Source organism: Lewinella sp. IMCC34183 (assembly GCF_003390915.1).
GTDB lineage: Bacteria > Bacteroidota > Bacteroidia > Chitinophagales > Saprospiraceae > Neolewinella.
On the sequence record NZ_QMEM01000006.1, the window covers coordinates 115,159 to 171,624 of the forward strand.

50 protein-coding genes and 1 tRNA gene (2 of these 51 cut by a window edge) are annotated in these 56,466 nt (G+C 63.0%); 17 read left to right on the forward strand and 34 right to left on the reverse strand.

What is annotated here, in order from left to right; genetic code table 11:
- The 5 genes from DQG19_RS14165 to DQG19_RS14185 all read right to left on the reverse strand — a co-directional run.
- Nucleotides 1-1,446, reverse strand: the 5' portion of a protein-coding gene (locus DQG19_RS14165) for a SusD/RagB family nutrient-binding outer membrane lipoprotein (protein ID WP_116126934.1). 273 nt of this gene lie to the left of the window's left edge; the window shows 1,446 of its 1,719 coding nt (coding positions 1-1,446); it begins with the start codon at nucleotides 1,444-1,446; its stop codon lies beyond the left edge, outside the window.
- Nucleotides 1,447-1,483: 37 nt separating this feature from the next.
- Nucleotides 1,484-4,648, reverse strand: coding sequence for a SusC/RagA family TonB-linked outer membrane protein (locus DQG19_RS14170; protein ID WP_116126935.1), 3,165 nt, complete (start codon nucleotides 4,646-4,648; stop codon nucleotides 1,484-1,486).
- 322 nt (nucleotides 4,649-4,970) lie between these two features.
- A complete protein-coding gene (locus DQG19_RS14175; protein ID WP_116126936.1) occupies nucleotides 4,971-5,696 on the reverse strand; it encodes a pyridoxine 5'-phosphate synthase in 726 nt (241 codons plus the stop codon).
- An 80-nt stretch (nucleotides 5,697-5,776) separates the two neighbouring features.
- Entirely contained in the window at nucleotides 5,777-7,039 is a 1,263-nt protein-coding gene (locus tag DQG19_RS14180) for an NYN domain-containing protein (RefSeq protein WP_116126937.1), read from the reverse strand.
- A 300-nt stretch (nucleotides 7,040-7,339) separates the two neighbouring features.
- Nucleotides 7,340-7,879 (reverse strand): RNA polymerase sigma factor, encoded by a 540-nt coding sequence (locus tag DQG19_RS14185; RefSeq protein WP_116127107.1) that lies wholly within the window; start codon nucleotides 7,877-7,879, stop codon nucleotides 7,340-7,342.
- Nucleotides 7,880-8,086: 207 nt separating this feature from the next.
- On the opposite strand from DQG19_RS14185, the gene DQG19_RS14190 reads away from it, so the two are divergent.
- Both DQG19_RS14190 and DQG19_RS14195 read left to right on the forward strand, forming a co-directional pair.
- The gene (locus DQG19_RS14190) at nucleotides 8,087-8,608 is read left to right on the forward strand and encodes a helix-turn-helix domain-containing protein (RefSeq protein ID WP_116126938.1); all 522 of its coding nucleotides are present in this window, start codon (nucleotides 8,087-8,089) and stop codon (nucleotides 8,606-8,608) included.
- Between the two features lie 24 nt (nucleotides 8,609-8,632).
- A complete protein-coding gene (locus tag DQG19_RS14195) occupies nucleotides 8,633-9,523 on the forward strand; it encodes a DMT family transporter (protein WP_116126939.1) in 891 nt (296 codons plus the stop codon).
- Here DQG19_RS14195 and DQG19_RS14200 read toward each other — a convergent pair.
- On the reverse strand, nucleotides 9,512-11,344 hold the full coding sequence (locus DQG19_RS14200) for a tetratricopeptide repeat protein (RefSeq protein WP_116126940.1): 1,833 nt from the start codon (nucleotides 11,342-11,344) through the stop codon (nucleotides 9,512-9,514). The genes DQG19_RS14195 and DQG19_RS14200 overlap by 12 nt on opposite strands.
- Before the next feature lie 75 nt (nucleotides 11,345-11,419).
- On the opposite strand from DQG19_RS14200, the gene surE reads away from it, so the two are divergent.
- Nucleotides 11,420-12,268, forward strand: coding sequence for a 5'/3'-nucleotidase SurE (gene surE / locus DQG19_RS14205; RefSeq protein ID WP_116126941.1), 849 nt, complete (start codon nucleotides 11,420-11,422; stop codon nucleotides 12,266-12,268).
- Here the strand turns inward: surE and DQG19_RS14210 are convergent.
- Complete coding sequence (locus tag DQG19_RS14210; protein ID WP_116126942.1) at nucleotides 12,265-12,558, reverse strand: hypothetical protein; 294 nt, start codon at nucleotides 12,556-12,558, stop codon at nucleotides 12,265-12,267. The genes surE and DQG19_RS14210 overlap by 4 nt on opposite strands.
- Before the next feature lie 132 nt (nucleotides 12,559-12,690).
- Here DQG19_RS14210 and DQG19_RS14215 point away from each other — a divergent pair, with 132 nt between their 5' ends.
- Nucleotides 12,691-13,455, forward strand: a complete 765-nt coding sequence (locus tag DQG19_RS14215) for a DUF697 domain-containing protein (RefSeq protein ID WP_116126943.1) — start codon at nucleotides 12,691-12,693, stop codon at nucleotides 13,453-13,455.
- 27 nt (nucleotides 13,456-13,482) lie between these two features.
- Here the strand turns inward: DQG19_RS14215 and DQG19_RS14220 are convergent, their stop codons facing one another.
- The 11 genes from DQG19_RS14220 to DQG19_RS14270 form a co-directional block, all read right to left on the reverse strand.
- Entirely contained in the window at nucleotides 13,483-14,379 is an 897-nt protein-coding gene (locus DQG19_RS14220) for a DUF4097 family beta strand repeat-containing protein (RefSeq protein ID WP_157974515.1), read from the reverse strand.
- A 5-nt stretch (nucleotides 14,380-14,384) separates the two neighbouring features.
- Nucleotides 14,385-14,972, reverse strand: coding sequence for a hypothetical protein (locus DQG19_RS14225; protein WP_116126945.1), 588 nt, complete (start codon nucleotides 14,970-14,972; stop codon nucleotides 14,385-14,387).
- The gene (locus DQG19_RS14230; RefSeq protein ID WP_116126946.1) at nucleotides 14,969-15,538 is read right to left on the reverse strand and encodes an RNA polymerase sigma factor; all 570 of its coding nucleotides are present in this window, start codon (nucleotides 15,536-15,538) and stop codon (nucleotides 14,969-14,971) included. The genes DQG19_RS14225 and DQG19_RS14230 overlap by 4 nt, the downstream gene beginning before the upstream one ends.
- 67 nt (nucleotides 15,539-15,605) lie before the next feature.
- Nucleotides 15,606-16,238 (reverse strand): outer membrane beta-barrel protein, encoded by a 633-nt coding sequence (locus DQG19_RS14235; RefSeq protein ID WP_116126947.1) that lies wholly within the window; start codon nucleotides 16,236-16,238, stop codon nucleotides 15,606-15,608.
- Nucleotides 16,239-16,439: 201 nt separating this feature from the next.
- Nucleotides 16,440-18,728: a malto-oligosyltrehalose synthase gene (treY, locus tag DQG19_RS14240; RefSeq protein WP_116126948.1), complete on the reverse strand. Its 2,289-nt coding sequence runs from the start codon at nucleotides 18,726-18,728 to the stop codon at nucleotides 16,440-16,442.
- Nucleotides 18,729-18,737: 9 nt separating this feature from the next.
- Nucleotides 18,738-20,507, reverse strand: coding sequence for a malto-oligosyltrehalose trehalohydrolase (gene treZ, locus DQG19_RS14245; protein ID WP_157974516.1), 1,770 nt, complete (start codon nucleotides 20,505-20,507; stop codon nucleotides 18,738-18,740).
- 1 nt (nucleotide 20,508) lies between these two features.
- Nucleotides 20,509-21,954 (reverse strand): dihydrolipoyl dehydrogenase family protein, encoded by a 1,446-nt coding sequence (locus tag DQG19_RS14250; protein WP_116126950.1) that lies wholly within the window; start codon nucleotides 21,952-21,954, stop codon nucleotides 20,509-20,511.
- A gap of 95 nt (nucleotides 21,955-22,049) precedes the next feature.
- Entirely contained in the window at nucleotides 22,050-24,680 is a 2,631-nt protein-coding gene (mutS, locus tag DQG19_RS14255) for a DNA mismatch repair protein MutS (protein WP_116127108.1), read from the reverse strand.
- Nucleotides 24,681-24,773: 93 nt separating this feature from the next.
- Entirely contained in the window at nucleotides 24,774-26,117 is a 1,344-nt protein-coding gene (locus DQG19_RS14260; protein WP_116126951.1) for a DUF2851 family protein, read from the reverse strand.
- A gap of 77 nt (nucleotides 26,118-26,194) precedes the next feature.
- Nucleotides 26,195-26,689 (reverse strand): dihydrofolate reductase, encoded by a 495-nt coding sequence (locus tag DQG19_RS14265; RefSeq protein ID WP_116126952.1) that lies wholly within the window; start codon nucleotides 26,687-26,689, stop codon nucleotides 26,195-26,197.
- A 21-nt stretch (nucleotides 26,690-26,710) separates the two neighbouring features.
- Nucleotides 26,711-27,817: a DUF4407 domain-containing protein gene (locus DQG19_RS14270; protein WP_116126953.1), complete on the reverse strand. Its 1,107-nt coding sequence runs from the start codon at nucleotides 27,815-27,817 to the stop codon at nucleotides 26,711-26,713.
- Nucleotides 27,818-27,991: 174 nt separating this feature from the next.
- Between DQG19_RS14270 and priA the strand changes: the two genes are divergently transcribed.
- Nucleotides 27,992-30,466 (forward strand): primosomal protein N', encoded by a 2,475-nt coding sequence (gene priA, locus DQG19_RS14275; protein WP_116126954.1) that lies wholly within the window; start codon nucleotides 27,992-27,994, stop codon nucleotides 30,464-30,466.
- Here the strand turns inward: priA and DQG19_RS14280 are convergent.
- Nucleotides 30,463-31,209 carry a head GIN domain-containing protein gene (locus tag DQG19_RS14280; protein ID WP_116126955.1) on the reverse strand — a complete coding sequence of 249 codons (747 nt, stop codon included), beginning with the start codon at nucleotides 31,207-31,209 and terminating at the stop codon, nucleotides 30,463-30,465. The genes priA and DQG19_RS14280 overlap by 4 nt on opposite strands.
- Before the next feature lie 97 nt (nucleotides 31,210-31,306).
- Between DQG19_RS14280 and DQG19_RS14285 the strand changes: the two genes are divergently transcribed.
- Entirely contained in the window at nucleotides 31,307-32,536 is a 1,230-nt protein-coding gene (locus DQG19_RS14285) for a metallophosphoesterase (protein WP_116127109.1), read from the forward strand.
- 30 nt (nucleotides 32,537-32,566) lie between these two features.
- Here the strand turns inward: DQG19_RS14285 and DQG19_RS14290 are convergent, their stop codons facing one another.
- The gene (locus DQG19_RS14290) at nucleotides 32,567-33,478 is read right to left on the reverse strand and encodes an aldo/keto reductase family oxidoreductase (RefSeq protein ID WP_116126956.1); all 912 of its coding nucleotides are present in this window, start codon (nucleotides 33,476-33,478) and stop codon (nucleotides 32,567-32,569) included.
- Between the two features lie 27 nt (nucleotides 33,479-33,505).
- On the opposite strand from DQG19_RS14290, the gene DQG19_RS14295 reads away from it, so the two are divergent.
- Nucleotides 33,506-33,883 (forward strand): transmembrane 220 family protein, encoded by a 378-nt coding sequence (locus DQG19_RS14295; RefSeq protein ID WP_116126957.1) that lies wholly within the window; start codon nucleotides 33,506-33,508, stop codon nucleotides 33,881-33,883.
- On the opposite strand, the gene DQG19_RS14300 is transcribed toward DQG19_RS14295, so the two are convergent.
- From DQG19_RS14300 to DQG19_RS14305, 3 genes are all read right to left on the reverse strand, one after another.
- Complete coding sequence (locus DQG19_RS14300) at nucleotides 33,865-34,611, reverse strand: LytTR family transcriptional regulator DNA-binding domain-containing protein (protein ID WP_157974517.1); 747 nt, start codon at nucleotides 34,609-34,611, stop codon at nucleotides 33,865-33,867. The genes DQG19_RS14295 and DQG19_RS14300 overlap by 19 nt on opposite strands.
- Nucleotides 34,605-35,195: a hypothetical protein gene (locus tag DQG19_RS20930; RefSeq protein WP_157974518.1), complete on the reverse strand. Its 591-nt coding sequence runs from the start codon at nucleotides 35,193-35,195 to the stop codon at nucleotides 34,605-34,607. Before DQG19_RS20930 ends, DQG19_RS14300 begins: the two co-directional genes overlap by 7 nt.
- A 99-nt stretch (nucleotides 35,196-35,294) precedes the next feature.
- Nucleotides 35,295-35,762, reverse strand: coding sequence for a DUF1573 domain-containing protein (locus tag DQG19_RS14305; protein ID WP_116126959.1), 468 nt, complete (start codon nucleotides 35,760-35,762; stop codon nucleotides 35,295-35,297).
- Between the two features lie 200 nt (nucleotides 35,763-35,962).
- Here DQG19_RS14305 and DQG19_RS14310 point away from each other — a divergent pair.
- A tRNA-Ala gene (locus tag DQG19_RS14310) sits at nucleotides 35,963-36,036 on the forward strand.
- A gap of 109 nt (nucleotides 36,037-36,145) precedes the next feature.
- Here DQG19_RS14310 and DQG19_RS14315 read toward each other — a convergent pair.
- Nucleotides 36,146-36,949: a class I SAM-dependent methyltransferase gene (locus DQG19_RS14315; protein ID WP_116126960.1), complete on the reverse strand. Its 804-nt coding sequence runs from the start codon at nucleotides 36,947-36,949 to the stop codon at nucleotides 36,146-36,148.
- A gap of 57 nt (nucleotides 36,950-37,006) precedes the next feature.
- Entirely contained in the window at nucleotides 37,007-37,801 is a 795-nt protein-coding gene (locus DQG19_RS14320; protein WP_116126961.1) for a phosphatase PAP2 family protein, read from the reverse strand.
- Between the two features lie 169 nt (nucleotides 37,802-37,970).
- Here DQG19_RS14320 and DQG19_RS14325 point away from each other — a divergent pair, with 169 nt between their 5' ends.
- The 4 genes from DQG19_RS14325 to DQG19_RS14340 all read left to right on the forward strand — a co-directional run bounded on the left by DQG19_RS14325 (nucleotide 37,971) and on the right by DQG19_RS14340 (nucleotide 42,896).
- Entirely contained in the window at nucleotides 37,971-38,606 is a 636-nt protein-coding gene (locus DQG19_RS14325) for a peroxiredoxin (protein WP_116126962.1), read from the forward strand.
- Between the two features lie 106 nt (nucleotides 38,607-38,712).
- Nucleotides 38,713-41,109, forward strand: coding sequence for a zinc-dependent metalloprotease (locus DQG19_RS14330; protein WP_116126963.1), 2,397 nt, complete (start codon nucleotides 38,713-38,715; stop codon nucleotides 41,107-41,109).
- 145 nt (nucleotides 41,110-41,254) lie between these two features.
- Complete coding sequence (locus DQG19_RS14335) at nucleotides 41,255-42,271, forward strand: class I fructose-bisphosphate aldolase (RefSeq protein ID WP_116126964.1); 1,017 nt, start codon at nucleotides 41,255-41,257, stop codon at nucleotides 42,269-42,271.
- Between the two features lie 10 nt (nucleotides 42,272-42,281).
- Nucleotides 42,282-42,896 (forward strand): HAD family hydrolase, encoded by a 615-nt coding sequence (locus DQG19_RS14340; RefSeq protein ID WP_116126965.1) that lies wholly within the window; start codon nucleotides 42,282-42,284, stop codon nucleotides 42,894-42,896.
- Between the two features lie 158 nt (nucleotides 42,897-43,054).
- Here DQG19_RS14340 and DQG19_RS14345 read toward each other — a convergent pair whose 3' ends face one another.
- Nucleotides 43,055-43,834 (reverse strand): LytR/AlgR family response regulator transcription factor, encoded by a 780-nt coding sequence (locus DQG19_RS14345; RefSeq protein ID WP_116126966.1) that lies wholly within the window; start codon nucleotides 43,832-43,834, stop codon nucleotides 43,055-43,057.
- 361 nt (nucleotides 43,835-44,195) lie between these two features.
- On the opposite strand from DQG19_RS14345, the gene ribA reads away from it, so the two are divergent.
- Together ribA and DQG19_RS14355 are read left to right on the forward strand one after the other, a co-directional pair.
- Nucleotides 44,196-44,828: a GTP cyclohydrolase II gene (gene ribA / locus DQG19_RS14350; RefSeq protein WP_116126967.1), complete on the forward strand. Its 633-nt coding sequence runs from the start codon at nucleotides 44,196-44,198 to the stop codon at nucleotides 44,826-44,828.
- 129 nt (nucleotides 44,829-44,957) lie between these two features.
- Nucleotides 44,958-46,019: an App1 family protein gene (locus tag DQG19_RS14355; protein ID WP_157974519.1), complete on the forward strand. Its 1,062-nt coding sequence runs from the start codon at nucleotides 44,958-44,960 to the stop codon at nucleotides 46,017-46,019.
- Nucleotides 46,020-46,222: 203 nt separating this feature from the next.
- Here DQG19_RS14355 and DQG19_RS14360 read toward each other — a convergent pair whose 3' ends face one another.
- The 5 genes from DQG19_RS14360 to DQG19_RS14380 all read right to left on the reverse strand — a co-directional run bounded on the left by DQG19_RS14360 (nucleotide 46,223) and on the right by DQG19_RS14380 (nucleotide 52,028).
- A complete protein-coding gene (locus DQG19_RS14360; protein WP_116126969.1) occupies nucleotides 46,223-48,592 on the reverse strand; it encodes a thiamine pyrophosphate-dependent enzyme in 2,370 nt (789 codons plus the stop codon).
- 107 nt (nucleotides 48,593-48,699) lie between these two features.
- Nucleotides 48,700-49,506 (reverse strand): UDP-2,3-diacylglucosamine diphosphatase, encoded by an 807-nt coding sequence (locus tag DQG19_RS14365; protein ID WP_116126970.1) that lies wholly within the window; start codon nucleotides 49,504-49,506, stop codon nucleotides 48,700-48,702.
- A gap of 19 nt (nucleotides 49,507-49,525) precedes the next feature.
- Entirely contained in the window at nucleotides 49,526-50,572 is a 1,047-nt protein-coding gene (locus DQG19_RS14370; RefSeq protein ID WP_116126971.1) for an NAD-dependent epimerase/dehydratase family protein, read from the reverse strand.
- Entirely contained in the window at nucleotides 50,562-51,671 is a 1,110-nt protein-coding gene (locus tag DQG19_RS14375) for an anhydro-N-acetylmuramic acid kinase (RefSeq protein ID WP_116126972.1), read from the reverse strand. The genes DQG19_RS14370 and DQG19_RS14375 overlap by 11 nt, the downstream gene beginning before the upstream one ends.
- Before the next feature lie 3 nt (nucleotides 51,672-51,674).
- Nucleotides 51,675-52,028, reverse strand: coding sequence for a c-type cytochrome (locus DQG19_RS14380; protein WP_157974520.1), 354 nt, complete (start codon nucleotides 52,026-52,028; stop codon nucleotides 51,675-51,677).
- Between the two features lie 186 nt (nucleotides 52,029-52,214).
- On the opposite strand from DQG19_RS14380, the gene DQG19_RS14385 reads away from it, so the two are divergent.
- From DQG19_RS14385 to DQG19_RS14395, 3 genes are all read left to right on the forward strand, one after another.
- Complete coding sequence (locus DQG19_RS14385; protein ID WP_116126974.1) at nucleotides 52,215-52,844, forward strand: 50S ribosomal protein L25; 630 nt, start codon at nucleotides 52,215-52,217, stop codon at nucleotides 52,842-52,844.
- A 149-nt stretch (nucleotides 52,845-52,993) separates the two neighbouring features.
- A complete protein-coding gene (locus DQG19_RS14390; protein ID WP_198661753.1) occupies nucleotides 52,994-53,683 on the forward strand; it encodes a hypothetical protein in 690 nt (229 codons plus the stop codon).
- Between the two features lie 111 nt (nucleotides 53,684-53,794).
- Entirely contained in the window at nucleotides 53,795-54,544 is a 750-nt protein-coding gene (locus tag DQG19_RS14395; protein WP_116126975.1) for a DUF92 domain-containing protein, read from the forward strand.
- Here the strand turns inward: DQG19_RS14395 and DQG19_RS14400 are convergent.
- The 3 genes in view from DQG19_RS14400 to DQG19_RS14410 are tightly spaced (at most 11 nt apart) and all read right to left on the reverse strand, a layout consistent with a single transcriptional unit that may run on beyond the window.
- Nucleotides 54,521-54,718 carry a hypothetical protein gene (locus tag DQG19_RS14400; RefSeq protein ID WP_116126976.1) on the reverse strand — a complete coding sequence of 66 codons (198 nt, stop codon included), beginning with the start codon at nucleotides 54,716-54,718 and terminating at the stop codon, nucleotides 54,521-54,523. The two genes, DQG19_RS14395 and DQG19_RS14400, sit on opposite strands and share 24 nt — an antisense overlap.
- Nucleotides 54,715-55,989 (reverse strand): S8 family serine peptidase, encoded by a 1,275-nt coding sequence (locus DQG19_RS14405; RefSeq protein ID WP_116126977.1) that lies wholly within the window; start codon nucleotides 55,987-55,989, stop codon nucleotides 54,715-54,717. Before DQG19_RS14405 ends, DQG19_RS14400 begins: the two co-directional genes overlap by 4 nt.
- Nucleotides 55,990-56,000: 11 nt before the next feature.
- Nucleotides 56,001-56,466, reverse strand: partial view of a hypothetical protein gene (locus tag DQG19_RS14410; protein WP_116126978.1) — the 3' portion only. Its footprint extends 113 nt past the window's final position; only the last 466 of its 579 coding nucleotides appear in the window; its start codon lies off the right edge, out of view — the gene reads right to left on this strand; its stop codon occupies nucleotides 56,001-56,003.

Here is a 56,466-nt window from a genome sequence, read left to right on the forward strand (position 1 = left end):
CTCCTCAAGCACGTACTCTAGGTACTCTTCGTTGAGGCTGTCAGCCACGTAGGTATCCTCCACGGTAACGGTGACGGGCGTGGTAGCGATAATCTCACCACCGTCGACCTTGCTTTCGAACGACTGAGCCCGGGCGATCGAGAGTTCGATACCCTGCTGCAAGAGTTCGCGGGCGTCGGCGTCGAGGCCACCGGTGAGGGCGGCTTCGGCCAGGATAAAGTGGGTAAAGGAAGCCTGCCAGATGGGCCAGATTCCCTCCCCGAGAGCTCCCTCGACGCCACCATCTTCGGGAACGGAATTAGAGATACCGTCGTCGAACCGGCCGCCGGCGGGGTACAGTCCTACCAGGGTACGGTACTCGCCGTCGGGCGGAATACCGGAACCGTTGAGGTGGTCGCGACCGTAGTAGCCCATGTCGTAGCTACCGAGGCAGTACGGCATATCGGGGCTGATGGCTTCGTAGTGCGGGGGAATCACGTCGGGGTCGGGCAGCCCCGAACCATAGATGCAGTCGAAGGCGTTGGGGTCATCCCTTACGGCGTCGGGGTAGACGTCGCGGGTTTGGCGGTAGAAGTAGTAGCGCGTACGGGGATCGACGAAGCCCTTCGACTCGGCGAGGAGCCACATATACCAGGTAGACTGGTATTGACCGTCGGTGTTCTCGTACCCATCGTTGTACCACGGGTGGCGGTTGTTCGGGTTGGTCCGGTTGTTACCGTAGTGCCACTCGAAGTTCTCGTTGTTGGCGGCGATGAAGTCACCTTCGTCGAAAATCTCCTGAATACCGGCACCCCCACCCACGAGGCGGGTGTTGACGGCAGCGCGCAGCTTGAGCGTTTTGGCCAGGGTCATCCAGCGGGCAGCACTACCTCCGTAGAAGTTATCGTAGGCAATACTAAAGTCATCCGCACCGTCGAGCTGCATGATAGCCGTATCCAGCAGGTTCAGGGCTTCCTGGTAGACCATCGCTCCGTCGTCCGCCTTCGGATTGGTGATCGGCGTATCGGCGCCGCCCATTCCGGCTTCGCCAAAGGGAACGTCGCCGAAAAGGTCGACCAATTCCATATAGCCGTAGGCCTTCATGATTTTCACCGAGGCGGCGGCGGCGTCCTGTCCGAGGGGCTCAGCGAGGGCGATGAAGGCATCGGCATCGGGGAGCAGGCCGGCATAGAAGCTACTCCATAGGCCATCGAAATCCGTCGGAGAGTGGGTAGCGTTGTAGGTAAATCCGCCGGTGTAGGCGTCCATACGGGCCAGGCCCGCGGTGAAGTAGTAGGGGCTGGACTGGACACCCTGGAAGCCCAACTGAATGTTGTTGTACAACGATTCGGCATCGGCCTGGTCCGGAGCTACTCCGTTGGGGTTGACCAGCAGCTCGTCCAGGTCCGCGCAGGCGGCCGCTGAGACGACGATCGCCGCCAGTGCAAGTTTTTTAAACAAGTTCATATGTAGGTTGCTTGTTTGCGTTTTGGTTTGGGGTGGATTAGAAAGTGAGCGTCAGGTTCGCACCGAACTTGCGCGCGGTGGGGCCGGTCAGGTAATCGAATCCACGGCCGTTACCAACACCCAGGGAGAGGACTTCGGGGTCGAAGTTCACGCCTTCGGGGAAGTTGGGGGCGTTATAAAACAGGTTCTCACCCGAGATGCGCAGGCTGATCGAACCGAAGGGGGTCCGCTCCAGCAGGCTGGCGGGCAGGGCGTAGCTGAGCGCTATTTCACGCAAACGAATAACGGTACCGTCAAAAATCAGGCCTTCTTCGGCGAAGAAGTAAGCGTCGAAGAAGTAGTCTCCGGCGTAGCCCTGAATCGTGTTGGGGGAGCCGTCGCTGTCCTCACCCGGCAGGATGAGGGGGAGGAAACGGTCAAATTCGGTATCGGTGGTAAGGCCGCGCGCCAGCATGGTACCGGTGGTGTAGGAGAGGATGTCTCCGCCGTCGGTGTAGCTCCACTGCCAGAACAGGCTCAGGCCCTTGTAGCTGATGGTGTTCAGCCAGTTCATGGTGTAGTTCGGGTTGGGGTCGCCGATGATGTCGATTCCGGTGCCGGGTTCGTAGGAACCGGCGGCGTTCACCAACAGGCCGCCGTTGGGGCCACGCTGGTACGGAGTACCCTGAATGACGCCGAAGGGCTGTCCGGCGATCGCGAAGTTGCCCAGGTCGCTGTAGCCCGCGAAGGCAATCTCGTCGACGCCGTCTACGAGGCTCTCTACGATATTGCGGTTCCGCGTAAAGTTGAAGGTGGCGTCCCAGGTAAAGTCACCCTTGAAGGGGACCAGGTTCAGCTGGGCCTCAATACCCTTATTTGATACTTCGGCGGCGTTGATCTGGGTGGTGGTGTAACCGCTGGCGGGGTCGAGGGGCAGGTCGACGAGCAGGTCGCTCGACTGCTTGTCGTACAGGCTGACGTCGATACCGACACGGTTGTTGAAGAAGCGGCCTTCGACACCGAATTCAAGCTCGCCCACGAGCTCGGGCTCGAGGAGGCGGTTACCGAGGCGGTCGCTGACGAAGTTGGTGTTCAGGGGCTGACCACCGGGGGTCTGGGACGCGCGGGTGGAAGACCCGAGGATGGCGCGGGTCGTATAGGGATCGGGGAAGCGGGCCGAGCTACCGTAGCCGGCGCGGAACTTCAGGTAATTCAGCACCCGACTGCCCTGGAGGCTCTGGAAGGCATCGGTGGGTACGAAGCTCACGCTTACCGAGGGGTACAGGATGGAGCGCTGGTCGGACTCGAGCGTGGAGCTCCAATCGTTCCGGGCCTGGGCGGTCAGGTAGAGGTAGCGGTTGTAGCCGGCGGTAAGGCTGGCGTACGCGCCGCGGTAAGCCTCATCCTCCCGGTACTGCTGACCGTTGTGGTCGATGAAGTTCCCCTGGTTGAAGAGGTTGAAGATGAACTGGTTGGTAGAGTTGACACGTATGAACTGGTACTTATCGCTCCGCTCGTTGTAGCCTACCACACCGCTCAGGTTGAAAGCGTCGCTGAGGTCGGTATCGAAACTCACGTTAAATACGTGGTCGACGATGGTATTGCTGTAGTTGGTGGTAAGCATCTGTCCGTCGGGTACCTGCGTACCACCGCGGTTGATCCTACGCATCGACTCCTGGGTGTAGTTGTCGATGCCGATACGGTACTGCGCGGTAAGCCAGTCGGTGAGATCGTACTGGACGGCTACGTTACCGAAGTAACGCTGAATGTCCTCCGTATCGAACATGTTATTCAGGCCCCACCGCGGATTTTGGATACTGCCGTCGGTACGGTAGTACACGTTACTGCCGTCGATGGGGTTCTGGTAGGGAAGTCCCATCAAGTCGATGGAGCGCGGAGTGTAGAGCACGTTGGCGAAAACCGAGGCACCGGAGGGGTTAGAGCCAAAACCTACGGAGGCGGGGGGCGCCTGCCGCGAGCTGCTGACGATGTTCAGCGAGGTGGAGATACGCAGGCCGTTGTCCAGGTCTACCTTACCGCCGACGCCGGCGTTGTGCTTGGTGTAGGTATTGCTGGGTACAAAACCGGTATCGTCCAGGTAGGAGTAGTTGGCGTTGAAGCTCACGCCGTTGCCAAAGTTGCGGTCTACGCTGACGCTGGTATTGGCTACGGTTCCGGCCTGGAAGAACTCGGTGATGTTGTCGTAGGGCTTGTAATCGTAACGCGCACCTTCGAACTCGGGGAAGGCTTCGTTGTAGCGGGATTGGTCGATCGGGTGCCGGACCTGTCCGTTGGCGTCGATGCCGTTCTGTCCGCGGATGTCGAAGGCAGGGCCCCAGTTGGAGAAGAACCAGCCGAAGTTGCCGGAGTAGCCATTACCGTAAGTATCTTGGTAATCCGGAAGGTTGGCCACCTCCGTGCGGGCAATCCCCTGGGTGACGCTTACCTCGAAGCCTTTATTGGCCTCGGCGCCGCCCTGGCCGTTCTTGGTGGTCACCAGGATTACGCCGTTGGCGCCCTGCTCCCCGTAGAGTACGGTAGCGGAAAGGCCCTTCAATACGTTGATCTCGGCGATGTTGTTGGGATCGAGGTCCAGGAAGCGACTGGAAGCCGTGGCACCGCCCGTTCCAAATCCGTTGCCGTTGGTGTTGGTGCCGGAGTTGAAGGGTACGCCGTCCACGACGAACAGCGGCTGGTTCGTACCGTTGATCGAGCTGTAACCGCGAATGATGATGTTGGTACCCGAACCGGCGATACCGGAAGTCTGGGTGATGTCGACGCCTGCCGCTTTGCCGCGGAGGATACGTCCCACGTCCGATTCGACGCGGTTTTCCACCTGGCCGGAACCGATGGTGGCGACGGAGTAGCCGAGGGCCTTCTTCTCCTTACGGATACCGAGGGCGGTGACGACGACTTCGTTGAGCTGGCTGGCCGACTCGCTGAGGACGATATTAACCTCGCTGGCTACGTCGTTTACCGGGTACTCCAGCGTCTGGAAACCGGTGTAGCTGACGACCAGGAATTCGGCCGGCGTGGGGACCTCGAGGGAGAAATTCCCGTCGATGTCGGTCACGGTACCGGAAGTGGTACCCTTGACCAAAATTGAAGCGCCGATCAGCGGCTCGCCGGACGCATCCTTGACGGTACCGCTGATCGCCCGTTGCGCCATGGCTATGCCAAATGCGAAACAGACGAACGCAATCACTAGTGAAAGTCTTTTCATGCTAGTTGAAGTTTAGTTGATTACTTAGTCTCAATGGTTACAAAATATGGTTAGCGACATACGGGGCAGGCACCCGCTGTTTGACGTAAGGGAGTTAGGATATTGCTGGATGGTGTGGAGCAGCGGAGGCGGTGAGGTATTATACTAGGAGTAAAGTGTACACGTTGACTATAAGCTTCCTCGCTGCGGGGACTTTCGTCCTACAAGATGAACGCAAAGTTAAAAAATTCCGCTGCTTACACAAAAGGAAAATTTATTCATTGCGCCTAAATCGTTGAACCTCCCGATAATTTGGTCGATTTTTTCGGGCGGCCCGCCGAAATTAGTTGCCGGCGTCGGCCAGGCGATGCAGGTACTGTTGTATGGTATTAGACAGACCGTAGTACAGAGCGTCGGTCACGAGGGCGTGCCCGATACTCACCTCCTGAAGCCCAGGCACTTGTGCAGCGAAGTAGGTCAGATTGTCCAGGTTGAGGTCGTGGCCCGCATTGAGGCCCAGCCCGAGGGTGGCCGCGGTACGCGCGGCGCGGGCAAAGGGGGCGACGGCCGCCGCCCGGTCGCGGGAAAATTCGTGTGCGTAGGGGCCGGTATAAAATTCTACCCGGTCGGTCCCGATCGCGACCGCACCCTCTAGAATATTGTCCTCCGGGTCCACGAAAAGCGAACTGCGGATGCCTGCCGCCTGTAGGCGGCCGATGATATCGCGGAGTTCGTCGGCGCGGCCCACCGTATCCCAGCCGTGGTCGCTGGTCAACTGTCCGGGTGCATCCGGCACCAGCGTCACCTGATCCGGGCGGGCGGCGAGTACCACTTGCATAAATTCTTCCGATGGGTACCCCTCGATGTTGAGTTCGGTGGTAACCACCTCCTTCAGGGCCGCCACGTCGTCGTAGCGGGCGTGCCGCTGGTCCGGCCGCGGGTGGATCGTGATCCCCTGGGCACCGAAGCGTTCGCAGTCCTGCGCCACCCGGATCAGGTCCGGGTAGTTGCTGCCGCGGCTGTTGCGGATGAGGGCGACCTTGTTGAGGTTGACGGAGAGACGTACCATATTGGAAAGTGTGGGAGGTAAGCGAGGTTGGGTTTGCCCGCCAAAGGTACGTTCACCGCACCTGCGGCCCCGCCCCTGCCCTACTCTTCCTCCTGGTCCAGTGCGGAAAGCCGGTCGGCCTGGTCGGTGCTGCCGGTCAGCGCCAGGGACAGCGCCGCGAAGTCGAGGGGCTCGTCGAGGTTATTACCGATGCGCGCGAGCATGAGGTCGAAGTAGCGGTCTTCGATGTCCGCCAGCTCCCGTATGTCGTCGTGGAAGCCGATGGTGTCATCCACCGAAGGACGGAACAGGAAGCACTTGAAAAGCACCTGCCGTACCTTTTTCACTTCGGTCATCGACAGCGTGGGGAAGTCTTCCCGGAGGAGACGGAGGCATTCCTGGTCGATCTCGGAGAAGGAATGGAAGGTGATATCGTCGGCCAGGAAGCTGGCGTATACGTCGATGCCCTCCCACATGATTACGGGGTCGGGCATGCGTATCCCCTGCTGGCCGGCCACGCGCAAGTAGTAGGCCGCCACCTGCTCCGTATCGGAAACGCGGTTGGCGCCGGCGACCGCCTCGTCTGGGCCGTCGATTAATCGGTACTCGGGCTCCTGTTCTCCCTCCCGGTGACGTCGCTCGAGGAGGTCGGACTGGTCGCGCAGGAAGTGGCTGAAGGCTTCGTAACCAATCAGGCCCTCGTCGAAGTCGGGTTCCTGCCGGATGATGGCGGGCTTGATGCGGACCTGCTGGATCCAGTCGGTACCGTAGTAGTGCGACAGCTGGCTCATGGCGGCCGTAAGGAGGGACCGGGCGCGTTCGTTGTCGAGGGCACCGCTGTCGAGGGGGCCGGCGTAGAGCTTGCGGCACCCCAGCCGGTGGTAGAACTTGAAGTCGTCGCAGCTTTCGATCCAGAAGGAATCGGTCACCGATTCCACGCCGACGCCGACGAGTCGGGCACCGCGGGCGTTGACCACCTGCCGCAGTTGCCGGTATTCGCTGCCGCCACCCATAATGATGACCACGTTGGCGTGGTCGGGCGTCTGCAGGTACGTAATGACGTCGGCGGTGAGCTGCCGGCTGATGGAGACGTTGCCCAGCTTGTTCGGAAACTGCTGGATCAGCTCGATCGGTGCCTCGCCGAGGGCATCCGCGTAGCTACTGAAGGGGCGCCAGTCGGCATAGGCCCGATTAAGTACGACCCGCCCGGCCCCGTCGGCGTAGCCCAGGAGGCAGTCCACATCGATCACTTCCGGTTGCGGCAGGTTGGGCGCGACGCGGTAGGGAACACCGTTGTTGGCTGCGGTGAGCAGAGACTCGTGCAACTGGGTAAAGTCCCAGAAAATAGCAAGGCTGTCGGGCATGAACAGAAATGTGTTGGACCCTCTCCCAGTAACGTTTACTCGCTTGGCCTCTCAACGAAATGAAAGATTGGGGGTACCTACGTACACGGAGGCTGGGGTTAGGCCCGCAGTAGATCCCTAATCACCTAGCCGGTCCGAGGCATCAAGCCCGAAGCCGCCTGGCAACATCCGAAAGCAAAAGTTACTGAATCTTAGTCGTTCTTAGTGTATAAAGTAAAACAGGTGCGGATTACAACTAGAAGAATTGCAACCCGCACGACGTAGCAAAAGTAAGACAAAACCACGAAACGGCAAGAATTATCAGGCGACGCTGCTGCGTTCGCGCATGACCTCCTCGTACATCTTTTGCAACTTCTTACGGGCGAAGAAGATGCGCGATTTGATGGTGCCGAGGGGGCTGCCGAGTTGTTCGGCGATCTCGTCGTATTTGTAGCCTTGGTAGGCCATCAGGAACGGCACGCGGAAGTCGTCGGGCAGACGGTCCACCAGCTCCTGTAGTTCGTTGAAGGTCACCTCGCTTTCCCCGTCGTTCAGCACGGTCTTGTTGCCGCTATTGATGTAGTAGTTATTGGGGGTCTGGTCGATGATCAGATTGCGGCGCACCTTCTTGCGGTAGTTGTTGATGAAGATGTTGCGCATAATGGTGACGGCCCAGGCCTTGAAGTTAGTACCGGGGTTATACTTCTCCGCGTTGGTCATAATACGCAGCGCGGTGTCCTGGTAAAGGTCTTCCGCATCGTTCATATTGCCGGTCAGTTTAAGACTGAAGGCGCGCAGGCTATTGGTAATCGTGGAGAGTAGGTCTTGTATATCTTTCTGTTGTTGCTTGGTCGCGGTCATCTTTTTCATTGTTGTGCCTGTCAAATAATTTTACAAAATTAGCCTCTTCGGCCAGCATTTGCAAATATTATCGGGCGGTTATCTATCTATAGAGTGCAAAAGCCGTACCAAAGGATGGTTAAAACGGCCGAAAGAGTAAAAAAATTTGACACAAATCAACCATGATCGTCACCGAAGTGTAAACTAGGCACACTTACAACGGAACGCATGAAAAACAAGGACTCAGTTCTCTCCTCCCCCACCGAGGACGCCCAGCTGCCGAATTTCATCGCTTCCAACCTGCGCCTGCTCCGCAAGCGGGCCGGTTGGTCCCAGTCCGAGCTGGCGGCCCGTGTCGGTCTCAACCGCGGCAATATTGCCAGCTACGAATGCGGCTCGGCCGAGCCCAGCATCTGCAAGTTGCTGCGCTTCAGCAATGTCTTCGACATATCTACGCGAGACTTCACCCGCCTGGATCTCAGCGACCCCGCCGAGCTCGCCCTGGCCCGCAGCGCCCGGCTTTCGGAGGAAGCCGAACGCCTCAACGCCTACCGCGAGCGGCAGGCCGAGCTCAGCCACCTTATCGATTCTTCCCACGACCTGTTCCAGTACAAGCGCGATACCCTCGACAAGCCCTGCAAGGAGGCCGAGCTCTTCGCGGGCCACTACCTGCAGCTCCTCGAACTCAGCCGGCAGCTGATGAAGGAGCACGAAACGCTTCTCGAGGAACTCGGCTGTCAGTGCAAGTAGACACCCTGGCAGTATCCTGACATTATGGCCTACACCGAAGAGCGAGCCTACCTGGAGCTCCACCTCGCCGTATTTCTCTGGGGCTTCACGGCCATTCTCGGCGACCTGATCCAGCTTTCTGCCCTCACGCTGGTTTGGTGGCGGGTGCTGCTCACTTCCCTCAGCCTGATCTTCTTCGTCCGGCTGCGTAGCGCGGTCCGCGAGATAGGTCTACGGCGGTTTCTATTGCTCGCCGGTATCGGCGTCATCGTAGCCCTGCACTGGGTGACCTTCTACGGAGCGATCAAACTGGCCAACGCCAGTATCGCCCTGATCTGCATGGCAACCACCTCCCTGTTCTCCAGCGTATTCGAGCCGTGGATCGTCGGCCGCCCCTTCCGGTGGTATGAGTTGTTGCTCGGTATCTTCATTTTGCCCGGCATCTGGCTGGTGGTCGACGGCGTGGAGAGCGGCATGAACGTCGGCATTGTGGTGGGACTGACCTCCGCCGCTCTCGTCTCGATCTTCACCTCCCTGAACAAGAAATACATCGGCAGCAGCAATCCGCAACGGATCACCTTCATCGAACTGGGTGCCGCCACCCTCTTTCTTGCCCCCTTCCTGCCCCTGTTCGGTGGCGAACGGTTCTGGCCGGCACCACTCGACTGGTTCTACCTGGTGGTGCTTTCGCTGCTCTGCACTACCCTCACCTTCTTCCTCTCGCTGCGGTCGCTCAGCAAGTTGTCGGCTTTCGCCTCCAACCTCACGGTCAACCTCGAACCGGTGTACGGCATCTTTCTGGCCTATTTCCTCCTCGACGACGCCCAGGAGCTCGGCCCCAACTTTTACTGGGGCGCGTTGCTGATCATCCTGGCGGTCTTCGGCTACACGGCCATCGCCCGGCAGCTGCGGCGGCGGCGGCAACTAGTTTCCTGAGTCCGTGGCCCGGAGCTGTTGGCGGGCAATCTCCAGGTTACGCTGGGCACCTTCGTTATCGGGTTGCAGCGCCAGGGCGCGCGCGAAGTAGTCCGCCGCCTCTTTAGTCCGCCCGCTCATGCCGTACGCCAGCCCGAGCAACCGGAGGGTTTCGTAATTCGCGCCGTCAAGCTGCTCGGCCTGCCGCAGGTAAGCCAGGGCGGCGGTCAGGTCCTGCCGCTCTTCCCCCGCCGCCCGGCCCGCCCGCTGGAGGGCAACCACTAAATTTTGATCGACGGCGCCCCGCGCGACCCCGTATTCCGCGGCCCGGTGGTAATCGGCGATCGCCGCGTCGTAGTCGCCCGCCAGGAAGTTCGCATTGCCGCGCAGCAGGTGAGCATTCCCGTAACGCGGATGGATAGCCAGCGCCGTGTCCAGATCGGTGCGCGCCTGACGAAGCAGGTCCGGGCGGGCGGCACGTGCTTCTTCCGCCAGAGCCTGGTAGCGGTCGAGACGGGCGCCGGCCGCGGCGTTGCGCAGTTTGGCGCTGCGGGGTTGCCGCGTCACATCCGTAGTGAAAAGGGTGTAGTTATCCTGCCACACGGGGTTGCGCGCCACGGTCAGCACCGAACCGATAACGACCAGAACGGCGACGATCACCGCACCCGCGCGCCGGCGCCGCCCCAGCCCGGCCGCGACCGCCAGGCAGAAGCCCAGGGAGGGCATGAACAGAAAGCGTTCGCTCATCAGGGTACCCACCGGAAATACCAGGTTGCTGACGATGGACAGGGTGATCAGATAGATGAGTAGGCCGGCCGCTACGAAGCGATGGCGCGCCCGCAGGTGCCCTGCCCCCCAGAACAGGAGCGCTGCGTGCAGGAAAATACTGATCAGCGCCCCCGGTGACGTCCAGTTTCGCAGTTCGATCGCGGCCGGGTAGTAATCGTGGACCAGGCCAACCGGGAAGAAGAGCAGGCGCAGGTACACCAGCCCCGTGTAGGCGACCGTCGGCAGACGCTCCCAGGCGTTGAGGGCGACCGTGCGCCCCCCCACTTCGCGGAGGAAGGGGTTATTCATGAGTTCGAGGCCCGGCTCCCCCACCCCGCCGATAATGGCGTAGCGCAGCAGCAAAAAGGCGCCGGCACCGACGCCGGCCGGAATGAGGTAGCGGTACCCCCGTCGCCCGGTGACAAAAAGCAGCAGGGGCAGCACGGCCACGAAGGTGATAGCATTCTCCTTGGCGAGGCAGCCCAAGAACAGCAGCAGCCCCGCCCCCGTGGCGTGTCCCCACCCCCCGGCACCGCGGGCGGCGCGGAGAACGAGCCAGGCCGCGGCGGCGGCCCCGAGCAGGGCGAGGATCTCGTCGCGCCCCTTGATGTTGGCCACGGCTTCGGTGTGGATGGGGTGGACAGCGAACAGGGCCGCCGCGCCGAGGGGGACCCACCAGGGCAGGTCAGCCTCCCGGGTCAGCTCAGCGACCAGGCCGAAGACCACGACGACCAAGCCGGCGTACCAGAGGACATTTAGCAAATGCAGGGGGAAGGGCGAGCCGCCGGCACCGTACTCCAGGGAGAAAAGCGCCGGGGTCAACGGACGGTAGCGGCCGCCGGCCACCAGGGCGTCGCGCTGCTGCTCGCCGAAGAAGCCGTAGAAGGTATCGTGGGTGAAGAGGTCTCCCCAACCGGCCACGCCCCGCTGTACGACGCTGTTGTCGGTGATCACGATGGCATCGTCGAGGACGAAGCCGTGGCCCAGCGTATTCAGGTAGAGTACGCAGGCCAGCCCCGCCAGGGCGGCGGCCTGCAGTCCGAAACGACGGTACGGGGGCAGATCGGTAGGCATGGAGCGAAGATAGCCGCTCCCGCGGGCAACCCTGCCGACCGCACGGCGTTCCGTAAACCCAAACCCTCCCCGCCTATGTCCCGCCCCCTGATCCTGGTAACCAACGACGACGGTATCACCGCCGGCGGTATCGCGGCGCTCGTAGACGTTGCCAAGGAATTCGGTGACGTACTGGTGGTGGCCCCCGACAGCCCCCAGTCCGCTCAGGGCCACGCCATCACGATCAGTGTCCCGGTCTTCGTACGCGAAAGCGACGCCCTGGGCGACGACATCGAAGCCTACGAATGCAGCGGCACGCCGGTCGACTGCGTCAAACTCGCCAAGAGCGTACTGCTGAAGGGCCGCACGCCCGATCTCTGCCTCTCGGGCATCAACCACGGCAGCAACGCCGCCATCAATATCCTGTACAGCGGTACGCTTTCCGCGGCCATGGAGGCCAGCCTGGAGGGTATTCCCAGCATCGGCTTCAGTTTTCTTAACTACCAGGCTGACGCCGACTTTACGCCCTGCCTCCCGTACGTCCGCCACCTGGTGGAATTCGTTCTGAAGAACGGCATGGCCGAGGGCAGCCTTTTCAACGTCAACATTCCTGACCTGCCGGCCGACGAGATCCGGGGTCTGAAGGTCTGCCGCCAGGCCGAGGCCCGCTGGGTGGAAGAATATAGCCGCGCCGAAGACCCGCGCGGGCGCCCTTACTACTGGCTGACCGGGCGCTTCGTCAACGAAGACGAGCGTACGGATACCGATGCCTACGCCCTGGAGCACGGCTACGTTTCCTTGGTGCCCAGCCTCCACGACCTGACCAACCACCGCGCCCTGGCCAGCCTGCAACCCCGGGAAGACGACCTGCAACCCGCCGGCCTGTCGTCCGAAGCGGCCGACGACCGCCGCCCCGACCGCGAGCAGCGGCTGGAGCAATTCTAGCCGTTGAGCAGTTCGCGGCCGTAGTAAAAGAACCACGCCCCCGCCAGTAGCATCACCCCGATTACCAGTCCCTTGAGGCTGCGCGTTCGGTAGGTGCGCCGGAAGACGTTCATCGGCAGGACATTGATACAGATGGCTACGAGCGCCAGCGTACGCGGCCGGAAGGATATTTCGCGGCCGGCACTGGCCGTGAACCACGTGCCCAGTTGCAGGAACAGGAAGTAGGCGACTACGGAAACGAAGATGGAGACGGCCAGTCCGATCCAGAGGTGATCGTTGCGGGGAATCATACGGATAAGGTTTGTACGCTAACGACCCGCCGGGCGCGTGCGTTCATCGCTACGCGCCCGCCATCCGTCGAAGCCGGTCTCCCATACTCCCCACCGGCCGTAACTTAGGCATTCATCACGCGTTTACCCACTATGCGCAAGAAGCTAACCGACTACGCCAAGAAGAGCCTTAAAGACTCCATCATGAATCCCGATCCCAACAGCGACAAAGACGCCCACGCCGGTACCATTATCCGCAACCACGTGGTCTGGAGTATGGGAGCCAGCTACGTGATCCCCCTGCCCGTCGCCGACGTTTTCGCCGTGTCGGCCATTCAGGTCGATATGATCCGGCAGCTCAGCCGGGTCTACGGTATCGACTTCGCCGAAACCCAAGGCAAGGCCCTCGTCACCTCCCTCACCACCAGCGCGATGACGAAGGCCGGCGCCCGCAGCCTGATCAAGCTCATCCCCGGTATCGGCACGGTCGTCGGTGGCGTCACCACGGCCGTGCTCAATGGTGCGAGCACCTACGCTACGGGTGAGGTATTCAAAAAGCACTTCGGCACGGGGGGTACTTTCCTCGACTTCGACGTCGACCGGCTGAGGAAGCTGTACAACGAAAAATTCGAGAAGGGAAAGGATGTCGCCCGTCAGTGGAAGCAGGAACAGGCCGAGGACATCGTGCCGCCGCCGCCCGCCCCGCCGACCGCCGCGACTAAACGCCCGGAACCCGGTGTCGGTGCTCCGGCGGCCACCGTGGTACCCCCTACTCCGCCCACGCCCCCTGCCCCGCCGAAACCCGAGGTCGCCGAGGATAACATTCGCAAGATCCGCGAGCTGGCCGAAATGAAGGCCCAGAACATCATCACCGAAGCTGAATTTCAGGCGATGAAGAAGCGGATCATCGGGGAATAGTAAACCTCAAATCTTACATTTATAAGGTTAGCGCTGCCTCCCCAGGGTCAGGTTGCCGAAGGTGACGCTGGCCGTAATGGTGCCGCTGCGCTCACTGTTGGGACCGATCTGGATGCGCCGCCATTCGTTCGTCCGGTCCAGCTCGATAAGCTGCCGGTTATCGGGTACGCGCAGCTCGCCGTTGTTACTGGATAATTCGTAGGCCAGGCCCTCCCCGCCCACCGGCTCGTAGATCGTGACGTTGCTCTTGTCAGCGTTCACGCGCAGGTCGCGCATGTTGAGGTTGGGACTCAGCTTCAGATCGCCGTACTGGGCGTTGATGGTGAAGGTGCCGCCGACGTCCAGCAGATCGATGTCGCTCCGGCGGGCGTTGATCACCACGTTGCCGTCGATCTTCTCTCCGACAATGTCCCCGAAGCGGGTACGGATATCGAGCAGGCCCTGCACGTTGTCGATGTTGATGGCGGAGAACTCGCCGTTGATGCGCAGCCGGTTACGCAGGTTGCTGATGGTCGCGCCGCCGAAGTGACTCTTCAGGTAGACGGGACATTCTTCGGGTAGCGTGATGTAGTATTCCACGCTCAGCTCGCTCTCGGGTTGCACGTCGCTGTCGCGACGGCGGTTTTTCAGGAAGATCTTCTTGCCCGCGACTTCGGTGATGAATTCCAGGTTCTCCAGCTCGCGCTTGGCCCGTTCGAGGCGGACGTGGCGGGCGGTGAGTACCACGCGCACGCTGATCTCCTGGCGTGACCAGGTCTCCACGTAAATCTCCGCTTTCTCCCCCTCCACGGCCAGTTCGCTGCCGCTGCTGTAGGGGTAGGTATCCTGAATGGTTTTACTCACTACCTCACGCACGTCAGCCTGGGCGCGGACGCAGGTGCCGGAGAGAAGCAGGAAGAGCAGGGAAATCAGGTTCAGGCGCACGGTGGTCACAGTTCTACGATGATACGGCGGTAGACGTCGTCGCGCTCCCGTTCAATATCCGCCAGCTGGCGGACCACGGAGGGGTCTTCCCCGTAGGCGACCAGCATCGCCTTGACTTCCTCGCGGGCGGAGGTAAGCTCGTCCAGTTCCTGTCCGAGATTATTGAGGCGGGGTTCGTTGCGTTCCCGCACTTGATCCCGGGCGCGCTGGAAGCTGGTCTCGTCGTCGTCCCAGTCGGCTACGGCGGCAGCGGGTACCGGCTCCTGGCTGTAGGCGTAGGTGACCTCGGGTCCGCGGTTGGCTAGGAAAAGGCCCGCCCCGGCCGTGAGCAGCAGGGCCACGGTGGCGGCAGCGGCCAGCAGGTGGTGGCGGGTCAGCCGGCGGACGGTAGCGGCGGGCCGCTCGTCCAGGTCGCGGCTCAGCGCATTCCACACGCCGGGGGGCGGCGCGTAGGTCGGCAACCGCTCGGCCAGCGAGCTGCCAGCCGTACGGTCGAGGCCACGGGCGATGTCCCCCCAGGCGGCGGCGGGCGGTGCGTGTTCGGGCAGCGCATCGAGGGCGCGGCGCAGGCGGTCGTAATTCTTCTCCTTCACACGTAAGCCTTTAGGTATTCGCGTAATTTCTTCTTGGCGTAGAAGAGTTGACTCTTGCTCGTTCCGACGGTGATGCCGAGCATATCGGCCACCTCCTGGTGCTTGTACCCCTCCACCTCGATCAGCACGAAGACGGCCCGGTAGCCGTCGGGAAGCCGCTGAATGGCCTTCTCGAGGTACTCCACGTCGAGTGCGGTATGCCCCCAGTCGACCTCCTCGTCGGCGTGGTTCAGGGGGAGCTCGTCGTAGCGCGGCTGACGGCGCAGGCGATTTAGTGCGGTCCGTACGATGACCACCTTCATCCAGGCGCCGACGGTGCTTTCCCCGCGGAAGGTGTGCAGCTTCTGAAACACCTTCAGGAAGCCCTCCTGCAGGGCATCGTTGGCCAGGTCGAAGTCCCCACAGATCCGGTAGCAGGCGGTGTACATGGCCCGGTTGTACCGGTCGTACAATTCCTTCTGGGCGCGGCGGTCCTGGCGGCGGCAGGCTTCGATCAGTTCGGCTTCCGTCATCCGGGCGGGGGGGGTTAACTCGGGGGCACGTTGCTTGGTGCGGGACAGTATCATACGGCAAGAGCTCTGCCCCAAAGAGGGGAGCAGAGCTCTCGCGGTTGGTTAATCTAGCAATTTTTGTCTAGAACCGGTAGGCTACGCTGCCGATCCACCGCTTGGGAGCCTGGTCCCAGTTGTATTCCTCTCCCTGGAAGGTGAAGGTCTCTCCGTAACGGGCGAAGTTGCCGTCGTAGCGGACGTCAAAGGTCAGCGGCCCGATGTCGATACCGGCCCCGAGGGCATACCCCAGGTTGAAGGTGTCGAAGGTCCGCTCCAACCCGTCCTGATTGTTGAGGTCATCGGTACTGGACAGGAAAAAGTGGCCTACCGGCCCCGCGTTCAGCTGCAGAAAGGCCAGCTTGTAGCTGAGCAGTACCGGCACGTTCACGTCGTTGTACCGCTCCTCGAAGGCGGTGGATACCCCGGTGTCGTCGTCGTCCAGCCGGTAGTTGTTCTTTGCGCTGTTGAAGGTCACCTCGGGTTGCAGCGTCAGGTTGGGGCTCAGCGGCAGGCGCAGCAGGGCACCGAACTGGAAACCGTAATTGGCGTCCTCGAGGGCCACGCGCAAGTCCTGACGTCCCGCCCGGTCAATGGAAAAGCTTTCCCCCTGGAGGGACTCCGTACTGAGGCCGGCCTTCAGGCCGAATTCGATCTGGGCGAAGGAAAAGGCGCTGGCGAGGAGCAGCGGCAGGACGAGATAAAAGCGGTTGTTCATAGCTGTGTCTGTGTTTGGTTAGCGATTAAGCGCGGGGGGCTAATCCGGAATTGTGCGGCAGACGTTAAGGCCAGCTTAATCCCCTCCGGAAAGCGTGAATATTATGCTAAACACGTGCGAAGCGGGCATATGTTTCACCGTCCGTCGGGCCAATTTGCCCTCCGCGGTACACAGGTATTTATTCACGCCGGGACCGGTTTGTTACCCCCTGGCCCGCTCCGCCCGGAACCATACTCCGAGGCCCGCGCCGTACTCGTCGGTAACCACGCGGTGGAAGTCCCCGTCCTGTGGCCGCTGCACCCGCGTCCCCGCCCGCTTGGCGATCGTGACCAGCAGTTCCTGATCACCGTGTACGCGCCGGAACGAGAGCTCGGCATCGCCGTGCGCCAGGGGCTCATAGGTAGCCGTCCGGAAGAACTCGGCGTGTTCGCGCCGCAGTTGCAGCAGCGTGCGCAGCAGGTGGGCCTTCTGGGCCGGAGCGTACTTGTCGCGCGGCTCGTCGTCCAGCCACCGCTGCCGCTTCACGTAGTCCACGTAGCGGCGGTTATCGGGATCCACGAAGCTGAGGTCCCAGCTTTCCGTCCCCTGGTAGATGTCGGGGTTGCCGGGGACGGTACACTTCAGGATCACCTGTGCGAGGCTGTTGTGGCGGGTCTGCGGCCAGATGGTCCGCAGCAGGTTCTCGAGGTGCGACCGCAACTCGGCGTGGTCCAGCACCCGGTCGGCCAGGTGGATAAGCAGGTCTTCGTAGACCGCGTTGGGCGACGCCCAGTCGCTCATCTCCTTGCCCTCGCGGATGGCCTTCTCCAGGTAGTTGTGGATGCGCTCGCGCAGGTTGGCCTCTTCGGGCGACTTGTGGAGGGGGAAGCCCGCCACGAGACTCTGCAACACCAGGTAAAGACCACGGGGCCGTACCTCGCCGATGTCCAGTGTAGCTTGGGCAAACTCCACGAAGGACCGCCACTCGCCCGGGAAGAAGGTCAGCGCCTGCAGGAACGCGCGGCCGTCCTCTCCGCGCTTCGTATCGTGGGTGGCGGTGGCATTCATCGTAGTGGTGGACCGCTCCTGTATGAACTGGTGGAAGGCGCGGGCCGACAGGCGGTCACCGGGGTCGGCGGAACTGCCCACCTCGTTGAGGTGCGCCTGCCGCCAGAACTGGTAGAAGGTGGTATCCTCTACCCCCTTGGCCATCAGCGGGCCGCTGAGCTGCTGGGTGCGCTGCAGGTACTCCAGGCTGTCGCCCGTGAATTCCTGGTGGGCGAGCCAGTTGACCCAGGCCAGCACGCGGCGGCCGTGGTCGGGGGCGTACTCGCTTACCGCGGTTGCGGCCTCCAGACACAGGGCTACTTCGTGGTCGGTCAGCCGCCCGCCCGCCGGGTAGATGCGGTAGACCGGGAAGGCCGCCAGCCAGTGGGCCAGCGTGGCCCGGAAGTCTTCGCGCAGCTCATCGGTAAGCAGCGGATCCCAGCGCCGGACGAGGTTGTCCAGCTCACCACTGAAGTGCTCCTCCACCAGCATCAGCTTGTTACGGAATACCAGCGCGGGATAGTCGGGCAGCGGTTCCTGCGTCAGTTCTTCGTAAAGGTCGCTGAAGCTGCTGCCCGTTTCGTCGTTGGTGAGCAGGCGATTCACCGCAGCCAGGAAGTCGTAGCCGGTGGTCCCCTCCACGGGCCAGTCGGCGGGCAATTGCTCGCCCGGCTCGAGGATCTTCTCGACGTACAACCCTATTTCGGGCCCGACCGAGGCCCGCAGCCGCTGCAGGTAGGTCGTGGGGTCGAGCAGGCCGTCCACGTGGTCCACCCGCAGGTGCTGGATGTAGCCGGCCCGTACGTCCGCGAAGGTGCGGGCATGCAGGTCGTCGTACACCTGCTGGTCTTCCGTTTTCATGCCGATGAGCTGGTTGACGGTGAAGAAGCGTCGGTAGTTGATGTAGTCGTTCACCCGCTGCCAGTGCACGGGCTGTACCGGCAGCTCCCCGTCGGGCGCGGCGTCGCGGTCGGCGTCCGGCCCTTCCCAGTAGTCATCGTAGACCTGTACGCCGTCGCGGTAGTAGCGCAGCTGGCCGTCGGCTTCGGCGGTTTCGGCCTTGGCGCCCAGCACGGGCAGCATCATCCGGCCCGGCAGCGCGGGGTGCTCCCAGTCGATGTCGAAGTGTCCGGCGTATTTGCCGTCGGGTCCGTCGGCGACCACGGTTTTGAACCACGCGTTCTGGCTCACCAGGGCGGTATGGTTGGGCACGATGTCCTGCATGTAGTCCATGCCGCGGCGGCGCAGTTCCGCGTGCAGTTGCTGCCACTCTTCCTCGGTCGTCACCTCCGGGTTCAGTTCCGCGGGGTTGGTGACGTCGTAGCCGTGGGTACTGCCGGGGGTAGCCGTCAGGATGGGGCTGCCGTAGATGGTGGTGATGCCCAGTTCCTGCAGGTAGTCGAGAATGGCAATAAGGTCGGTCACGCGAAACTCGGCGTGGAATTGGATGCGGTAAGTGTTCATGGCAGGGAATCAGGCAAGGGCCGCAAAGCCCCAGGCGGGGAGGTGCAGGCGGTTGTTTTCAAGAGTGGCACCGTTCGAGGCGAGCAGGAGCCGGTCGCTGTCGACGTCGATGGTAAGGGCTTCGTCGCCGTAGTTGCCGCAGGCGGTGTGGTTGCCCGCGACGTTCCAGGTGATGAGGGTACCGGCCCGGTCTACTGATACGTCCTCAAAGCTGATGCCCTTCGGGGCGGCGGCGCGCAGGTGCAGGGCCGCCCGGTAGAAGTCGGCGATGCGGGCATCCGGGTCCCAACTCAGTTTGGCGGACCGGAAGGTTTCCTCCGCCTGCGGGTCGGGTACGTGGTGGCCGTCCTTCTGAAAGGCCGCAAATTCCTTCGCACGACCCTCGCGTACCGCCTTGATCAGCCAGTCGTCGCCGTGGTGCACGAAGTAGGGAAAGCGACGCTGCTCGCCGTACTCCTCCCCCATGAAAATCAGCGGGGTAAAGGGCGACAACAGGTAGGTGCCCGCGCCGAGAAGGTACTTATCGACGCCGACGTCCTCCAGGAGCCGGTCACCCTCCATGCGGTTGCCCACCTGGTCGTGGTTCTGCAGGAAGACGACCAGCTGTGCGGGCGTCACGTCGGCGGGGGGCGGAGCGCCGAAGTTGCGCTGCCGGTGGGGGGAGTACTGCCCGGTATACACGTAGCCGTCGCGCAAGGCCTTGGCGAGCTGCTCGACGCGGCCGAAGTCTTCGTAGTACCCGTTGGTCTCACCGGTCAGGATACCGTGCAGGGCGTGGTGGAACTCGTCGACCCACTGGCCGCTCATACCGTACCCGCCCCGCTCGCGGCTGCGGAGGTAACGCGGCGCGTTGAGGTCACACTCGGCGATCAGGATGAGCTCGCGCCCCTGCTCCTCCCCCACCCGGTCGGCGAGGGCCGACACCTCTTCCAGGAAGTGGGTGGCGGAGTAGTCCTTGATGGCGTGTACCGCGTCGATCCGCAGGCCGTCCGCTCCGTACTCCTCCAGCCACATGCGCACGTTCTCCAGCCAGTAATTGCGCACGCCATCAGCCTGGGCGTCGTCGAAGTTGATGGCCGCCCCCCAGGGGGTATGGTGCTTTTCGGTAAAGACGGGGAAGAACTTGGGCAGGTAGTTCCCTTCGGGACCGAGGTGATTGTAGACCACATCGACCAGCACGGCGATGCCCCGCGCGTGGGCGGCGTCCAGGAACGCCCGGAAATCCTCCGGTCGGCCGTAGGCACGAAACAGCGAAAAGGGCAGTACGCCGTCGTATCCCCAGTTCCGGTCCCCCGGCGTCTGGTTCAGCGGCATCAGCTCCAGGGTATTGACCCCCAGGTCGCGCAGGTAGTCGAGCCGGTCGATAGCGGCGCGCAGGGTACCGGCCACGGTGAAGGTGCCTACGTGAAGCTCGTAGATGACGGCCCGTTCCAGGCCGTGACCGGCCCAGTCGGAGGAGACCGGGGCCTCCAGGTCAATCACCTCACTTTTGCCGTGGACACCGTCGGGCTGGTAGCGGCTGGCGGGATCGGGATAAAGCTTGTCCTGCTTGCCGTTGCGGTAAAATCCATAGCGCGTACCGGCGGGAGCGCGCACCGGCTCTGAGAGCAGGTAGCCGTCGCCCTCGGGCTGCATAGCAATCAGTCGACGGTTCTGTCCGTCGAAGACGGCCAGGTCGACGCGGCGCGGCAGGGGGGCCCACAGGCGGAAGCGCCGGCGGCCGTCGGGTCCCGCGGGCAGCGGCCCGAGGGGGAGATAAGCAAACGTATGGTCGGTCATGTTAGCGGTTTTGCAGGCGGTAGGCGAACTGTAGGGCCCGTTTGGCCAGGTCGGACAGGAGCCGCCGCTGCGCCCGGTCGCGGGCTGGTTTCTGATTGATCCGGCTGCCCACCGGGTACGCATAAATTTTATTGGTCAGGGTGTCGTAGCCGTGGTCAAGCTGGTGCAGCAGGAGAAGTTCCTGAACCATCTCGCCGGCGCCGGGGGCGACCATCGTCCCCCCCAGGACCTTGCTGCCCCCGAAGGCGCTCTTGGAAAGGTACAGGATAAGGACGCCTTCGCGGTAGTCGGCGGCTACCGCCCGATCGTCGTGGGCGAAAGACTGCTCTACGGTTTCGTAGTCCGTCCCGCGTGCTTCCAGCTGCTCCGGCGTGAGGCCGAAGGTGGCTACTTCGGGGTCGGTAAAGGTCACCCAACTGAAGTTAGTCAGCTTGTGCTTGCGGTCGACTGGACTGAGCAGGTTGGTCCACAGGTCGGTATTATGCTTCTCCGCGCCGTGGCTGAACATCTCGTGGCCGTAGGCATCCCCGACGGTGTAGATGCTCTTGTTGGTGGTGCGGTAGTAGGCGTCGGTAACGATGCGGCCGTCCTTGGTATGGACGCCGGCCAGTTCGAGGCCCAACCCGGCGGTACGCACTTCCCGGCCGATGGCCACCACTACGTGGCTGAACGCCTGATCCCCTTCGGGCAGTCCGTCGTGGGAGAGCTCGGCGGTATGGGCGTCCCGGAAGCGCCTGATCTCGGTCTGGTACCGGATCGTGACGCCCTCGGATTCCAGCTTGTCGGCCAGCACCCGGGCGGCGGCAGCGGGGTCTTTTTCCAGGAGTCGCTCCCCGCGGGTGATCAGCGTAACGGTGCTGCCCAGCCGCGCAAAGGCCTGGGCCATTTCGCAGGAGTTGGGGCCGCCGCCCACGATCAGCAGCTGGTCGGGGAGGGTGTCGAGCTCGGAAAAGACGGATTCGTTATCGTACTGCTTGACGCGGTCGGCCCCGGGGACTTTCAGGTGGCGGGGGCGCGAGCCGGTAGCCAGGACGATGCGCGGGGCCGTTAGTTTGCGGTAGCCGACCGTCACTTCGCGGCGGCCCGTGAGCATGGCTTCCCCTACGATGCACTCCAGCCCGTACTCCCGGCGCAGGTGTTCGGGAGACTCCTGCCGGCGGATGATATCCTGCCGTTCGTGGATCCAGTCCATCACTTTGGCAAAATCGGCCTTGCCGCTCGTTTCAAGCCCGAAGCGCGTTGCTTCCCGTGCCCCGGCAAACTGGGCGGCCACGTGCAGCAGCGCCTTGCTGGGCACACAACCGTAGTTGAGGCATTCGCCCCCGTAGTCGTGCACGGTCTTATCGATCAGCGCGACGTTCAGGCCGATCGCTCCACCGAAGCCGGCGGCACCGAGCCCGCCCGACCCGGCACCGATGACTATAAGATCGTGGGTGTATTTCGCCATACCCACCTAAGCGGGGAGCCCGCGAAATGTTCGGGCGCATCCCGCCTACCGGTGGTTGGTCTGCCCGCGGCCGGGACCGCCTTGCCCTTCCGGGGCTAGTCCGGCGGGGTATCCAGCACTTCCTTCAGCTCCTGCAACTTCATCATGCACTCGATCGGCGTCATGTTGTTTATGCGCACGTTCTCGAGCAACTCGCGCAGGCGGCCGGCGGTGGGGTCGGCGGTTTCGAATATACTCAGCTGCAGGGCCTCGGCGCTCAGGGTGCCGGGAGCGACGCGGGGAGCGGACGGCGTGGCGGCCGCGGATTCGTCGCGATCGTACACTTCCTCGGTGATGTGCTGCTGCTCGAGTTGCTTGAGGATGTTGCCGGCCCGGGCCACGATACTGTCCGGCATGCCCGCCATACGGGCTACGTGAATTCCGAAGCTGTGCTGGCTGCCGCCGGCCACCAGCTTGCGCAGGAAGATGATCCGGTTGCCGTGCTCCTTGATGGCGATCGAGTAATTGTGGATGCGCGGCAGGCTGCCGGCCAGCTCGTTGAGCTCGTGGTAGTGGGTCGCGAATAGGACCTTCGGCCGGGCCCGCTCGTTATTGTGCAGGTACTCGGCGATGGCCCAGGCGATGGAGATCCCGTCGAAGGTGGACGTCCCCCGCCCGATCTCGTCGAGCAGGATGAGGCTGCGGTCCGTGATGTTATTCATGATGGACGCCGTCTCGTTCATCTCCACCATGAAGGTGGATTCCCCGCTGCTGATGTTGTCGCTGGCCCCCACCCGGGTAAATACCCGGTCCACTATGCCCAGGCGGGCGGAGGATGCCGGCACGAAACTTCCCATTTGCGCGAGCAGGCTGATCAGGGCGGTCTGCCGGAGTAGGGCCGACTTACCCGCCATGTTGGGGCCGGTGATCATGATGATCTGCTGGTCGTCCGGGTCGAGGCGCACGTCGTTGGGTACGTACTGCTCCCCTACCTGCAGCTGCCGCTCGATGACGGGGTGGCGCCCCTGCCCGATCTCGATGTCGCGGCTGTCGTTCATTTCCGGTTCGACGTAGCGGTCGCGGTTGGCCACCTTCGCGAAGCCAAGCAGGCAATCGACGCGGGCCAGCAGGCCGGCGTTGCGCTGCACGGGGCCGATGTAGTCCTGCAACCAGGCGACCAGTTCCTGGTAGAGCTCCTCCTCCCGCAACAGAATCTTGTCTTCGGCGTGGAGGATCTTGTCCTCCAGGACCTTGAGTTCCTCGGTGATGTATCGCTCGGCGTTGGTGAGGGTTTGTTTGCGGGTCCACTCGGGTGGTACGACCTTCTTGTACTTGTTGGTGACTTCCAGGTAGTACCCGAAGACGTTGTTGAAACCGATCTTCAGGCTGGAGATACCGGTACGCTCCGCTTCCCGCTGCTGGATGGCGGCCAGCCGCCCCTTACCGTTGCGGGTGATGTCGCGCAGCTCATCGAGCTCGGCATCGAAGCCGTCCGCGATGACGCCCCCCTTGGCCAGGTTGACGGCGGGCTCCTCGCGGATCTGCCGGTCGATGTGGGCGCAGACGTCGGGCAGGGGATCCAGGTGTTTGCCCAGGTTGGCCAGCACCTCGCTGCCGGATTCGGTGAGTAGTGTACGTATCGGGCCCATGGCACAGAGCGCCCGGCTGAGGGCGCGGATCTCGCGGGGATTCACCTTACCCAGCGGCACCTTTGAGATGAGGCGTTCTACGTCGCCGATCTCCTTGAGGCTCGCGTCCAGGTCCTGCAGCAGGGGAGGCGCCTGCACGAAGGTGCGTACGGCCTCGTGGCGCTCCCGGATGGCCTTCAGGTCGCGCAGCGGCAACACGACCCACTTGCGCAGCAGGCGACCGCCCATCGGCGTGACGGTGCGGTCGATCACGTCGACGAGGGACACCCCGTGGTCGTGCGGGCTGTAGATCAGCTCAAGGTTGCGGATGGTGAAGCGGTCGAGCCACACGTAGCGGTCGTTGGCCAGCCGGCTGATGCGCGTGATGTGCCGCAGGTTGCGGTTTTCGGTGGTCTCCAGGTAGTGCAGGGCGGCACCGGCGGCGATCTTGGCCTGCTCGAGCTCCTCTACGCCGAAGCCCTTCAGGCTGGCGGCCTTGAATTGCTTGAGCAGCTTTTCCGTGGTGTAGTCGGCGGTAAAGACCCACTCGTCCTGGGGCGAGAGGTAGAAGCGGTCGCCGAAGGCCCGCTCGAAGTCCTGCTTGCGGTCCTTGCTGAGGATCACCTCCTTGGGCTGAAAGCTTTGCAGCAGCTTGTCCAGGTAGGCTTCATCGCCCTCGGCCACCAGAAATTCGCCGGTACTCAGGTCAAGCAGACTCAGGCCGCAGGCCGCCTTCCGCCCCCGTCCGAAGGTTACGCTGGCCAGGAAATTGTTGGCCTTGTGCTCCAGCAGCTGGTCGTCGACGGCCAGGCCCGGCGTGACGATCTCCGTGACGCCGCGCTTGACGATCTTCTTCTCCTTGGAGGGCTTTTCCAGCTGCTCGCAGATAGCCACCCGGTACCCCGCACGGACCAGTCGCGGCAGGTACATATCCACGCTGTGGTAGGGAAAACCCGCCAGTTCCACGTCGCTGCCGCCGTTATTCCGGCTGGTCAGGGTGATGCCCAGGACCTGGGCGGCCTTGACGGCATCCTCGCCGAACGTCTCATAGAAATCGCCCACCCGGAACAGGAGAAGGGCCTCGGGGTGCTTGGCCTTCACCTTGTTGTACTGCGCCATGAGGGGCGTCACTTTCTTTGATTTGCTCTTGGCCACGGGCGGTAGGTTTGCGAAGCGCGAAGGTAACAAAGGATCGGGGAGGCCCCGGCCCCCCTACCCCGCCTGCCGGTATACCTGGGCTTCCTCATTGAGGGTCAGGCGGGGCGCATCGTCGGCGTCCGTTCGGTTGAGCAGGGCGCAGCCTACGCTGCACGACGTACACCGGCTGGCGTCGCAGTAGGCGGCCTTCAGTTCCAGCAGGGCCTGACTCTCCGCCGCGGAGGCGGCGGCCCAGCCGAGGCTGCGCCAACGCCGGATCACCGAGTTGCTTTCGGCTGGCAGGGATTCCAGCAGGGCCATGGCCCGGTCGCGGTAGCGGTCGTCCCCCCGAAGTCGGGCATAGGCAACGTAGGCCGGCGACACGGCGTTGATCAGCACGGAACGGATCGCGCTCTCCCCGAATCGCCGGGGACTGCGGTCCGCAACCGGTCCGAAACGGTAATGGTCGCGCCAGTAGTTGCTCAGGCTGACCTCGAACATGTTGCGCAACTCACGGGCGTCGGCGGCGGCCAGGCACTTGCCGAAGAGCTGACCGCTGCGGTGCAGCAGGCAGGCGAGCTGCGCGATGCGGACGGTCGGGAAGTTGTTGGGCCGCATCCGGAGAAACCGCCAGGCGGAGGTCGGTAGCGGACTAAGTCCGTGCTTCACGGCCAGCAGCGCGTATTCCCGCCGGAGCTGCGTCACGTAGGGTGATTCGTCGGCCTCCGGGCCGGGCAGCAGCCCGGACTGACCGAAGAGCAGGGCCTCCAGCTGCAGCAGGCTGTGCTTGTGCCGCAGCAGCACGCGCAGCGGCAGGGAGCAGGCCAGCATCTCCATCGCTTCCCCGTTCACCTTGCCGCCCATGGCCCGGGCGAGGGTCCGGTAGAAGGCTTCTTCCCAGTCGCGCCCGCAGGCCTCGACGTGGCCGGCGAAGGTCGACGAGCGGGCGGAAAGGCGCTCGGCCAGTACCCGCTGCAGCCACAGCGCGCGCAGCGGATCGGGCACCCGCTGCAGTTGCGTCTGGCACGGGACCCAGTAGGCATTGTGGAGCAGCCGCCAGTAGGTATTGCGCACGCCGGCGGGAATGCGGTGGCGCAGCTCCAGGCACGGAATCCGGCTGCCGTCGCGGCGAAATACCGGGCGATCCTCTTCCAGCACGACGTGGAGCACCACGCCATCGTAGGCCGGATCGGAGTCGTGGCCGTGATCGTACCACTCGCTGCTGCGGAGGTGCATCTCCACCTTGCCGGCCCAGTGCAGTCCATCGATACGCAGCCGCGCGTCGTCGAAATCGGGACCGGCGTTGGTGTTCAGCACGCCGAACTGCTGAATGGTGACGGGTTCGCCCGTGGTCGTGCGCAGGTCACGCAAATCAAAGCGCGCCAGCCGCCACAGGTAGTGGAGGAAATCTTCTTTCATTTCTCAAAGTGGTATTACGTAAAACAATTCTTACGCAATTACGCACCTTTTCAACTAAAAAACAACAATTTGTTTAATTATTTCCGCTCCCACCGGCCGAAGCGGTAGGCGAGCTCATTCTTCCCGTGGGGGCGCCAGGCTTCACTCCATACCTCACGCCATTCACCGGCCGGGAGCTCGGGAAAGAAAGCGTCGCCGTCGGGGATCTCGGTCCCCACGATGGTACGGTACACCGTGGTCGTCGTAGGCAGCGCCAGCCGGTACAGCTCCCCACCGCCCACGATGAAGGTTTCCTCCGCTTCGGTCACCGCCGGGTGAGCAAGCGCCTCGCGCAGGCTATGCACTACCACCGTGCCGGTAGCGGTAAAGAAGGGGTCGCGCGTCAGTACGATATTGGTTCGTTTCGGCAGGGGGCGGCCGATGCTCCGGAAGGTCTTGCGGCCCATGATGACGGGGTGGCCCAGCGTCATGCGCTTGAAATACTGAAGGTCGGCTGGCAGGTACCACGGAATATCTCCGTCCTTGCCGATGGTACCGAGGCGGTCGGTGGCTACGATGGCGGAAAGTTGCATGGCGGCAAGGTACGCCGCCGGTTAGCCCAGGCCCAAATCCAGGGTGCCAAGCTCCTCCCGGCGGCGGCGGAGCGCGGCGTCGATCTCTGCTTTTTTGGCGGCAATGTCGGCGGTAGTCTGGTAGACGCCGACCTCGGTCTGGTAGCGGATGTGGTTGCGCAGCCGCCCGGCCCGCTCGGTGATCGTTTCCTCGGCGGCCACCTCGTAGGCCTGCTCGTGCTCGGCCAGCAGGTGATCGTAGGGGCTGCGGGGCGCAATCAGCTTGGTAAAGATCGGGGCGGTCTCGATGGCGATGAAGAGGAGGGTCACGAAAAGTACGGCCAGCGCGATCGCGGGACTGCTGCGGCTCAGCCGGTCCAGCGCCTCGATCCGGGCGGCCAGGCCGCCGTAGCTGCTGCGGTCCAGGGCGGTAATCTCGCCGTCGATCGTTGACCGCAGTTCGGTGATCGCTTCCTGCCTGGCCGCCACCTCGGGCAGCAGGGAGGCTTCGGCCGCCGTGAGTTCGTCCTGGGCCTGCTGGGCCCGCTGCTGCTTGGCGCGGTAGATCGGGCCCATATTGCGGATGCCGGAACCGCCACTGCCGTCGGCTTCGGCCAGGGCGGCCGCGGCGGCGGCATTGCGGGCCGCGGTACGGTCGGCCAGGTCCGCCCGCAGAACTTCGGCTTCCCGCTCCAGGACGGCCAAGTCGGCGGCGTAGCGGTCGCGGATACCGGCTTCCTGCTCCTTATAAACCTCCTGCTGCATGACGACCAGCTCGGCATCAATTTCCTTCCCGAAGATCTTCAGTTCCAGCGGCTTGGAAATGACCAGGGCCAGCAGCACGGCCATACCGACGCGCGGCAGCGCCATGAGCAGGTTGCCAAAGCCGCGGCGACTTTTCATGCTGGACACGATGTACCGGTCGAGGTTGAAGATCATCAGCCCCCACACCAGCCCCACGGCGGCGGCCGCGAAGTAATTGTCGAAAATGGTGTAGCAGGCGTAGGCCGCCGACAGGAAGGCGAGCAGTCCGGTAAAGAAAATGGTGCCCCCGATGCCGAGGTACTTACTTTCGTCGGTCGGGACCTGCTCGAGGAGCGTACGGTCGGCGCCCGAGCAGAAGAGAAAAAAGGATTTCAGCTGGTTCATGGTAGTATGTGCTAGGTGGAAACGGATAGTCCGAAAGTAGGCGCACCCCACCGGGTCCGGGATTCCGTTCGATGAACCAAGGACGAATTCCGACGGACCACACTGCACCGCACCCGCGCACCGCCGCCCCGCCCACGCTACGTATATTTGCAACAAATAATTTCAACTTCGCCCTTGACCCGCAACAGCGATCGCACCCTCCACGAAAGCGGCACGGTATACGCCGACGTCGTCCTCCCACTCGCCCTGGCGCAGACCTACACCTACTCGGTGCCCGAGGAATTGGTGGGCGGCCTGCGGGAAGGGCAGCGCGTGGAGGTGCAGTTCAGCCGCAACAAGCACTACGCGGGCATCGTCCGCCACCTGCACGGCACGGCCCCGGGCTTCAAGACGCGGCCCATCCTGAGCGTCATCGACGTGGAGCCCCTCCTGACGGCGCGGCAGCTGCGGCTCTGGGACTGGATGGCCGACTACTATTGCTGCACCCTCGGCGAAGTGATGACGGCCGGCCTGCCCAGCCACCTCAAGATGGCCAGCGAGACCATTATCACCCTGGGGCCGCTCTTCAGCGACGACGTGACCGAGCTGAGCGGCGACGAGTACTTGGTCGTGGAAGCCCTGACCCTGCAGCCCGAACTGAGCCTCAAGGACATCCGCGACATCCTGCAGCGCAAGACCGTTTATCCCGTCATCCGCAGCCTGCTGGACCGCCACGTCATCCTGCCCAAGGAGCACTTCGTCGATCCCTACAAGCCTCTGGAGGTCAAGTGCGTACGCTTCGGCACCGCCTGCCGCACAGAAGCCGAGCAGGTGGCCGCCTTCGATAAGGTGGCGCGCTCAGAGAAGCAGACGGCCGTGCTGCTCGAATATATCCAGTACAGCCGCACCCAGCCCTACGTGCGCCGGGCCGACCTGAGCAAGCGCACGGGGGCCTCGGATGCCGTCATCAAGGCGATGGTGAAGAAGGAGATCTTCGAATTCTACGACCGCGAGATCAGCCGCATCGGGGGCGAGGAGATCGTGGCCGAACCAGGGGCTTTAAGCGCCCAGCAGACGGAGGCACTGGCGGCGGTGCGCGGGTGCCACGCCGACGGGAAGGCCGCCCTCCTGCACGGTGTCACCAGCAGCGGTAAAACGCGGGTGTACCTGGAGCTCATGCAGGAGGCCATCGCGGCGGGAGAGCAGGTGCTTTACCTGCTGCCGGAGATCGCCCTGACCGGACAGATCATCAAGCGGCTGCAGCGGGTGCTGGGCGACCGGATCATGGTCTACCACAGCCGCCTGAACAATATGGAACGGGTAGAGATCTGGAAGGCGGTACTGAGCGGCAAGACCTCCGTGGTGGGACCGCGTTCGGCCCTCTTTTTGCCCTTCACGAACCTCGGACTGGTGGTCATCGACGAGGAGCACGACCCCAGCTTCAAGCAGCACGATCCCAACCCCCGCTACAACGGCCGCGACGTTGCCCTCTACCTCGCACGGCAGCACGGCGCCCGCGCCATCCTGGGCAGTGCCACCCCGAGCCTGGAAAGCTGGGAGAACGCCCGCACGGGCAAGTTCGGCCTCGTCACCCTGACCGAGCGCTTCGGCGGCATCGCCCCGCCGCGGGTGGAGGTGGCCAACAGCCGGGAGACGGACGAGAAGGGCAACCACCACCCCTTCTTCACCCCTACCCTGCTCAACGCCATACGCGCGACGCTCGAGCGCGGGGAGCAGGTCATCCTGTTCCAGAACCGGCGGGGCTTCGCGCCGGTCTACTTCTGCCCGACCTGCGAGTGGACGGTGGAGTGCGTCAACTGCGACGTCAGCCTCACCTACCACAAGTTTCAGCACCGCCTGCGGTGCCACTGCTGCGGCTACACTATGGCTCCGCCCGAACAGTGCCCCGCCTGCGGGGAGCCGCAACTGAAACTGAGCGGTACCGGCACCGAAAAGATCGAGGACGAACTGAAGATCTTCCTCCCTGAGGCCCGCGTGGCCCGTATGGACCTGGACACCACCCGCGGCAAGAATGCCCTCGGCAAGCTGATGGAGCAGTTCGAGGCGGGGCAGCTGGACATCCTCGTGGGAACGCAGATGGTGACCAAGGGACTGGACTTCGCCAAGGTGGGGCTCGTGGGCGTGATCAGTGCCGACCAGCTGCTGCGCTTCCCGGACTTCCGCGCCGACGAGCGGGCCTTCCAGCTCATGCTGCAGGTGGCCGGGCGGGCGGGGCGCCGCGACCGGCAGGGGCAGGTGATCATCCAGGCCCACGAGGAGACCCACCCGGTACTGACCGACGTGCTGGCGGCCGACTACGATTCCTTCATCCGGCGGGAGGCGAACAACCGGCAGCAGCTCCACTTCCCGCCCTACGGCAAGATGATCCGCCTGCAACTGCGGCATACCCGCCGGAACACCGCCGAGGAAGGGGCCAAACTGATGGGCAAGTGGCTGGCCCACCATCTCGGCGACCGGCTGGAGGGGCCTTTTGAGCCTACGGTGGCGCGGTTGCGAACGTACTACTTACAGGATATGGTCATCCGTCTGGGCAATTCCGCCGCGGAAGCGAAGCGGGCCAAGGACCTGATCCGCCAAGCCACCGCCAAGCTGGCCGCCAAAAAGGGGCTGAGCGGGGTCCGCGTGGTGGTCGACGTGGATCCGTACTAGTTCCGACTGCGGACGCTGCCGCTGCTGCTCGTGTCGCTGTGTACGTCGTTCGGGCTGCCGTAGTAGGTCACGCTGCCGCTGCTGCTGGCCTTGGCGCGCAGGGACTTCGACAAATTCAGGACGACGTCGGCGCTGCTGCTGACGTCGGCGCGGCCATCGCGCGACTCCAGCTTGCCCGCGTCGATACGGCCGGAACTGCTGGCGTCGGCTTCGATGCGGTCGGCGCGGCCGGACAGCCGTAGGGTAGCCGAGCTGCTGGCTCCGGTGGTCACCTCATCGCCGATGAACGTGAGCTCGGCCAGGGCGGAACTGCTGACGTGCACCTCAAGATCATCGCCGTGAAAATCGGACGTACCGTACACGGTAGAGCTGCTGGAGGCTTTGAGGTACTCCAGTTTGGGCAGGGTGACGTAGACGTTGATGGGCTCGGTGGACCTGAAGTTGGCCTTATCGGTGTAGCCGATTTCCAGTTGACGGCCGTTGACTACGGTTTTGACGAATTCCTGCAGGTTGCTTTCCGCCTCCACGCGTACGCTGAAGGGTCCCTCGGCCAGCTCCACCTTCATGGAGCAACAGGCCTTGACGCCGGTGAAGCCGTCGATGTCGCGCCTTTCGGTCTGTACGTCGCCGTTACCCTTTACGCGGTCGCCGGAGCCGAACCAGCCGCCGCCGTTGTTGACTTCCACCTGCGCACTGAGGCCCACGGTGATGAAGAGGAATAGCAGGGTGTTGATGATTCTCATAGCCTTAAGTTAGGGGGTTTATTGCAGGGACGATCTCCCGTCTGGCAGGTTGCAGGTAGGCAACATCTTTTTTTTGCCGGGGGGCGTTTACGCTGCCATGTCTAGACTGATATTCCTGCTGCTGATCATGCTGTTTCTGGATGCCTACGCCTTCCTGGCGTGGCGCGCGTGGCTGAATAAGTATGGGGCCACGACCCGCCGGTGGGGCTACGGGGTCTACTGGGCACTCTCGGCCCTCTGCTATGTGTTCCTCCTGCTCAACGTGGTGGAAGCGACCGAAGACTGGCCGAAGGGCCTGCTCGTATACGGGCGGGCGATGATCTTCATCGTATACTTCAGCAAGGTGCCGGTGGTGCTTTTCCTGCTGTTCGACGAGCTCCGGCGCGCGTTCAACTGGGTGGCCAACAAGATCAGTCCGGTGACCGAGCGCGATACCGGTCGTTCCCGTTTTCTGAGCAAGGCGGCCCTGGTCGCGGGGGGCGTGCCGCTCGTAACGCTCACCTACGGTATGGTCCGCAATGCCTACCGGTACCGGCGTTTCGCGGTGGACGTGCCGGTGCGGGACCTACCCGCGGGACTGGAGGGAGTAAAGATTGTACAGATCAGTGATATACACTCGGGCAGCTGGACCCGCACTACCCCGCTGTACGACGCCATCGAAATGGTGAACCGCGAGGAGGCCGATATCGTGGTCTTCACCGGCGACCTGGTAAATAACCGCTCCGAGGAGATGCTGCCCTATATCGACATCTTCAAGCAGCTGCGGGGGAAGCACGGGGTATACAGCACCCTGGGCAACCACGACTACGGCGACTACGTACAGTGGCCCGACGAGGCGGCCAAGCAGGCCAACATGGAGCAGCTGTACGACATTCACGCCCGCCTGGGCTGGGACCTGCTGCGCGACGAGCACCGCATACTCGACATCAACGGCCACCGGCTGGCCCTCATCGGGATCGAAAACTGGTCGGCCGTCCTTCGCTTCCCGAAGTACGGCGATCTGGGCAAGGCCACCGCGGGACTCCCCGGTGACTGCGACTGCCGCGTCCTGCTCAGCCACGACCCCACCAGCTGGGACGCCCTGGTCCGTCCGGAGCACCCCGACATCGACCTGACCCTCAGCGGCCACACCCACGGATTTCAGTTCGGCATCGAGATCCCCGGATTTAAATGGTCACCCTCCCAGTACGTTTACGAGCAGTGGGCCGGCCTATACCGCCACGGCACGCAGAACCTGTACGTGAACCGGGGCCTGGGCTTTCTCGGCTACCCAGGCCGGGTGGGCATCTTACCGGAGGTCACGGTACTTACGCTTCGCCGCGCCTAGCGGCTCGCTCCGCTACCGGCCAGCGAGGGGCTAGGCTACCTGATGTCCCCGCCCGGCTTCCAGGATCTCAAACCACTCCTGCCGTTCGAGATCGATGTCCAGCGCCTTCAGGGATCGGGTGATGCGGTCTTTCTTCGTGGTACCGATCACCGGCAAGGGACGCATGGGGTGTTTGCGGCACCAGGCGAGTAACACCACGTCCTCTTCGACGCCGTATTTCCTGCCGATCTCGCTCACCTTGTCGCGCAATCGCAGCAGTTTCGTGCCTTCTCCCTTGAAGTAGTCGGCGCCGCCCAGGGGGCTCCACACCATGGGTCGGAGGCTGCGGCCCTGGCACTGGTCGTAGGTGCCGTCGAACAGGGGATCGGGGTGTAACGGATGGCACTCTACCTGATTGGTCACCAGCTCCGTTTTAGCCGCCAGCAGATCAAACTGGCTGGGCGTAAAGTTGCTTACCCCGAAGTGAAGCACCTTGCCAGACTGCCGCAGCTCGTCAAAGGCAGCAGCTACTTCCTCCGGATCCATGAGGGGATCGGGGCGGTGAATGAGCAGCAGGTCGAGGTAATCCGTCCCGAGCATCGACAGGCTTCGCTCGGCGGAAAAAATGATGTGGTCCCGCGTGCTGTTGTAGTGGGCGACCCGGTTTTCGGGGCGGTTACCGGTCAGCACTTGAATGCCGCACTTCGTGACCAGCTGGATCTGCCCGCGCACGCTGCTGCTGTGCTGCTTCAGGGCCTTGCCGAAAGCTTCCTCGGTGGTGTAGCTGCCGTAAATATCGGCGTGGTCGAAGGTGGTGATCCCGAGGTCCAGGCAGTGACCGATGAGATCGGCCGTGGTAACGGTATCGTAGTCGGCTCCCCATTCTCCCCAGGTCATGGTGCCGGCGACGATTTCAGATAACTGGGGCCCGTTGGGACTTAAAGTGCGTTGCGCTGCGTTCATGGTGTAATTTTACGGTAACCTAGCGACATGAAATACCTGCACCTGCTCGTAGCCCTGCTATTCATCCTGTTTGCGTACTGGCAGCTCAACGATCCCGACTGGCCCATCTGGGTCCTGATGTACGGCTCGGTAGCCATCATCGCCGCCTGGTGGGCCCTGGATCGCCCCCCGCGGTGGCTCATTTACGCGGCGCTCGTGGCGTCGGTCCTGTGGATGGGCAGCCTGGTTCCCGACCTTATCACCTGGATCAACGAAGGAATGCCGACGATCGCCGGCCAGATGACGGCCGCCTCCCCGCACATCGAACTGACCCGCGAATTCTTCGGTCTGCTGATCTGTAGCCTCACGCTAGCAAGCTACGCCTTCTCGATCAACCGCGTGGACGCTCAGATATTGGCAAAATAGGGGGGACTCACGGGTACCGTAGTCTCCATACCGTACAACCGCAGGCGCAGGCCCTGTGCGTCGGCCGTCGCCGCTACGATGTATTGGAGATTGACGAGGTAGTCGGGATGACAGCGCCGGAGCCCCTGCCCCGCGTAGCGGGTAACCACGCCGGCCAGGTCGAGCGGCACCCTTTCGGCGCGGCCGTCGCTGAAGTGCACCGCGCTCTTGCCCGGATCGATCCGAACGGCGTAGGCAACGTAGCCCGCCGGCGCTTCCGTTCCGGCCAGACTGGACAGCTGTACGCGGCCGGCCACTTTCTGGTATTCACCTTCCGCCCGCAGCTGCAAGGCGACCCCGCTCACCACGATCGGCAGCAACCCGACCAGCACCGTGGGTACGGTAATGTAGAGCAGGACCCGCAGATTCATCAGCGACCAGTCGCGGGTAGCGTTGAACAGCAAAAAGCAGGCCACCGACACCAAAAACAGCAACACAGCCTGGTCGAGCGTCCAGCGCAGCAGGGTCCAGCGGGGACCGCGACGGCGCACGCCCAAGGCTTCGCTTACGTAATGGTACACGAGGGCTACGGCGAAAGTCGCGACTCCGTAGGCCAGGGCCAGCAGGGGCGAAAAGAGGAAAAGCAGGGCGACAAAGACGAAAAGGGCGGTGCGCCCGTGGCCAATCACCACCCCGCGACCGAAGGGGCGCTCGGGAAACGGACGCGCGAAGGGGTTACGGCTCAGCATTCGGTGGCGGAACTGAACAGCTCGAGTACGTCCCTCCCCCGACGGTACAGCTGCTCCACCTCGTCCGGCGGCAGCAGGAAGCCTTTCTTGTACAGCAGCAGGTAGTAGCCGATGCCCTCTACGGACCATCCCTTGTTTAGGGTAAAGTAGTTGAGCACCTCGTCGGAAAAGTGATGGCGGATGTAGTCTTCGTCCTCCCCCGTCAGGCGGTACTGCTTGCTGAATTTGGGGAAGCGGGTAAAGTCAATATCCGTGTAGCCAAACAACTCCCCCAGCTTGTGCAGTAGCGTTTCGGGCTGGAGGCACAGCTCGGGCAGCACCAGCCGCTGGCTGTGCACAAAGCAGACCGACTGGTGGACGGTCTGCTTGCTGCCCCGCTCGTAATAGCTGTAGTCGAAGAGGTAGAGGTCAGCGTCGCTGAGCCCCTCCTGCCGGCGCAGCACGTTGGAAATGGCGGGCCGGGCACCCCGCGTGGCGAGGCGAAAGTCGCCCAGAAAGCGTTCGAGGCCGTGGTCGTCGGCCGGAGAGAAGGAGAATCCAAGCCGGTCGGCCAGCTGTCGCAGGCGCTCTTCGCGGTAGTACATGGTCAAATATAGAAAATGCCCGCCCCTTTGCAGGAACGGGCATTTACGTTTTAGCCAATAGCTGTCGGACGCTTTTGAAGCGCCGGGCGACCGAGAGGCTTACTTACCGTTGTTAAACATACCGGCGTCACCGGCGGGTACGGCGTTCGGCTGCGCGGGCTTGTCGAGTACCTCACCCATGATGGTGAGCACGACGGGCTCCTTGCTGACGTTGGTGGTCAGGGTCACGCGCTTGCGGAACTTACCCAGGCGATCGGTGGCGTAGCGCACCTTTACCTCTCCGGTCTCACCGGGGCCTACGGGCAGGTCGCTGAAGCTCGGCACGGTACAGCCGCAGGAACCCACGGCGTTGGTGATGATGATGGGCTCGGTGCCGGTATTCGTAAAGGTGAAGGTCCGGTAGGGGTCGGAATTCTGCTCGATGGTACCGTAGTCGATCTCGGTCTTCTCGAACGACATGCCAGAAGCGGCGGCGGCGGTCTGCTCGGTAGCGGCGGCCTGGGCCTGTACCGTCACGCTGGCGCCGAGGCAGCTCAGAAGGACTAGGAGGGAAAAGATGCGCTTCATAAGTCGGTTGTTTTCTTCGTATGCTAAGTTACGGCGGACAGGCATTGTCCACCCTCACATTCTTATCCTTTAACGCCACACCACGGCAAAAGATGATAGGCCCTCCCCCTTTTCGGTGTTAATGGGATGTAAAAAATTGAAGCGACAGACTTGTGTAATTGCCGAAGACCTGCTTATCTTTGCCACCGCTTAACCGCCACGGGGGATTAGCTCAGCTGGCTAGAGCGCTTGCATGGCATGCAAGAGGTCACCGGTTCGACTCCGGTATTCTCCACGAAAAGGGACTTTCGCTTCGCGATTGTCCCTTTTTTAATTTCCCTCAATCCCTCAATCCCTCAATCCCTCAGTCCCTCAATCCCTCAATCCCTCAATCCCTCAATCCCTCAATCCCTCAATCCCTTAACCATATTAAGGCTGTAGGTAAGCGGTATCAGCCCCGGCATCTGCTCGAATTGGTAGCGGTCCTCCCCCACTTCCACCAGGTTGTCGAAGCAGTCGTAGGGGCTGTAGTCGTACTCGTCCATCCGGCGCAGGGTAAGTCCCGCACCCAGCAGCGCGTTGATCACGTCGCTGATCGGGTGGTCCCAGCTGACCTCGGTACCCTTCACTTCCTCGCTCCCGTCGGTGTAGCTTCCCTGGCTTTCCTCCACGATCGCCTGCCGGTCGAAGTAGCCGTACTTGATACCCGTACGGTCTGCGTTCCAGAGCCAGGCCAGCGGGTGAAACTCCACAAACACGAACTGCCCGCCGGGCTTCAGGTAGCGCGCCACGACGGCGGCCCAGCGGTCCAGGTCCGGCAGCCAGCCGATGGTCCCGTAGGTGGTGAAGACGATGTCAAAGGTTTCGTCGAGGTGCTCCGGCAGGCTGTAGAGGTCGCAGTTGATGAAGCGACCCGGCAGCCCCGAGCGTTCGGAGAGTTGGCGGGCGGCACCGATGGCCCGGTCGCTCAGGTCCACGCCGGTCACGGAGGCGCCGCGGCGGGCCAGGGACAGGGTGTCCTGTCCGAAATGACACTGTAAGTGAAGCAGGCTTTTGCCCGTGAGGTCCCTGGGTAGCATTCCCAGTTCTATCTCCCGCAGGCTCTCCTGGCCGGTCAGCCAGCCGGCTACGTCGTAGAAGGCACTCGTCAGGTGGGCGGCCGTGCGCTGGTTCCAGTGTTCGCGGTTGAGGTCCAGGTAATTTTCCATGCCCCGAAAATAGGGCGGCGAAGCGCAGGTGCAATGCCTGTAGCGGCGCGGTTTGCGTCACCAGCGGTAGACGAGGCCGATCCCCGCGCCGGTCACGTCGAGGTTCCAGCCCGTAGCGGCGGGGGCGCGCTTGTGCAGTTCCGGGATGAGCACCCCCAGGGTAGCCCCGAGCAGGTAACCCGCCGCGATGTCGGTCGGAAAATGCTTGCCGGCCTGGTAGCGGGCGTGGCCCGTCAGCAGGGGAATGGCCGCGGCCCCGGCCCAGAGCAACGGACGCAGCGGGCTCTCGGGATATAGGTCATGGAACACCTTTGCGGTAAAGAAGCTAAGGGCGGCGGTGTTGCTGGTGTGTCCCGATACAAAGGACTGGCGGGCGTCGTTGCTCGCCTGGTTGAAGGGGTCGTGCTCGGGGTTGAAGGTGAGCGGACGGTTGCGGCGGACGATCACCTTGGTGGCCTTGGTGAGACCGTCGTTCAAGAGCATGGTTTCCGCCAGCAGGGTGGCGACCACCAGCACGCGCCGGCGGGGTTCCGGAGCGATCAGCAGGGTGGCCGGCAGGGCGAGGGAGGCGCGCAGCAGGTCGTCGCTGAGGTTACGGTGCGTTTCGGAATATTGCCGGGTGGCGCCGCGGTCCAGGAACCAGACGCGGTCGCTGCGCTGCCGCGCCAGCTCGCGGGGGGTAAGGCCCGCCATCCGGGACTCCACCAGGTGACTGCCGATACTGAGCGCCGCGCCGCCGGCCAGCAACCCGCTTTCGCGTTTCCAGTCGAGCTGGTACGGGAAATCCTGCGCGCCCAGCGACAGGCCGGTGCACAGCAGCAGAAAGAGAGAGAACGAACGAATAAGGGGCATGCAGTCAGAATTACCGCCGGGCAATCGGCGGGTAACGAGCTAACTCAATAATACGAAATTTTAGTTTGCCCCGAAAGCGGCATGGCTGATAAACGTCTGCCCCACGGCGGACCGATCAACCACGTGGCGGCTCCCGCGTTACTTTCATTCAACCCAAACACTAAGCAACATGCCATTACGATTAGGAGACACCGCCCCCAACTTTGACGCCAAGACCACCGAAGGCGACATCAATTTCTACGACTGGGCCGGTGACCAGTGGGTCGTGCTGTACAGCCACCCCAGCGATTACACCCCTGTCTGCACCACCGAGCTCGGCCGTACCGCCCAGCTGAAGGAAGACTTCGAAAAGCGCAACGCCAAGGTCATCGCCCTGAGCGTCGACGACCTGAAAAGCCACCAGGGCTGGGTAAAGGACATCGAGGAAACTCAGAATTGTACGATGAATTTCCCCATCATCGCCGACTCCGACAAGTCCATCGCTACGGCCTACGATATGCTGCACCCCAAAGCCGACAGCAACTTCACCGTCCGCTCGGTCTTCATCATCGACCCCCAGCATAAGGTGCGCCTGACCCTCACTTACCCCCCCAGCACCGGCCGCAACTTCCAGGAGATCCTCCGTGTACTCGACAGCCTCCAGCTGACCGACGGCTACAGCGTGGCCACCCCCGTAGACTGGAACGACGGCGAGGACGTGGTCGTCAGCCCCTCCATCAAGACCGAAGATATCCCCGACAAATTCCCTAAAGGCCACAAGGTGATCAAGCCTTACCTGCGTACTACGCCTCAGCCGAATAGATAGTACTGTAGTACTGTAGTTCTGTAGTCCGCGCAATACGGATGCGCGACTACAGAACTACAAGACTACCGAACTAAAACTTCTCCCCCCCCTAACCAACACCATCTAAATGAACCGTATCCCACTGCTATTCCTCCTATTCCTCTGCACCTGCGTCCCCGCCTTTAATGGATTACAGGCCCAGGACGATGACGACAAGGAAAAAACCGAAAAAGAGGACAAAGACGCCTACAAGGAACTTACCAAGGACGCCCGCGTGCAGGAAGGACTGTTCGGGGTGATCGAAAAGGACGGCAAGACCTACTTCCAGCTGCCCATGGACTTGCTCGAGGAGGAAATCCTCGTCGTGAGCCGCATCAGCGGGCACGTCAAGGGGCTGAACTTCGGCGGCGCCGGTATGAAGAGCCGGCCGCAGCAGGTCGTACGCTGGCAGAAGAAGGGAGAAAAAGTCCTCCTGCGGAGCGTCAGCTACAACAGCGTGGCCAGCGAGGAGCTGCCCGTGTACCAGTCGGTGAAGAATAACAACTTCGAGCCCATCGTAGCCGCCTTTGACATAAAAGCCTACGGCCCCGACAGCGCCTCCGTGATTGCCGACGTGACCGCCTTCTTTACCAACGACGAGCCGATGATCGGCGCCCTCGACGACGGGGAGCGTAAGCGGTTCGGCATCAAGGGACTCGACAAGGACCGGAGCCTGGTCATGAACGTGAAGGCCTTCCCCAGCAACGTGGAAGTGCGCCACGTACTTACCTACCGCGGCGACGACCTCCCCGACAACCAGGTGACCGGCACCCTTTCGGTGGAGATGAACCAAAGTTTCATCCTGCTGCCCGCCGACCCCATGCAGCCGCGGAAGTACGATCCTCGTGTCGGCTACTTCAGCATCGAGCAGACCAACTACGGTCTCGACGCCCAGCGTGCCGAGAAGCAGCGCTTCATTACCCGCTGGCGCCTCGAGCCCGTGGATATGGAAGCCTGGGAGCGCGGTGAGCTGGTCGACGTGAAAAAACCTATCGTCTACTACATCGACCCCGCCACCCCGGCCGAGTGGGCCCCCTACATAAAGCAGGGCGTTGACGACTGGCAGAAGGCCTTCGAGGCCATCGGCCTGAAGAACGCCATCATGGCCAAGGATGCCCCCACCAAGGCGGAAGACCCCGACTGGAGCCCCGAAGATGTGCGCTACAGCGTGATCCGCTACGTGACCACCGAAATCCAGAACGCCCAGGGACCCCACGTACACGACCCGCGCACCGGCGAGATCCTGGAGAGCGACATCATCTGGTACCACAACGTCATGAACCTGCTGCGGAACTGGTACCTGATCCAGACGGCCGCCGTGAACGAGGACGCCCGCAGCCCAAAGTTCAAGCAGGAAGTGATGGGTAAGCTCATCCGGTTCGTGGCCGCTCACGAGGTCGGTCACACCCTGGGCCTGCCCCACAACATGGGCAGCAGCCCCGCCTACTCGGTAGCGCAGCTGCGGACGCCCGGCTTCGTGCAGGAGAACGGCGTCTCGCCCAGTATCATGGACTACGCCCGCTTCAACTACGTGGCCCAACCCGAGGATGAAGGCGTTGGCCTCCACCCCAAGATCGGACCTTACGACTACTACGCCATCCGCTACGGGTACCTCCCGATCCCGGAGGGTAACGAGGAGCAGGTGCTCAATGAGATGATCAAGGAAAAAGCCGATGACCCCATCTACCGCTACGGCCGGCAGACGCGCAACGGATACGACGCGAGCGCCCAGACCGAGGACGTCGGCGACGATGCCGTACTCGCCTCAACCCTGGGTATCGCCAACCTGAAGCGCATCGTGCCCGAGATAAAGGACTGGATGGCCGAGGACGGCCAGTACTTCGACAACCTCGAGGAAGTCTACGACAACGTCATCGGCCAGCTGCGCCGGTATACCGGTCACGTAGCCAACAACGTGGGCAGCGTATACGAGTGGCAACGCAGCAGCGACGAGGATAAAGTGGTCTATGAGGTCGCTCCGCGCGCCAAGCAGCAGGCTGCCGTGAAATTCATCAACGAGCAGATCTTCAAGACGCCCATGTGGCTGGTCAACGAGGACATCCTGCAGCGGATCTCGGCCACCGGCGTCGCCGACAAGATCGAGTCCCTGCAGACCTACGCCATCGGTACCCTCATGAACGAGGATCGCCTGAACCGGCTCGTCGAGGAGGCCGCCCGCAACACCCAGGCGTACGGTGTCATGGACCTGATGAACGATACCCGTACCGGCATCTTTACCGCCGAGAATACCAACAGCAGCTACGGCCGCAACCTGCAGGCCAACTACGTGGATGCCCTGACGAAGCTGCTCAAGAACGAGGACGTGGCCGCCGACGTACGCGCCGCCGCCCGCGCCAACCTGATGGAGATCCGCAGCAGCCTCAGCGGCCGCAGCGGTGACGCCCTGGTGGCCGGCCACCAGTCGGAGCTGAGCCAGAACATCCAGGTCGCCCTGACGGGTCTGGAAGCCATGACTGGCAAGTAAATCGGCATTTCCCCGTGGAAGTCCCCGCCCTCCGCCCCGCGGAAGACGGGGACTTTTTATTTGATGCCCCACCGGGTGAACCCAAGCCCCCCGCCCCACATAATGGAAAAGCGGGGCGCATGCCGCCCCGGTAACCTGAGCAACCGTGCAATCTTCCACCCTCCACGCTACCGTGCGGGCCATGCTGGCCGACAACAAGGGCCTGCTCGCCATGGACGAGAGTACGCCCACCGCCAACAAACGACTCGAGGCGCGCCATATCCCCCCCACCGAAGCCGCCCGGCTGGCGTGGCGCCGCCTGATCGTGACCGCCCCCGGACTCTCGGAAGGGATCGGCGGGGCCATTCTCTACGACGAAACCATTCGCCAGACCCTTGCGGATGGTTCTCCCATCGCCAAGGCACTGGCGGATTACGGCATCATCCCCGGCATCAAGGTCGATGCCAGCACGGTCCCTCTGCCCAACCACTCCGGGGAAGTGATGACCGAGGGGCCCGACGGCCTCCGTAAGCGACTGCAGGAGTACAAATCGATGGGGGCCCGCTTCACGAAGTGGCGGGCGGTGATCAACATCGGTTCTGGCTTGCCCAGCCGCGCCGCCATCGACACCAACGCCCAGACGCTGGCGCTCTACGCGGCCTTCTGCCAGGAGGCGGACCTGGTACCCATCGTGGAACCGGAAGTGCTCATGGACGGAGACCACAGCCTCCAGCGCTGCGCCGAAGTGACCACCGAAGTGCTGCACTCTGTCTTTGACCGGCTGTACCGAATGGGTGTGGACTACGGCGGTATGATTCTGAAGCCGAATATGGTCCTTTCCGGCAAGGCATCCGCCGTACAGGCCGGGATCGACGAGGTAGCGGAGGCTACCGTGACCTGCCTGCTCCGTACGGTACCGGCCAGCGTGGGCGGCGTAGCCTTCCTCTCCGGCGGTCAGACGCCCGATCAGGCCACCCTCCACCTGAACGCCATGCACCGCGACTACGGCAAGCTGCTCCCCTGGCCGCTCACCTTCTCCTTTTCCCGCGCCGTGCAGCAGCCGGCGATGGACGCGTGGGCGGGAAAGGAAGCGAACACCGCCGAAGCACAGCGCCTACTGACAACCTATACGAATAGAAACCGGGTGGCCCGACAAGGAGCCTACCAGGACGAAACCGCCTAAAATTTGACTCATGACCAAGCCAGTCAAGGCCCTCTTTCTCGACATCGGTGGCGTAATGCTCAGCAATGGCTGGGAAACCTCCTACCGTCAACGGGCCGCCGGACACTTTGGGCTGGACTTTCACCGCATGGAAGCCCTGCACCACCCCATTGCTGCCGTGCTGGAGACGGGGCACATCACCCTGGATGAATACCTGGACCTAGTCGTATTCCACCAGGAGCGGCCCTTCACGAAGGCGGAGTTCCGCGATTTCATGTTTTCCATGTCGACGCCCTACCCCGCCGTTATCGATCTGTTCCGGGGATTGAAGGAGCAGTATGCCCTTAAAGTGTTCGTAGTCAGCAACGAATCGCGGGAGCTCAACGCCTACCGCATCCACCAGTTTGGCCTGGTAGAGTGGATCGACTGCTTCGTATCCTCCTGCTACGTAGGCTACCAGAAACCCGACCCGAATATTTTCAAGCTGGCCCTCGATCTTGTGCAGGTACCGGCGGAGGAAACGCTGTTTATCGACAACACCGACCTGCACATCCGGGCGGCCGCCCGGCAGCGTATCCCGGGCGTGGTGCATCGTGACCTGGATACTACCCGTCGCGAATTGAAAGGCCACGGACTTGAGCTGTGAGCGGGAAAACCGGATCGCCCCGTCGTTGCAGTAGGTTTCCATTTCACCAGGTCCACCCTATGGCCAGGCCGGCCCCGGGAAGCTTCGGTGAACCACCGCCGGTTCAGATCCTTGACAGGGAACTAATTTAGAAGCAAGGCGACGTGCGCAGCGGTCACTCAGCCGAGAAGAAGTGCCCTTTGGCCTCCGTCAGAGCAACCGAGTAACCGCCGGATCTCCCGCGAACGGTTACGACTGACCGGTATTTGCGTTTCTCCGACCCGCACGCCGGTACTATTGTAGGCCGTAACGCGGTCAAGGTTGACGGCGAAACTCCGGTGGGTCTGAGCAAATCGCGTATTCCCGATCGTCGCCAGCATAGTAGACAGCGCCGCACGCTGGAGGAGGGTACGCCCGCTTGTCAAAAACACGCGAACGTAGACCCCTTCGGCCTGCAGGTAGTCAATATCCCGCACCGCTACGCGGTAGTTCGTTCCATCGTGGCGGAGCTCCAAAGCTGGCGCATTGTTCCTTGCGGTACGGGCGTTGTACAGGGCAACTTCTAGGGTAGAAAGCAGGCTGGTCAACCGGACCGGCTTTTCCAGGTAGGCCGCCGGTCGGGTAACTTTAGCCTCGTTAAGGGTCGGTGTATCGACCTGTGCGGTCAGATAGATGAAAGGGACCGCTACGGGCAGATTGCTCAGGTAGTGCGCTACGTCAACCCCCGAACGGTGATCACTGAGCCGTATGTCAAGGAGCGCCGCTCCGGGGGGAGACTGCTTGATAGCTTTTACGGCCTCCTCGTAGGAGATGGCGTGCACCACGCGGTAATTGTCTTTCTCGAGGGCGCGCCGAAGAAAGTCGGCGATGATCAATTCGTCCTCTACTACCAGTACGGTAGCCTTTGCCGGACGAAGACATTTCTCCGGCTGAAAAATTTTCTCGTCTTGCGTGTTCATGTGTGTGTTTTGAAGAACATTCGGGATAGCAAGGTCATGCCTAAGCCCGGTCACAAGTCGAACGTCCACAAGCGCGAAGCCTGCAGTCTAACTATTGGTATACTGGTGTAAACAGATTAGTCTGGGTTATCCTATGCTAAGTATTCAAGGTGTTGTACGAGAAAAACGGGGTGATGGATTCTCAAGCACTGAAAATTTTTTGCCAAAACCGTCGGTTATTTCCCTGATCCCGATCGCGGTAATCGTCCACGGCTCAGAGACCGGTCGGGCGCAGTTCGTCCATGCCTACCCCTAACGTCAGCCGAGGACAACCGCACGGACGGAGAAGCGTTACCTCTGCACGATAATCGTCCAACTCACCATGCCCGAACACGGCACCCCCACCGACATACCGGCCGCCGAACTGGAAGACGCCACGCGCCGCGCCGAAGCCCTGATCCCGACGCCATACGGTGAATTCCGGATGATCGCTTACGCAGGCTCCGCGGCGGACTATACCCCCCATCTCGCGCTCGTCCACCCCGATATGGATCCTGACAGCGACGTGGTCGTCCGCCTCCACTCCGAATGCATCACCGGCGACCTGTTCGGTTCCAAGCGCTGCGACTGCGGCGAACAGCTCAACCGGGCCCTCCAGATGGTAGCCGCCGCCAGGGGCGCCGTCATCTACCTGCGGCAAGAGGGACGTGGGATCGGGATCATCAACAAGCTCAAGGCCTACCAACTGCAGGACCAGGGCCTCGACACCATCGAGGCCAACCTGCACCTCGGCCTGGAAGTCGACGCCCGCGACTACGGCGTGGCCCGCGGTATCCTTCAGGACCTCGGCATCGGCCGCATCCAGCTGCTCACCAACAATCCGCTGAAGGTCGATTCCTTCGGTGACGGTCCGATCGAGGTGGTCCGGCGGCTGCCGCTGATCGTAGCCCCCGGCAAGGAAAACCGCGAGTACCTGCTCACCAAGCAGGTAGACATGGGCCACTGGCTGAAATAAGGCGGCGGAGCGCAGGTGCGGGGCACGCCGGCGAACGGAATGAACATTGGCCGTCGCCCGTTCGTACTGAGGACCGATCTCCGATCAATTTTTCTCGTAGTAGTTCACCCGTCCGACTCCGTATTCGCCATGCCCCTCACCGAATTAGCCAAAGACATCCACCGGGAGTGGGATAATCTGGTAGACCGCCTCCGCTGGGGGCAGGACAAGCCGATAGACGTGGCCAATTATACCGGCTTCGGCCGGCCCGATTACCTCTACCTCACGGGGCGGGTACTGCGCGACCGGGGCATCGGCCGCGACGAGCGCGACCAGCTCTGGCACAATCTGGTCAATAATTTCAAGCGCTTTAACAGCCGCGAGATCGGTGAGGCCGAAGTAGAAATCACCTGGGGCGGGCATACCTTCCAACGGACAACCGACAGCGAAGGGTACTTCCAGATAGAGCATCACTGTAGTCCGGAAGAGGCCCCGCAACTCGACGACCTCCTCTGGCAGGAGGCTACCGTACGCGTCGTCAGCACACCATCCGACGGTCCCGTGAACCACGTTTCGCATTCGGACGTGGTCATGCCGCAGGAAGCCGAGTTCGGCATCATCAGCGACATCGACGATACGATCCTCCAGACCGACGTGACCAGCCGGTTCAAACTGAAGACCATGATGCATACCCTCCTCAAGAACGCGGCCGACCGCCGCGCCTTCAAGGGGGTCTCGGACTTCTACCTGGCGCTGCAGGGCGGCCCGGACGCGAAGGGCTACAATCCTTTCTTCTACGTCTCCAACAGTCCCTGGAACCTCTACGACGTTCTGGTCGATTTTCTGCACCTCAACCACTTGCCCCGCGGGCCCATCCTGCTGCGCGACTTCGGCCTCCCGTCCGAGGACATCGAGTCGACCTTCAGGACGCACAAGGCAGACATGGTAGAGAAGATCCTGAGCACGTACAGCCACCTGCCCTTCATCCTCCTGGGCGACAGCGGTGAACACGACACCGACATCTACCTGGAAGCCGCCCGGAACAACCCAGACCGTATCCTCTGCATCTACATCCGTGACGTACAACACGAGGAACGGGCACAGCGCATCGAGTCGCTCATCGAAGACGTCAGCAAGATCAACGTAAAGTTGGTGGGCAGCTACGAAGAGGCCATGGTGCACGCCCAAAAAATGGGCTGGATCATGGGTTGAGGACCTCTGGTCCGATCCGCAAGGCGAGGCCGGATCCTGACTGCCTCGAAGGGAAAGCATCCCCTACGCGATGAATCTAAGCCTTGAAGCCATCTCGCCAAGATCATAGGCCATCAGACCGGAGGTCCTAAACCCCTAGTCGGCCAAATGGACCTCGCGACGGTGCAAAGTGATCGGACCGGAGGCCCTCAACCCGGAGCTGGTCAGAAGGCCACAAGCTCCACCGCAGCCTCTACCACGTCCATCGTCTGTGGCTTGCTCACGTAGTTGCCGTCGTCGGCGTAAGCGGGGCGATGTACGGTAGCCGTCAGAGTTTTCACGGGCGCGTCGAGGAAGCGGAAAGCATCCTGTCCTTCGATGATCTCCCGCTCGATGTAGGCGGAGGCCCCTCCCGGCATATCCTCGTCGACGATCAGCAGGCGATTCGTACGGCGCAGGCTCGCCGCCAGGCGGTGTTCCAGGTCGAAGGGCAGGAGGGTCTGCACGTCGACGACTTCCACGTGAATGCCGCGTTCCGTCAGCAGGCGGGCGGCCTCCAGGCACAGGCGAACGCAGGCCCCGTATGTCACAAGGGTGAGGTCGTCGCCCTCCGTCAACCGTTCGGGGACGCCCAGCGGCACCCGGAAATCAAGCAGGTTAGTGGGTTCGGGTTCCCGCAGCCGGTACCCGTTGAGCACCTCGATAACGAGGGCGGGATCGTCGCCGTCGAGCAGCGTGTTGTAGAGACCGACCGCCTGCACCATGTTGCGGGGGACGCAGAGGTGCATGCCCCGGAGGCTGCCGATGAGGGGAGCCAGGTAAGATCCGCTGTGCCAGACGCCCTCCAGGCGGTGGCCGCGGGTGCGGACGATAAGCGGACAAGCCTGCATGCCGTTGGTACGCCAGCGTAGTGTGGCTACGTCGTCGGTCAGAATGGGCAGGCCGTAATAGATGTAGTCGAGGTACTGGATCTCGGCGATCGGGCGTAGGCCGCGCATGGCCATACCCATCGCCTGTCCGAGGATCGACCATTCGCGGATACCCGTATCGAATACGCGGTGCTCCCCGAAGGTATTCTGTAGTCCGGCAAAACCCTGGTTGACGTCGCCGATCTCCCCGACGTCCTCCCCGAAAGCGAAAAGCTCGGGCCGCTCCTCAAACTTGGCGGTGAAGTAGTGTTGCAGAATCTCGTAGCCCGGGAGTGTTTTCTCCCCTTCGGCGTAAGTAGCGGGCGTCCCCCCGGTGCGGAGGGGTGATTTGGGGGTATTACTGAGCAGGTTGGCCGACTTGGCGCTGCGCAGGTCGCGGTTGGCGGCGCGCAGCCACCCGTCCAGGTCTTCGGGCAGCTCACCGCCCCTCCGGAACCGCAGGCGGCGAACGGCGTCGATCAGTTCCGAGGGGAGGGGGTGGCTCATCTTGCGCACTTCGGCGGCAAAGCTCCGCAGTTCTGCGTCCTGTCCGTCTTCCGGCGGCAGCACCTTCAAGAGGGCATCGCGGCGGACCTTCAGCGGTGCGCTGAGGTTCTCCCAGGCGCGCTTGCGGGCGGCGGCGATCTCCTTCTTTGCGCGGCGGTCGAGTTCGTCCAGTTCGGCGGCGTCGGCGACACCGGTGGCGATCAGGTAATGGCGGAACTGGGCCAGGCAATCCCATTCCTTCTCCCACGCCAGGCGCTCCTTACTCTTGTAGCGTTCGTGGCTGCCGCTGGTGCTGTGTCCGTTGGGTTGGGTAAGCTCCTGAACGTGAATGAGCGCGGCGCGGTGCCGCTTACGAACGCGGCGGGCCACCTTGGGATACATTTCCACGAGTGCGGGATAGTCCCAGCCCTTCACGGTGTATATGTCTATGCCGTTGCTTTCACCCTCCTGCTGCAGCCCCGCGAGGGCCTGGCTGATGCTTCCCTTGGTCGTTTGCAGCTCTACGGGCACGGATATACCGAAGCCATCGTCTACCACGGTGCACACCATCGGCACGCCGGTCACGCCGGCGGCGTTCATGGTCTCCCAGAAGATGCCCTCGCTGGTGGAAGCATCGCCGATCTCGGTCCAGGAAATTTCGTTGCCGTCGCGGGAATGAAGCTTGGCGGGCAACGCGGTGTCCAGCCGGAAAACGCGGGAGGCGAAAGCCAGTCCGAACCCCCGGGCCATCTGTCCGGCCGTGGGGCTGGTGGCGCTGCTGAGGTTGAAGGTCTTGGTGGCGTCCAGCCAGTTGCCGTCTGCATCCACGGTCCGGTTGGCGTAGTGGCCGCCCATCTGACGTCCGTTACTGAAGGGATCGTGTTGGTCGTCGGAATAGAGCTGGGCGAGCAGTTGTTCCGGTGTCGTCATACCGAGCCGCAACAGCAGCGTATGGCCCCGGTAGTAATCGGCGCGCCAGTCGCCCATCTCGATGGCGCGGGCCATGGCTACCTGGTAGAGTTCCTTACCGTCGTCGCTGACCCCGAATTTGGCCCGCCCCGTAAGGACGTCCTTCCTGATAACGTTGCTGAGTTCGCGGCTCACACGGCAGACGTAGTAGTCCGCGAGCGCGCGCTCAAAATCCGATTCCGGGAGTTTCCGGAAATCCACGGTGGTTAGCTCGGGATCTTTTAGGGGCAAAACGGGAGAGGTTTATGTGCGATGGTTAGGCGCTGAATCTGGTGAGGGTATCATGTCAAAAGCTGCCGCTACTCGGGTGCACCGGCGTTTGCGAAGATAACGGAATTTTAGGAGCTTCGGTTGATCGGCTCCTGTCCGGCCGCCCCGCGGTACGAGCGGTCGGGGGCGGAGGGATCCCAGCGTAGTAGCCTGGCCTGTCCGCCATCGAGGCGCAGGTAGGTAGAGTAATTGAGCCACTCTCCCAGGTTGATATACCGGCTGTGGCCGTTGCTCAGGGTGTAGTCGATCGGCAGGTGGCGGTGCCCGAAAATGCAGTAGTCGAGGCTGGGTCGCTGCGCGAGCTTGCGCTCGCTGTAGGCCACCAGCCACTCGCCTTCGGGTCCGCGGAACTCCTCCTCGGAGGGCTGCCCCTCGCGGCTTTGGTGGCTGAAGAAATGCGCCATGCGCATGGCCAGGTTCGGGTGCAGGCGGGCGTAGAGCCACTTGGCCCAGCTGGCGTCCATGACCTTCTTCATCCGTTTGTATTTGTGGTCGCCCGGTCCGAGGCCGTCGCCGTGACCGATGAGCAGCTCCCGGCCCTGCAGGTGGTGCACTACCGGGCTCCGGTGAAGAACGACCCCCACCTCCTCTACTAGGTAATCCTCCATCCAGAGATCGTGATTGCCGGTAAAGACATGCACGGGCGTGCCGCCGTCGGTGATCTCCGCCACCTTGCCCAGGAAGCGTACGTAGCCGCGGGGTACGGCCCACCGCCACTCGAACCAGAATTCGAACAGGTCGCCTACGAGGTAGATCGCCTCGGCCCCTTCCGCTACGCAGTGGTCGAGCCAGCGCACGACTTCCCGCTCCCGCTCCCGGCTGGTCGTGCGGGCATCAACACCTAGGTGAAAGTCGGAAGCAAAAAAGATCGGCATGGCGGCAAGATAGCGCAGCCTACCCGACCGGCGGAACGTCAAGCAGGGGTAAATACGTCGGCGGGAGACCCTCCCCCAACTGCCGGCTTACGGCAAAGGCCTGTCCGGTTTCCGCGAGGGTTTGACTAACGGGAATGTAAGACCGCCCTACGGCGCCGGTGTAGGCGCTGCCGTCGTAGCGGTAGGCCGCCTGTACCTGCCGGTGCAGATCACGGGTGACGGACGGCTCCGCGCCCGTCAGCCGGCCGCGCAGCGCCATTACCGGCCACAGCAGCGCCGATTGCCACCGCGCCACCCGCCGACGCGGGGGGGTCGCGCCGACCGACGCGGCGATCCCCCGCAGCAGCTCGTGCCACGTCAGGTTCGCCGCGCTGAGTACGAAGCGGTCGCGGTCGCGGTCGCGTTCCAGTACGGCCAGCACGGCCGTAGCTACGTCGCGTACGTCCACGAACCCACCGGCCCCGGCGGGATACGCGCCCGCGCCCGTCGCCGCGCGCAACCACAGGGAGGGTGTATTGGAACCCGACCAGTCGCCGGCACCGAGTACGGTACTGGGGTACAGGGCGGCCACCGACAATCCTTCCGCCTGCCCGCGCCAGGCTTCGCGCTCGGCGGCAAATTTCGAACGGGCGTAGGCCGTAACGGGGCGTTGTTGGGGCCAGCGGTCCGCCTCGGTGACGGGCCGCCCGCCGTCCGTGCGGTCCAGGGCCGCTACGGAACTCAGGTAGATCATTCGGCGCACCCCGCATTCCAGCATCATATTTACCACGTTGGCGGTTCCTCCGGCGTTGACGTGCAGCATCCGGTCCTCCTCGCCGGCCCGGTAGCTCACGTGGGCGGCGGCGTGCACGACCGTGTCGATGCCTTCCAGTGCCTCGACCAGGCTCTCGGGGTCGGTCACGTCACCCCGTCGCAACGTGCACCACTCCCCCAGGGCCTCCAGGGCAGTGGTATCGGAGGTCGGACGCACCAGGGCAGCAAAGGGCGTGCCGGCTGCGGCCAGTGCCCGGGCAATGTAGTAGCCGATAAAGCCGGTGGCACCGGTCAGCAGGAGGTCAGGCGGCATACAGGGCACCGTTGAGGGTATCGTGCCGCGCTCCGGTGGCGGAGGCCAGGCTATTGGGCAGCCCGAAGTGCCGAAGCAGCGCGCAAAGGGCAACCAGGGCCGCCTCCTTGAAGTCGGTAGCCGGACCCGGGGCGGCGCGGAACGTGAGGGCCCCACCCCCGGGCTGACTGGCCTGCAGGCGCTCCAGCAGGAAGGCATTGTGGGTGCCGCCGCCGCTGACCAGAATTTCCACCGCACCTGCGTACCCGCCCGCCGTATACTGCCGCTCCAGCTCCCCCCCTACGGCGGCTCCGAGCCAGGTACAGAACGTACAGAGCCGGTCGGCTACGCTACCGGGGTGATCGCGCAGGACCGGCCACAGGGTGTCGGTCACCCACTGGTTGCTCAGGGATTTCGGGCAGGGCTGATCGTGGTACGGAAGGGCATCCAGCTGCTGCATGAGGTCGGGAAGAAGCGACCCGCTGCGCGCCAGACTGCCATTAGCGTCGTAGGGCCGGCCGGCAAGCTGGGCGAGGCGATCCAGTACCTGGCAGCATCCGCTGATGTCGCCGGCGGCGAGGTCACCGTCCTTGCGTCGAAAGCTGAAGTTGGCTATTCCCCCCAGGTTCAGGAATCCCCGGTAGTCGGGAAACAAGTGACGGTCCGCGACCGGGGCCAGCGGGGCGCCTTCACCGCCGGCGGCAATGTCCGCGCTGCGCAGGTCGGTCAGGGTAGGCACCCCCAGGTGGGCGGCAATACGGGCCCCGTGGCCGATCTGGAGGGTGAACCCGCGGTCGGGTGCGTGGTACACGGTGTGGCCATGGCACCCGGCCAGGAGCGGACGCTCGTGCCCTTCCAGAAAGTCGGCCGCCCGCCGCCCGATCCATTCCCCGAGCTCGGCGTCGAGGGCCAGCAGGTCCGGGGCGGAGAGGGAGGTCGCTTCCCCGAGGCGGGTGCGCCAGTCGACGGGGTAACTTACGGTAGCGGAAGCCGCGATCGACCAACCCCGCACCGGCAGCTCCTGCTCCGGGTCAAAATCGAACGTACAAAGGGCCAGATCGATGCCGTCGAGCGAGCTGCCCGACATGATTCCTAAGACGGTGTGCCGGACGACGGCCACTGCCTACAGGTTTTCGTTGAAGGTCATGGTATACTTGGCCATGGCCTCGATCTCCTCGGGGGAGAGAATGTCCTTGAAGGCGGTCATCACGCCGTTCTCACTGCCGTTGGTAATAATGTTGACGCGGTAGGCCAGGTCTTTGGTGGACTCCTGCAGATTGGCCGCGCCGTTGGTGCCCATATCGCCGTACAGCCCGTGACAGGCGATACAGCGGATCTTCCAGATCTTCTTCACGTCGATATCCTGGGCCGCGGCTACCGCCGGCGTTTCACCGGGGGCTTCCGAGGTGGTTTCCTCTCCGCCGCCACAGGCCAGCATGATGATCGTGAGCAGAAGCAGCGGGAACAAGCGTTTCATAAGGGGATTTCTTTTACGGTTCAGCGGCGAAAGGTAAGTCACCGCAGCGTAAGTATAAACCCGCGCCGCATACATTGTTGTGGTCCCGGGGCCCGGGGCTAAAGTTTTTGACCGTTTACTGCGATAGGCCGGATAAACTTCATATCTTTGCGGGCCGATAGCGAAACAGCGCGAAAGTATTACCGAATGGAAGTTGTAAAAGTAAGCGGAGAAGTCCGCGAAAACCTGGGAAAGAAAGCATCTAAGGACGCCCGCCGTGAGGGCAAGGTCCCCGCAGTCGTTTACGGCATCGGCGGCCCCGTCCACTTCAGCCTCGATCCCCTCGCCGTGCGCGACCTGGTATACACCCCCGATTTCAAGCTCGCCGAGCTGAGCGTCGGCGGCGACACCTACCGTACCATCGTCAAGGATTACCAGTTCCACCCGGTGACCGACGAGCTGCGCCACATTGACTTCCTGGCCCTCGAAGACGGCCGTACCATCAAGGTGGAGGTCCCCGTTGCCTTTACCGGCACCAGCCCCGGCGTCCGCGGTGGCGGCAAGCTGCAGGTCAGCGTTCGCCGCATCAAGATCAAAACTACCCCCGAGCACCTCGTGGACCACGTCAGCCTCGACATCAGCGAACTCGAGCTCGGTCAGAGCATCCGCGTCCGCGACATCGAACCTATGGAGGGCGTAGAAATCCAGAACCCCGCCGGCCAGCCCATCGCTACGGTAGAGGTACCCCGCGCCCTGCGCTCCGCCGCCACGGCTGAGAAGAAGGCCGCCGAGAAGGAAGCCAAGAAAGGCCCCAAGGCCGCTCCCGCCGCGGAATAAATCCGTAGCCTTCCGGCTTTTGCAAAGAGGGTAAGCATCCACGTGGTGCTTACCCTCTTTTCGTTGGACTCCGCCCTTGGAAGCCACAATTTGTTTTGCGGCCCGCCATTCCCTATTTTTGCTGGTAGTCTACTGATACCTACCCTACCGTGAAAAAGCAGAAAGTCAACCGGAAGTACAATTTCCCCGACGCCGACCTCTACCAGATGGCCATGGACAGCATCCGGCTCGCCAAGCGCGACCTGGAGCACTTCAAGGCCGGCTATCAGTACGACGCCCACCGCCTCAAAGGATACCACGACCGCTGCCAGCGCTTCGTGGCCATGCCCGACGACGACGAGCTGCTGGGCGACCAGATGATCGTCACCGACAAGAAGTACGAGGCCGCCGAAAAGCTCAAGCATGCCATCCGCTCGGTCATGACGCGCGTGCGCCTGGCGTTCAGCAACCGCACCGGGCGCTACCGCAAATTCGGTACCGCCAAGCTCGGCGACATGACCGACGCCCAGCTGCTCTTCTGCGGCCGCCGCGTGATCCGGGTCGCCCGGGCGCAGTGGGACTTCCTGGCCGATACCGGACTCAACGAAAACCACCTCGAGCGCCTCGCCAAAGCCTGCCAGGCCTTCGAACTGGCCATGAATATCCAGGCCGACCGCGTAGCCGACCGCGACATCCACGTAGAATCCCGCATCGACCTCGGCAACCTCATCTACGACGAGCTGATCACCGTCTGCGACATCGGTAAGGATATCTGGGCCGAAACCGACCGCGCCAAGTACGACGCATACTGCATCTACGAGAGTAATATGGAGCAGAAGCGGATCGCCAAAGTTAAGTAGTACGGTAGTCGGGTAGTCTTGTAGTCAGGTGGTACATTGGTACGGTACACCCTACCCGCTATAGGTCACCCGCCGCAGGCTACCCGCTACCACCTACCCGCTACAAGCTATATGCTTCCCCTACTCTACCTGATCCTCGCCCTGGCCTTCGCCGTAGTGACCGTGCGGCGGAGCAGCCTCAGTCCGGGCGGAGCGCTGGCGGCCGGCATCCTGGCGGGAACGGTGATCGCCACGGTCGGGGCGGTCTGGCTGGTGCCGCTATTTGTTTTCTTCTTTAGCAGCCTGCTCATCTCCAAAGTACTCCCGGTCACCGACGATGCGGGGGACGCCAAGGACCGACAACCGCGGGACGCGGTGCAGGTACTCTGTAATGGCGGCGTCTACGGACTCGTGGCGCTGCTCGGCCTCCCCCCTGCCCTGCTGCTGGTCGTGATGGCCACTGCCGCTGCGGATACCTGGGCCAGTGAGATCGGCAAGTACTTCCGGCAGCCTACCTACGATATCCTGCGGCTGCGCCCCGTCCCCCCCGGCCTGAGCGGCGGGGTGAGCGTGAGCGGCACGCTGGCCGGGGCCGCGGGTGCGGCGGTCGTAGCTGCCCTGGGTCCCTGGCTGGTTGCGGACTTCGGTACCGCGGCGTGGCTGACGGTCACCGCCCTGGGCTTCGGGGGCATGGTAGCGGATTCTGTACTCGGAGCGGGGCTGCAGGCGCGGTACCGGCACCCGGACGGGCAGCTCAGCGACCGACCTAACCGCGGGGCGAGGCAGGTCGGCGGCCTGCGGTGGATGACCAACGATGTCGTAAACCTGATCGCCATCCTGCTAACTACCCTGCTGGCCCTACTCTTCCTCGGCGCGGAATGATCGCAGCGGCTCCACCTGGGCCGCGCCGGGCAGATCCGCCGCGCGCAGGGAGCGGGCACTGCGGATGCGCACTACTCCCAGGCGGACGTACACGCGGTCGATACGGACGCCGGGGGCCGACCAAGTGGCGGGATCAACATCCGGGTTGAGGGTGACGAGATACGTGTGGCTCATGAGGGGAGCAGGCGGGCTAATCCCTGACCGACGTCACGCGGCAGGCCGTCGAGGGCGCGGGCGTTCTTTTCCAGTTTGAGCCACAGTTCGGAGGCCGAAAGCCGGGGGTACCGCTGGGCGTAGATGGCCAGCAGGCCCGCGACGTGGGGTACGGCCATACTTGTTCCGTTCTTGCTTACGTAGGGATCGCCGGTGCCGGACAGGGTGGTGTGACTGGAATACACCCCTACCCCCGGGCCGCACAGGTCGACGCGGCCGCCGGTACCCGCGTTGAGGCCGGCATTCGAGAAGGGTGCGATCCGCAGGCTGCGGTCCACCGCGCCAACCGCCATGATGCTCTCCGCGTTCGCGGGATTGCTTACGGGCCGGGGCAACTGGCCGGGGCGACGGCTGTCGTTGCCGGCGGCGGCGACGAGCAGACAGTTGTGCTCGAGGGCCCGGCGGCCGATCCGCTCGAAGACCGGGGAGGGCCGCTCGCCGATCCCCACCGGGCTGGCGAGGGACAGCGAAACGATGCGCGCCTCCTTCTCCAGGGCCCAGTCGATGCCGTCAATTATGCTGGCGGAAGTTCCGTTGCCACTATCGTCCAGAACGCGCCCCACCAGCAGGTCGGCCCCGGGTGCCACGCCGTAGCCGATGCCGTTTTCCCGACTGCGGCCACCGACGGCGGTACCGCAGCAGTGGGTCCCGTGGCCGTAGCGGTCGCGGTCCCAGGGCAGCCCGGGCAGGAAGGAGGCGGCGGTCACGATACGGTCACGAAAGTCGGCGTGGGCGGTATCCAGTCCGGTATCCAGCACGGCAAGCCGTACGCCCCGACCGGCGTCTTCCTCGCCCGTTGCACCGATGGCCCGTAGCCCCCAGGTAACGCGTGGCTCGGTGGCAGGTTCCGGGGTGTCCGCCCAGGCTTCCTGCAGCGCTTCCAGTTGTTGCTGCGCCAGGCTTAGGGTGTCCCGGAGTTCGCCCAGCAGGTCGGTGGCGGCGCCCACAGCGTGGTAGGTGCGTTCCGGCTCCACGTAGCGCACCACGCCGGAGTCGGTAGCCAGGCGGCGGCCCTGCTCGGGCGCGATGCCGTCCACTACGGCCACCTGCAGGTGCTTGAATACCAGTCCGTCGCCGGCGGCGTACACTTGATCGGCACGCAGGTCGCTGCCCAGGGCTTCGCTGGATACGAACTTGCGCTGTAACTCCCGCTGTACGCGGGTAAGGTCTCCGGGGCCGGATTCTTCGGCCAGCAGCAGGACCAGGCGGCCCGTGGTTGATGCGGTAGACATGTTTTGTAGTGTTAAGTGAAGTGGCGCGCCAGCTCCCCGAGCAGGAGGTGCACATCCTGTAGGTGAAGATTCAGTAGGGCCCGGCGGGCCACGTGTTGGTGCCGTTCGTCGCCCAGCAGGGCTTCCCAGACTGCGGCGGCTCCGGCATCGGAGGCGGCGGCAGCCACGAGCCCGGCCTCGGACACCACCCCGAGTTGCCGGGCGGAGAGGAGGGCCTGACCGAGAAGCTGCCGGCTTTCCGCCAGTCGTTCCCGGTCGCGGTCCAGCGCCCCGGTCAGCCGTTCCGTAAGGCGGCTGAGCAGGTGGTAAACCGCCCGCCGCACCCCCGCCCGCCGGTGGGTACGGACCGGGACGAGCGTCTCCGGGTCCGTACCGTCGCGGGCGGTGGCCAGGTAGGCGATCAACTGGCCGACGGCGGCGCGGTCGCCCGCGGACGCGGCGTCGGCAAAGTAGTCCAGCAGCTCGCCGAGCAAGGCT

Coding starts and splice junctions, on each gene's coding strand:
- treY (WP_116126948.1), bottom strand. CDS start 18,728: ATGAACACTTACCGCATCCAATTCCACGCCGAGTTTCGCGTGACCGAC.
- DQG19_RS14210 (WP_116126942.1), bottom strand. CDS start 12,558: ATGATTCCCCGCAACGATCACCTCTGGATCGGACTGGCCGTCTCCATC.
- DQG19_RS14195 (WP_116126939.1), top strand. CDS start 8,633: ATGGCCTACACCGAAGAGCGAGCCTACCTGGAGCTCCACCTCGCCGTA.
- DQG19_RS14270 (WP_116126953.1), bottom strand. CDS start 27,817: ATGAACCAGCTGAAATCCTTTTTTCTCTTCTGCTCGGGCGCCGACCGT.
- DQG19_RS14345 (WP_116126966.1), bottom strand. CDS start 43,834: ATGAACACGCAAGACGAGAAAATTTTTCAGCCGGAGAAATGTCTTCGT.
- DQG19_RS14365 (WP_116126970.1), bottom strand. CDS start 49,506: ATGCCGATCTTTTTTGCTTCCGACTTTCACCTAGGTGTTGATGCCCGC.
- DQG19_RS14175 (WP_116126936.1), bottom strand. CDS start 5,696: ATGGTACGTCTCTCCGTCAACCTCAACAAGGTCGCCCTCATCCGCAAC.
- DQG19_RS14265 (WP_116126952.1), bottom strand. CDS start 26,689: ATGCAACTTTCCGCCATCGTAGCCACCGACCGCCTCGGTACCATCGGC.
- DQG19_RS14355 (WP_157974519.1), top strand. CDS start 44,958: ATGCCCCTCACCGAATTAGCCAAAGACATCCACCGGGAGTGGGATAAT.
- DQG19_RS14320 (WP_116126961.1), bottom strand. CDS start 37,801: ATGCCCCTTATTCGTTCGTTCTCTCTCTTTCTGCTGCTGTGCACCGGC.
- DQG19_RS14300 (WP_157974517.1), bottom strand. CDS start 34,611: ATGCTGAGCCGTAACCCCTTCGCGCGTCCGTTTCCCGAGCGCCCCTTC.
- DQG19_RS14235 (WP_116126947.1), bottom strand. CDS start 16,238: ATGAACAACCGCTTTTATCTCGTCCTGCCGCTGCTCCTCGCCAGCGCC.
- DQG19_RS20930 (WP_157974518.1), bottom strand. CDS start 35,195: ATGTACTACCGCGAAGAGCGCCTGCGACAGCTGGCCGACCGGCTTGGA.
- ribA (WP_116126967.1), top strand. CDS start 44,196: ATGCCCGAACACGGCACCCCCACCGACATACCGGCCGCCGAACTGGAA.
- mutS (WP_116127108.1), bottom strand. CDS start 24,680: ATGGCGCAGTACAACAAGGTGAAGGCCAAGCACCCCGAGGCCCTTCTC.
- DQG19_RS14340 (WP_116126965.1), top strand. CDS start 42,282: ATGACCAAGCCAGTCAAGGCCCTCTTTCTCGACATCGGTGGCGTAATG.
- DQG19_RS14305 (WP_116126959.1), bottom strand. CDS start 35,762: ATGAAGCGCATCTTTTCCCTCCTAGTCCTTCTGAGCTGCCTCGGCGCC.
- DQG19_RS14230 (WP_116126946.1), bottom strand. CDS start 15,538: ATGATACTGTCCCGCACCAAGCAACGTGCCCCCGAGTTAACCCCCCCC.
- DQG19_RS14395 (WP_116126975.1), top strand. CDS start 53,795: ATGCTTCCCCTACTCTACCTGATCCTCGCCCTGGCCTTCGCCGTAGTG.
- DQG19_RS14180 (WP_116126937.1), bottom strand. CDS start 7,039: ATGCCCGACAGCCTTGCTATTTTCTGGGACTTTACCCAGTTGCACGAG.
- DQG19_RS14370 (WP_116126971.1), bottom strand. CDS start 50,572: ATGCCGCCTGACCTCCTGCTGACCGGTGCCACCGGCTTTATCGGCTAC.
- DQG19_RS14185 (WP_116127107.1), bottom strand. CDS start 7,879: ATGACCGCGACCAAGCAACAACAGAAAGATATACAAGACCTACTCTCC.
- DQG19_RS14250 (WP_116126950.1), bottom strand. CDS start 21,954: ATGGCGAAATACACCCACGATCTTATAGTCATCGGTGCCGGGTCGGGC.
- treZ (WP_157974516.1), bottom strand. CDS start 20,507: ATGACCGACCATACGTTTGCTTATCTCCCCCTCGGGCCGCTGCCCGCG.
- DQG19_RS14325 (WP_116126962.1), top strand. CDS start 37,971: ATGCCATTACGATTAGGAGACACCGCCCCCAACTTTGACGCCAAGACC.
- DQG19_RS14190 (WP_116126938.1), top strand. CDS start 8,087: ATGAAAAACAAGGACTCAGTTCTCTCCTCCCCCACCGAGGACGCCCAG.
- DQG19_RS14170 (WP_116126935.1), bottom strand. CDS start 4,648: ATGAAAAGACTTTCACTAGTGATTGCGTTCGTCTGTTTCGCATTTGGC.
- DQG19_RS14200 (WP_116126940.1), bottom strand. CDS start 11,344: ATGCCTACCGATCTGCCCCCGTACCGTCGTTTCGGACTGCAGGCCGCC.
- DQG19_RS14295 (WP_116126957.1), top strand. CDS start 33,506: ATGAAATACCTGCACCTGCTCGTAGCCCTGCTATTCATCCTGTTTGCG.
- DQG19_RS14215 (WP_116126943.1), top strand. CDS start 12,691: ATGCGCAAGAAGCTAACCGACTACGCCAAGAAGAGCCTTAAAGACTCC.
- DQG19_RS14405 (WP_116126977.1), bottom strand. CDS start 55,989: ATGTCTACCGCATCAACCACGGGCCGCCTGGTCCTGCTGCTGGCCGAA.
- DQG19_RS14385 (WP_116126974.1), top strand. CDS start 52,215: ATGGAAGTTGTAAAAGTAAGCGGAGAAGTCCGCGAAAACCTGGGAAAG.
- DQG19_RS14330 (WP_116126963.1), top strand. CDS start 38,713: ATGAACCGTATCCCACTGCTATTCCTCCTATTCCTCTGCACCTGCGTC.
- DQG19_RS14280 (WP_116126955.1), bottom strand. CDS start 31,209: ATGAGAATCATCAACACCCTGCTATTCCTCTTCATCACCGTGGGCCTC.
- DQG19_RS14260 (WP_116126951.1), bottom strand. CDS start 26,117: ATGAAAGAAGATTTCCTCCACTACCTGTGGCGGCTGGCGCGCTTTGAT.
- DQG19_RS14285 (WP_116127109.1), top strand. CDS start 31,307: ATGTCTAGACTGATATTCCTGCTGCTGATCATGCTGTTTCTGGATGCC.
- DQG19_RS14315 (WP_116126960.1), bottom strand. CDS start 36,949: ATGGAAAATTACCTGGACCTCAACCGCGAACACTGGAACCAGCGCACG.
- DQG19_RS14400 (WP_116126976.1), bottom strand. CDS start 54,718: ATGAGCCACACGTATCTCGTCACCCTCAACCCGGATGTTGATCCCGCC.
- DQG19_RS14290 (WP_116126956.1), bottom strand. CDS start 33,478: ATGAACGCAGCGCAACGCACTTTAAGTCCCAACGGGCCCCAGTTATCT.
- surE (WP_116126941.1), top strand. CDS start 11,420: ATGTCCCGCCCCCTGATCCTGGTAACCAACGACGACGGTATCACCGCC.
- DQG19_RS14380 (WP_157974520.1), bottom strand. CDS start 52,028: ATGAAACGCTTGTTCCCGCTGCTTCTGCTCACGATCATCATGCTGGCC.